Source organism: Streptomyces sp. NPDC012835 (assembly GCF_042900885.1).
Lineage (GTDB): Bacteria > Actinomycetota > Actinomycetes > Streptomycetales > Streptomycetaceae > Streptomyces.
In genome coordinates, this window is record NZ_JBIBBW010000002.1 from 813,312 (window position 1) to 870,982 (window position 57,671).

Annotated in this window: 41 protein-coding genes and 1 tRNA gene (2 of these 42 cut by a window edge); 24 read left to right on the top strand and 18 right to left on the bottom strand. The window is 72.6% G+C overall.

Annotation, left to right across the window (positions count from 1 at the left end):
* Nucleotides 1-1,113 carry the 3' portion of a GNAT family N-acetyltransferase gene (locus tag ACFY6S_RS11090; RefSeq protein ID WP_388825700.1) on the top strand. 141 nt of this gene lie to the left of the window's left edge, so 1,113 of the gene's 1,254 nt are visible here — the last part of the coding sequence; its start codon lies off the left edge, out of view; the stop codon is at nucleotides 1,111-1,113.
* A gap of 25 nt (nucleotides 1,114-1,138) precedes the next feature.
* On the opposite strand, the gene ACFY6S_RS11095 is transcribed toward ACFY6S_RS11090, so the two are convergent.
* Together ACFY6S_RS11095 and ACFY6S_RS11100 are read right to left on the bottom strand one after the other, a co-directional pair.
* Nucleotides 1,139-1,948 (bottom strand): Fpg/Nei family DNA glycosylase, encoded by an 810-nt coding sequence (locus tag ACFY6S_RS11095; RefSeq protein WP_388825697.1) that lies wholly within the window; start codon nucleotides 1,946-1,948, stop codon nucleotides 1,139-1,141.
* Between the two features lie 84 nt (nucleotides 1,949-2,032).
* Nucleotides 2,033-2,524 (bottom strand): ribose-5-phosphate isomerase, encoded by a 492-nt coding sequence (locus tag ACFY6S_RS11100; RefSeq protein WP_388825694.1) that lies wholly within the window; start codon nucleotides 2,522-2,524, stop codon nucleotides 2,033-2,035.
* A gap of 186 nt (nucleotides 2,525-2,710) precedes the next feature.
* Between ACFY6S_RS11100 and ACFY6S_RS11105 the strand changes: the two genes are divergently transcribed.
* Entirely contained in the window at nucleotides 2,711-4,195 is a 1,485-nt protein-coding gene (locus ACFY6S_RS11105; RefSeq protein ID WP_388825691.1) for an amino acid permease, read from the top strand.
* A 100-nt stretch (nucleotides 4,196-4,295) separates the two neighbouring features.
* Here ACFY6S_RS11105 and ACFY6S_RS11110 read toward each other — a convergent pair whose 3' ends face one another.
* On the bottom strand, nucleotides 4,296-4,880 hold the full coding sequence (locus tag ACFY6S_RS11110; protein WP_388825688.1) for a biotin transporter BioY: 585 nt from the start codon (nucleotides 4,878-4,880) through the stop codon (nucleotides 4,296-4,298).
* Between the two features lie 212 nt (nucleotides 4,881-5,092).
* Between ACFY6S_RS11110 and ACFY6S_RS11115 the strand changes: the two genes are divergently transcribed.
* A complete protein-coding gene (locus tag ACFY6S_RS11115; protein WP_388825685.1) occupies nucleotides 5,093-5,734 on the top strand; it encodes a superoxide dismutase in 642 nt (213 codons plus the stop codon).
* A gap of 174 nt (nucleotides 5,735-5,908) precedes the next feature.
* Here the strand turns inward: ACFY6S_RS11115 and ACFY6S_RS11120 are convergent, their stop codons facing one another.
* Nucleotides 5,909-6,532 carry a DsbA family protein gene (locus ACFY6S_RS11120; protein WP_388825682.1) on the bottom strand — a complete coding sequence of 208 codons (624 nt, stop codon included), beginning with the start codon at nucleotides 6,530-6,532 and terminating at the stop codon, nucleotides 5,909-5,911.
* A gap of 177 nt (nucleotides 6,533-6,709) precedes the next feature.
* Between ACFY6S_RS11120 and pepN (ACFY6S_RS11125) the strand changes: the two genes are divergently transcribed.
* On the top strand, nucleotides 6,710-9,301 hold the full coding sequence (pepN, locus tag ACFY6S_RS11125) for an aminopeptidase N (RefSeq protein WP_388825679.1): 2,592 nt from the start codon (nucleotides 6,710-6,712) through the stop codon (nucleotides 9,299-9,301).
* Between the two features lie 155 nt (nucleotides 9,302-9,456).
* Entirely contained in the window at nucleotides 9,457-10,578 is a 1,122-nt protein-coding gene (locus ACFY6S_RS11130) for a hypothetical protein (RefSeq protein ID WP_388825676.1), read from the top strand.
* Between the two features lie 111 nt (nucleotides 10,579-10,689).
* On the opposite strand, the gene ACFY6S_RS11135 is transcribed toward ACFY6S_RS11130, so the two are convergent.
* The gene (locus tag ACFY6S_RS11135; RefSeq protein WP_388825848.1) at nucleotides 10,690-11,793 is read right to left on the bottom strand and encodes a serine hydrolase domain-containing protein; all 1,104 of its coding nucleotides are present in this window, start codon (nucleotides 11,791-11,793) and stop codon (nucleotides 10,690-10,692) included.
* 457 nt (nucleotides 11,794-12,250) lie between these two features.
* Between ACFY6S_RS11135 and ACFY6S_RS11140 the strand changes: the two genes are divergently transcribed.
* Nucleotides 12,251-15,577: a S8 family serine peptidase gene (locus ACFY6S_RS11140; RefSeq protein ID WP_388825673.1), complete on the top strand. Its 3,327-nt coding sequence runs from the start codon at nucleotides 12,251-12,253 to the stop codon at nucleotides 15,575-15,577.
* Between the two features lie 203 nt (nucleotides 15,578-15,780).
* Nucleotides 15,781-16,809 carry an aspartate-semialdehyde dehydrogenase gene (locus ACFY6S_RS11145; RefSeq protein ID WP_388825670.1) on the top strand — a complete coding sequence of 343 codons (1,029 nt, stop codon included), beginning with the start codon at nucleotides 15,781-15,783 and terminating at the stop codon, nucleotides 16,807-16,809.
* Between the two features lie 42 nt (nucleotides 16,810-16,851).
* On the opposite strand, the gene ACFY6S_RS11150 is transcribed toward ACFY6S_RS11145, so the two are convergent.
* On the bottom strand, nucleotides 16,852-18,051 hold the full coding sequence (locus tag ACFY6S_RS11150) for an MFS transporter (RefSeq protein ID WP_388825667.1): 1,200 nt from the start codon (nucleotides 18,049-18,051) through the stop codon (nucleotides 16,852-16,854).
* A gap of 398 nt (nucleotides 18,052-18,449) precedes the next feature.
* On the opposite strand from ACFY6S_RS11150, the gene pepN (ACFY6S_RS11155) reads away from it, so the two are divergent.
* From pepN (ACFY6S_RS11155) to ACFY6S_RS11165, 3 genes are all read left to right on the top strand, one after another.
* Nucleotides 18,450-21,026: an aminopeptidase N gene (gene pepN, locus ACFY6S_RS11155; RefSeq protein WP_388825664.1), complete on the top strand. Its 2,577-nt coding sequence runs from the start codon at nucleotides 18,450-18,452 to the stop codon at nucleotides 21,024-21,026.
* A 641-nt stretch (nucleotides 21,027-21,667) separates the two neighbouring features.
* On the top strand, nucleotides 21,668-22,324 hold the full coding sequence (locus ACFY6S_RS11160; protein WP_388825845.1) for a hypothetical protein: 657 nt from the start codon (nucleotides 21,668-21,670) through the stop codon (nucleotides 22,322-22,324).
* A 210-nt stretch (nucleotides 22,325-22,534) separates the two neighbouring features.
* Nucleotides 22,535-24,175, top strand: coding sequence for a ricin-type beta-trefoil lectin domain protein (locus ACFY6S_RS11165; protein WP_388825661.1), 1,641 nt, complete (start codon nucleotides 22,535-22,537; stop codon nucleotides 24,173-24,175).
* Between the two features lie 123 nt (nucleotides 24,176-24,298).
* Here ACFY6S_RS11165 and ACFY6S_RS11170 read toward each other — a convergent pair whose 3' ends face one another.
* From ACFY6S_RS11170 to ACFY6S_RS11185, 4 genes are all read right to left on the bottom strand, one after another.
* Entirely contained in the window at nucleotides 24,299-24,541 is a 243-nt protein-coding gene (locus tag ACFY6S_RS11170; RefSeq protein ID WP_388825658.1) for a hypothetical protein, read from the bottom strand.
* Nucleotides 24,542-24,608: 67 nt separating this feature from the next.
* The gene (gene malQ, locus ACFY6S_RS11175) at nucleotides 24,609-26,696 is read right to left on the bottom strand and encodes a 4-alpha-glucanotransferase (RefSeq protein WP_388825655.1); all 2,088 of its coding nucleotides are present in this window, start codon (nucleotides 26,694-26,696) and stop codon (nucleotides 24,609-24,611) included.
* A 12-nt stretch (nucleotides 26,697-26,708) separates the two neighbouring features.
* Nucleotides 26,709-26,942, bottom strand: coding sequence for a hypothetical protein (locus tag ACFY6S_RS11180; RefSeq protein WP_329068191.1), 234 nt, complete (start codon nucleotides 26,940-26,942; stop codon nucleotides 26,709-26,711).
* Nucleotides 26,943-27,270: 328 nt separating this feature from the next.
* Complete coding sequence (locus tag ACFY6S_RS11185) at nucleotides 27,271-27,807, bottom strand: HNH endonuclease (RefSeq protein WP_388825651.1); 537 nt, start codon at nucleotides 27,805-27,807, stop codon at nucleotides 27,271-27,273.
* 375 nt (nucleotides 27,808-28,182) lie between these two features.
* Between ACFY6S_RS11185 and ACFY6S_RS11190 the strand changes: the two genes are divergently transcribed.
* The 11 genes from ACFY6S_RS11190 to ACFY6S_RS11240 all read left to right on the top strand — a co-directional run bounded on the left by ACFY6S_RS11190 (nucleotide 28,183) and on the right by ACFY6S_RS11240 (nucleotide 44,418).
* Entirely contained in the window at nucleotides 28,183-29,247 is a 1,065-nt protein-coding gene (locus ACFY6S_RS11190; protein ID WP_388825648.1) for a mechanosensitive ion channel family protein, read from the top strand.
* A 222-nt stretch (nucleotides 29,248-29,469) separates the two neighbouring features.
* Complete coding sequence (locus ACFY6S_RS11195; RefSeq protein WP_388825842.1) at nucleotides 29,470-30,717, top strand: ROK family protein; 1,248 nt, start codon at nucleotides 29,470-29,472, stop codon at nucleotides 30,715-30,717.
* Nucleotides 30,718-30,850: 133 nt separating this feature from the next.
* Nucleotides 30,851-32,116 carry a 6-phospho-beta-glucosidase gene (locus tag ACFY6S_RS11200; RefSeq protein WP_388825644.1) on the top strand — a complete coding sequence of 422 codons (1,266 nt, stop codon included), beginning with the start codon at nucleotides 30,851-30,853 and terminating at the stop codon, nucleotides 32,114-32,116.
* Nucleotides 32,117-32,181: 65 nt separating this feature from the next.
* Complete coding sequence (locus ACFY6S_RS11205) at nucleotides 32,182-33,189, top strand: N-acetylglucosamine kinase (RefSeq protein ID WP_389462254.1); 1,008 nt, start codon at nucleotides 32,182-32,184, stop codon at nucleotides 33,187-33,189.
* Nucleotides 33,190-33,443: 254 nt separating this feature from the next.
* A complete protein-coding gene (locus tag ACFY6S_RS11210) occupies nucleotides 33,444-34,856 on the top strand; it encodes a hypothetical protein (RefSeq protein WP_388825638.1) in 1,413 nt (470 codons plus the stop codon).
* A gap of 11 nt (nucleotides 34,857-34,867) precedes the next feature.
* Nucleotides 34,868-35,890, top strand: a complete 1,023-nt coding sequence (locus ACFY6S_RS11215; protein ID WP_388825635.1) for a glutamate ABC transporter substrate-binding protein — start codon at nucleotides 34,868-34,870, stop codon at nucleotides 35,888-35,890.
* A gap of 89 nt (nucleotides 35,891-35,979) precedes the next feature.
* Nucleotides 35,980-37,305, top strand: a complete 1,326-nt coding sequence (locus tag ACFY6S_RS11220) for a hypothetical protein (protein ID WP_388825632.1) — start codon at nucleotides 35,980-35,982, stop codon at nucleotides 37,303-37,305.
* Nucleotides 37,306-37,381: 76 nt separating this feature from the next.
* On the top strand, nucleotides 37,382-40,270 hold the full coding sequence (locus ACFY6S_RS11225; protein ID WP_388825629.1) for a tetratricopeptide repeat protein: 2,889 nt from the start codon (nucleotides 37,382-37,384) through the stop codon (nucleotides 40,268-40,270).
* A gap of 3 nt (nucleotides 40,271-40,273) precedes the next feature.
* A complete protein-coding gene (locus ACFY6S_RS11230) occupies nucleotides 40,274-41,656 on the top strand; it encodes a PP2C family protein-serine/threonine phosphatase (protein ID WP_388825626.1) in 1,383 nt (460 codons plus the stop codon).
* A gap of 92 nt (nucleotides 41,657-41,748) precedes the next feature.
* Entirely contained in the window at nucleotides 41,749-43,110 is a 1,362-nt protein-coding gene (locus tag ACFY6S_RS11235) for a VWA domain-containing protein (protein ID WP_388825623.1), read from the top strand.
* Nucleotides 43,111-43,182: 72 nt separating this feature from the next.
* Complete coding sequence (locus tag ACFY6S_RS11240) at nucleotides 43,183-44,418, top strand: FHA domain-containing protein (protein WP_388825620.1); 1,236 nt, start codon at nucleotides 43,183-43,185, stop codon at nucleotides 44,416-44,418.
* Between the two features lie 42 nt (nucleotides 44,419-44,460).
* Here the strand turns inward: ACFY6S_RS11240 and ACFY6S_RS11245 are convergent, their stop codons facing one another.
* The gene (locus ACFY6S_RS11245) at nucleotides 44,461-45,492 is read right to left on the bottom strand and encodes a methyltransferase domain-containing protein (RefSeq protein ID WP_388825617.1); all 1,032 of its coding nucleotides are present in this window, start codon (nucleotides 45,490-45,492) and stop codon (nucleotides 44,461-44,463) included.
* Nucleotides 45,493-45,604: 112 nt separating this feature from the next.
* Here ACFY6S_RS11245 and ACFY6S_RS11250 point away from each other — a divergent pair, with 112 nt between their 5' ends.
* A complete protein-coding gene (locus tag ACFY6S_RS11250) occupies nucleotides 45,605-46,009 on the top strand; it encodes a globin (protein ID WP_388825614.1) in 405 nt (134 codons plus the stop codon).
* A 57-nt stretch (nucleotides 46,010-46,066) separates the two neighbouring features.
* Here the strand turns inward: ACFY6S_RS11250 and ACFY6S_RS11255 are convergent, their stop codons facing one another.
* The 7 genes from ACFY6S_RS11255 to ACFY6S_RS11285 form a co-directional block, all read right to left on the bottom strand.
* On the bottom strand, nucleotides 46,067-46,771 hold the full coding sequence (locus ACFY6S_RS11255; RefSeq protein ID WP_388825611.1) for a hypothetical protein: 705 nt from the start codon (nucleotides 46,769-46,771) through the stop codon (nucleotides 46,067-46,069).
* Entirely contained in the window at nucleotides 46,768-47,196 is a 429-nt protein-coding gene (locus tag ACFY6S_RS11260) for an acyl-CoA thioesterase (protein WP_388825608.1), read from the bottom strand. The genes ACFY6S_RS11255 and ACFY6S_RS11260 overlap by 4 nt, the downstream gene beginning before the upstream one ends.
* 5 nt (nucleotides 47,197-47,201) lie before the next feature.
* A complete protein-coding gene (gene ettA / locus ACFY6S_RS11265) occupies nucleotides 47,202-48,866 on the bottom strand; it encodes an energy-dependent translational throttle protein EttA (protein ID WP_388825605.1) in 1,665 nt (554 codons plus the stop codon).
* Between the two features lie 310 nt (nucleotides 48,867-49,176).
* Nucleotides 49,177-50,625, bottom strand: a complete 1,449-nt coding sequence (locus ACFY6S_RS11270) for an LAETG motif-containing sortase-dependent surface protein (protein WP_388825602.1) — start codon at nucleotides 50,623-50,625, stop codon at nucleotides 49,177-49,179.
* Between the two features lie 224 nt (nucleotides 50,626-50,849).
* The gene (locus ACFY6S_RS11275; RefSeq protein WP_388825599.1) at nucleotides 50,850-51,584 is read right to left on the bottom strand and encodes a single-stranded DNA-binding protein; all 735 of its coding nucleotides are present in this window, start codon (nucleotides 51,582-51,584) and stop codon (nucleotides 50,850-50,852) included.
* A gap of 189 nt (nucleotides 51,585-51,773) precedes the next feature.
* Nucleotides 51,774-53,702 (bottom strand): GTPase, encoded by a 1,929-nt coding sequence (locus tag ACFY6S_RS11280; protein WP_388825596.1) that lies wholly within the window; start codon nucleotides 53,700-53,702, stop codon nucleotides 51,774-51,776.
* Between the two features lie 506 nt (nucleotides 53,703-54,208).
* Nucleotides 54,209-55,807 carry a dynamin family protein gene (locus ACFY6S_RS11285; RefSeq protein ID WP_388825839.1) on the bottom strand — a complete coding sequence of 533 codons (1,599 nt, stop codon included), beginning with the start codon at nucleotides 55,805-55,807 and terminating at the stop codon, nucleotides 54,209-54,211.
* Between the two features lie 311 nt (nucleotides 55,808-56,118).
* On the opposite strand from ACFY6S_RS11285, the gene ACFY6S_RS11290 reads away from it, so the two are divergent.
* Nucleotides 56,119-56,191, top strand: a tRNA-Arg gene (locus ACFY6S_RS11290).
* A 390-nt stretch (nucleotides 56,192-56,581) separates the two neighbouring features.
* A protein-coding gene (locus ACFY6S_RS11295) for an ABC transporter substrate-binding protein (protein ID WP_388825593.1) crosses the window boundary here: on the top strand, nucleotides 56,582-57,671 show its 5' portion. Its footprint extends 200 nt past the window's final position; 1,090 of the gene's 1,290 nt are visible here — the first part of the coding sequence; the start codon lies at nucleotides 56,582-56,584; its stop codon lies beyond the right edge, outside the window.

The window sequence follows — 57,671 nt, forward strand, 5'->3', positions numbered from 1 at the left end:
GGCGTCTGGGACGGCGAGGAGTGCGTCGGTACGGCCGGCGCCTTCAGTTTCCGGCTCTCGGTGCCCGGCGGCGCGCTGGTGCCGACGGCGGGCGTGACGATGGTGAGTGTGGCACCGACCTACCGGCGGCGCGGGGTGCTGACGTCGATGATGCGGCGCCAGCTCGACGATGTCCGTTCGTGGGGCGAGCCGCTCGCCGTGTTGACGGCGTCCGAGCCGGAGATCTACGGGCGGTTCGGGTACGGCGTCGCGGCCCAGCAGCTCACGGCGCGGATCGACACCGCGCGGGTGCGCATCCCGTCGTCCGCTGGCCCGGCCGCGGCCGACGGGTCCCACGACGTACGGCTGCGCCGGGTGAAGCCGGACGACCCGGCCGTGCGGGACGCGTGCGAGGCCGTCTACGCCGCACAGGTCGCGGGGCGGCCGGGGATGCCGGCCCGGCAGCCCGGCTGGGAGCGGCTGCCCGTCCTCGACGGCGAGCAGGCCAAGGACGGCGCTTCACCGCTCCAGTGCGTGCTGGCGGAGCGGCACGGCGAGGTGGTCGGTTTCACGCTGTACCGCAACAAGCCCGAGTGGGACATGGCGGGGCCGAAGGGCACGGTCGTGCTGCGGGACCTGTACGCGCGGGACCCGGCGGCGTATGTCGCGCTCTGGCGCTTCCTCTTCTCGATCGATCTGACGTCGTCCGTCCTGGCGGAGAACCGGCCCCCGGACGACCCGTTCCAGTATCTGGTCTCGGATGTGCGCAGGTGCGCGCTGCGGCTGCGGGACTCGCTGTATCTGCGGCCGGTGGAGGTGGGCGCCGCGCTGGAGGCCCGTACGTACCGGGCCCCGGTGGATGTGGTCCTCGGCGTCGAGGACGCCTTCTGCCCGTGGAACGAGGGGACGTGGCGGCTCAGCGGCGACGGCAAGGGCGCGTCCTGCGAGCGGACCGGCGACCAGCCCGATCTGATGCTCGGCGCACGGGAGTTGGGCGCCGTCTATCTGGGCGGGACCTCGCTGGCCGCGCTGGCGCGCGCCGGGCGGGTGCGCGAGGTGCGGACCGGTGCGCTGGAGGAGGCGTCCACGGCCTTCGGGTCCGATGTCGCGCCGTGGCTGCCGCACGGGTTCTGACGCGCGGGCTGCCGGTCACGCGGTCTCAGCGCGCTTGGCAGCCGGGACACCAGAAGAGGTTGCGGGCGGCGAGGGGCGCGGTGCGGATCTCGCCGCCGCACAGCAGGCAGGCCATCCGCGCCCGGCGGTAGACGTAGACCTCGCCGCCGTGGTCGTCCACGCGCGGCGGGCGGCCCATCGCCTCGGGGGTGTGTTCGGGGCGGACGGTGTCGATGCGGTTGTTCCGTACCCCCTCGCGCATCAGTGCCACCAGATCCGCCCAGATCGCGTCCCATTCGGCGCGGGTGAGGTCCCGGCCCGTGCGGTACGGGTCGATGCCGTGCCGGAAGAGGACCTCGGCGCGGTAGACGTTGCCGACGCCCGCGATGACCTTCTGGTCCATGAGCAGGGCGGCGACGGTCGTACGGGAGCGGGAGACGCGGGCCCACGCCCGCTCTCCGTCGTCACCGGGCCGCAGCGGGTCGGGGCCGAGCCGGTCGTGTATGGCCCGCTTCTCCGGGTCGGTGATGAGCGCGCAGGTGGTGGGGCCGCGCAGGTCCATGTGCGCGGCCGGGGAGACGAGCCGCAGCCGGACGGTGTCGGTGGGCGGCGGGGCGGGTGCCCCGCCGAAGCCGACCTTGCCGAACAGACCGAGGTGGACATGGACCCAGCCCGCGTCGCCGAAGCCCAGGAAGAGGTGTTTGCCGTGGGCCTCGGCGCTGTCGAGGGTCCGTCCGTCGAGCAGGGCCGCGCTGTCGGAGAACTTGCCCTGCGGGCTGCTGACCCGGACGGGCCGGCCGCCGAAGCGGGCGAGGTGGTCCTCGGCGAGGCGGTGGATCGTATGCCCCTCGGGCACGGGGTCCTGCCTTTCTGACGTGCGTCCGGACACGGCTGTGCCGCCCGGCGGCGGTGCGGGCCGGCGCCGGGCGGCACGGAGGCGTCAGTTCTCCGGCTGGGGGTGGTGGGCCGGTACGGGCGGCAGCTCGTGGGTGGTCTCGTACGCGTCGAGCATCGCGATGCGGCGCGCGTGGCGCTCCTCGCCCGAGTAGGGCGTGGCGAGGAAGATCTCGACGAACTTGGTCGCCTCTTCCCTGGTGTGCATCCGGCCGCCGACCGAGATGACGTTCGCGTCGTTGTGCTCGCGGCCCAGCGCCGCCGTCTGCTCGCTCCAGGCGAGTACGGCCCGTACGCCCCTGACCTTGTTCGCGGCGATCTGCTCGCCGTTGCCGGAGCCGCCGATCACGACGCCGAGGGCGTCCGGGTCCGCGGCCGTGCGCTCGGCGGCGCGCAGGCAGAACGGCGGATAGTCGTCCTGGGCGTCGTAGATGTGGGGTCCACAGTCGACGGGGTCGTGGCCGTGGGCCGTGAGCCACTCGACGAGGTGGTTCTTGAGTTCGTAGCCGGCATGGTCGGAACCGAGGTACACGCGCATGGTGCGAAGTGTGGCACGCGGGGTGTGGCGGACGCCCCGTCGGGTAGCGGTGTGCCAGGTCAACCCGCCACCGCGGCGCAATGCTCCGGGCAAAGATACGGAATTGCCACTTCCGTCATCCGGGGGTCGGGCGCTTAAATGCCGGGACTCGTCATTCGAGTGGACCGTAGACGTAAGGACTGACGCATGAGCTCCCTGCCGTCCCCCACGAAGGAAGGCGGGATTCCCGGCCGGCCCGGGAATCCACAGCACTCCTCCGACGGCCTGCAAGCCGGTCTCAAGAACCGTCACCTGTCGATGATCGCGATCGGCGGGGTCATCGGCGCCGGTCTGTTCGTCGGCTCCGCCTCCGGGATCGCCGCCGCGGGCCCCGCCATCCTCCTCTCGTACGCGCTGGTCGGCCTGATGGTCGTACTCGTCATGCGCATGCTGGGCGAGATGGCCGCGGCGCGGCCCAGCTCCGGTTCCTTCTCCGCCTACGCCGACCAGGCGCTGGGCCGCTGGGCCGGGTTCTCGATCGGCTGGCTCTACTGGTTCTTCTGGGTGGTGGTGCTCGCGGTCGAGGCGACGGCGGGCGCGCAGATCCTGGAGGGCTGGATTCCGGCCGTACCGCAGTGGGCGTGGGCGCTGATCGTGATGATCGTGCTGACGGCGACCAATCTGGTGTCCGTCTCCTCGTTCGGCGAGTTCGAGTTCTGGTTCGCCGGGATCAAGGTGGTGGCGATCGGCGGATTCGTCCTCATCGGGCTGCTGGCCGTCTTCGGTGTCCTGCCGGGCTCCGACAACCCCGGCGCCGGCTTCGGGCATCTCACGGACGCGGGCGGGTTCTTCCCCAAGGGGCCCGGCGCGATCCTCACCGGTGTGCTGATGGTCGTCTTCTCCTTCATGGGCAGCGAGATCGTCACTCTCGCCGCCGGTGAGTCGTCCAACCCGCAGCGGGCCGTCGCCAAGGCCACCAACAGCGTGATCTGGCGCATCGCCGTCTTCTACCTGGGCTCGGTCCTCGTCGTCCTGACGCTGCTCCCCTGGAACGACCCGTCGATCACCAAGGACGGCTCGTACGTCGCGGCGCTGAACTCGATCGGCATCCCGCACGCCGGGCAGGTCATGAACGTCATCGTGCTGACGGCCGTGCTGTCCTGTCTGAACTCCGGTCTCTACACGGCGTCCCGGATGGCCTTCTCGCTCGGCGAGCGCGGGGACGCGCCCAGCGCCTTCGGCCGGGTGACCCGGCGGGGTGTGCCGCAGGCGGCCATCCTGTCGTCCGTCCTCTTCGGCTTCGTGGCCGTCTTCTTCAACTACCAGTGGCCCGACACGGTCTTCGCGTTCCTGCTGAACTCGTCGGGCGCGGTGGCCCTCTTCGTCTGGCTGGTCATCTGCTTCACCCAGCTGCGGATGCGCGGGATCATCCTGCGCGAGTCGCCGGAGAAGCTGGTCGTGCGGATGTGGCTGTTCCCGTATCTGACCTGGGCGACGATCGCGATGATCTCCTTCGTCCTGGTCTACATGCTCACCGACGAGGCGGCCCGCGAGCAGGTGCTGCTGTCCCTGCTGGTGGCGGCGCTCGTCGTGGCGGTCGCCCTGGTGCGGGACTTCCGCGGGCGCAAGGCGGCGGCCCCGGCGCCGGCCCCGGCCGCCGAGCCGGAGGCGGACGAGGTCGTCAAGGGCTGACGGCACCCGTCGCACGACGCCAAGAGGCTCCGTCCCCACGCACGGCGAGTGGGGGACGGAGCCTCTTCAGTACGGGTACGGCCGGGTGCCGCGCCGCCGGTCAGCCCCGGCGGCCGAGGAGCTTCCAGGCGGTGGGCAGCGCGCCCATGGCGAGGGCCGCCTTGAGCGCGTCGCCGAGCAGGAAGGGCACCAGCCCGGCGGCCACGGCGGCGCTCAGCGACATGCCGGTGGACAGCGCCAGGTAGGGGACGCCGACGGCGTAGACGACCGCCGAGCCGAGCACCATCGTGCCCGCCGTACGCAGTACGGAGCGGTCGCCGCCCCGGCGGGCCAGCGCCCCGACCACGGTGCCGGCCAGCAGCATGCCGAGGACATAGCCGAAGGAGGCGCCGCCAGGGCCGGAGGACGCGCCGGCGAACCACGGCATCCCGGCCATCCCGACCAGCGTGTACAGCGCGAGCGAGAGGAAGCCGCGGCGGGCGCCCAGACCGGCGCCGATCAGCAGCGCGGCGAAGGTCTGGCCGGTGACCGGGACCGGGGAGCCGGGGACCGGGACGGCGATCTGCGCCGCCACCCCGGTGAGCGCCGCGCCACCGAGGATCAGGGTGATGTCGCGGGTGCGGGTGGCGGGGAGGAGATCGGCGAGGACCGCTCCGGTACGGGGTGCTGCGGCAGCAGTGCTCATGGGGACTCCGCGGTCGTCTGGGCGTTCGGGACAGCTCGACGTTAGCCCAGCCGCCCCCGGGCCAACACCGTCAGACGCCGACAAAGCGGTGGTCGGAGCGTTGTCGGGGATGCCACAAGCGGCCGGGCGCGCGCCGGGCGCACCGCCCGCCGTGTTGCTGCTAGCGTGCAGTTGCATAAGATGTGCAATAAGAGGCCGGAGGGCTCGGACACATGGCCATGTACACGCTCCCTGAACTTCCCTACGACTACGCGGCGCTCGAACCCGTCATCAATCCGCAGATCATCGAGCTGCACCACGACAAGCACCACGCGGCGTACGTCAAGGGCGCCAACGACACCCTCGAACAGCTCGCGGAGGCGCGGGAGAAGGACGCGTGGGGAGCCGTCAACGGGCTGGAGAAGAACCTCGCGTTCCATCTCTCCGGCCACATCCTGCACTCGATCTACTGGCACAACATGACCGGCGACGGCGGCGGCGAGCCCCTCGCGGCGGACGGTGTCGGTGAGCTGGCGGACGCCATCGCCGCGTCCTTCGGTTCGTTCGCCGGCTTCAAGGCGCAGCTGACCAAGGCCGCCGCGACCACCCAGGGCTCGGGCTGGGGCGTGCTCGCGTACGAACCGGTCAGCGCCCGGCTGATCGTCGAGCAGGTCTACGACCACCAGGGCAATGTCGGCCAGGGGTCGGTGCCGATCCTGGTCTTCGACGCCTGGGAGCACGCCTTCTACCTCCAGTACAAGAACCAGAAGGTCGACTTCATCGAGGCGATGTGGAAGGTCGTGAACTGGCAGGACGTGGCGAAGCGGTACGCGTCCGCCAAGGAGCGCGCCAACAATCTGCTGCTGGTGCCGTGAGGCCGTAGGGCCTGTCGTGCCGCACAGCGGCCCCAGGACGTCCTGCTCGTGATCGTCTTCTCAACCTTCACCGGCGGACGGAACAACGGGAGACCCCCGCGAGGACATGACTCGCGGGGGTCTCCCCATGCGCCGGGCGGGCGCCGGCCGGTCGTGGGGCCGGCCGATCGCGCGTCAGTCGAAGCTGGGCGCCGCCGTACGGGTCCGCTTGATCTCGTAGAAGCCGGGGATCGACGCCACCATCAGGGTGCCGTCCCAGAGCTTCGCGGCCTCCTCGCCCTTGGGCGCCGGGGTGACGACCGGGCCGAAGAAGGCGATCTGCCCGCCGTCCGCCCCCGGGACGGCGATGACCGGCGTGCCGACCTCCTGGCCGACCTTGTCGATGCCCTCCTTGTGGGAGGCGCGCACCTCGGCGTCGTACGTGTCGGAATCGGCGTACTCGATCAGGTCGGCCGGCAGCCCGGCGTCCGCCAGGGCGCCGGCGATCGCCTCGCGGGTCGCGCCCAGCCCCTGGTCGTGGAAGCGGGTGCCGAGCGCGGTGTACAGCTCGCCGACGACCTCGTCGCCGTGCTTCTGCTGGGCCGCGGTCACCACCCGTACCGGAGCCCACGCCTTCGCGAGGTTGTCGCGGTAGTCCTGCGGAATGTCCTTGTCCTCGTTGAGGACCGCCAGGCTCATCACATGCCAGCGGACCTCGATGTCACGGACCTTCTCCACTTCGAGGACCCAGCGCGAGGTCATCCAGGCCCAGGGGCAGAGCGGGTCGAACCAGAAGTCGACGGGGGTCTTCTCGGACATGTCTCTCCTCAGCAGAGCCGCGCCCCTCATCAGGGTCGCGGAAGCAGCGCTCCGAACACCTCACGTGGGAAACACCGCACGCCGCCGTGGACATTCCCGCGCATCGGGCCCGGCGGCCCGTGCGAGGATCGTTTTACGTTCGAACGAGCCGCGTGAGCGAGCCGAGAAGGAGTGACCGTGCCCGGTGAGAACCTGTCCCGTGACGAGGCCCGTGAGCGGGCCCGCCTGCTGTCCGTAGACGGGTACGAGGTCTTCCTCGACCTGCGTTCGGCGGTCGGCGAGGCGCCGGGCGACGGGCCCCGGACGTTCCGTTCGGTGACGACGGTCAGGTTCCGCTGCGCGGACCCGGGCGCGGCCACCTTCGCCGATCTGATCGCGCCGGGAGTGACCGCCGTGACGCTGAACGGGGCCGATCTCGACCCGGCCGCCGTCTTCGACGGCTCGCGTGTCGCGCTGGAGGAGCTGCGCGCGGAGAACGTCCTGGTCGTGGACGCGCAGTGCGCCTACAGCCGGACCGGCGAGGGCATGCACCGTTTCGTCGACCCGGAGGACGGCGAGGTCTACCTCTACACGCAGTACGAGCCGGCCGACGCCCGCCGGGTCTTCGCCAACTTCGAGCAGCCGGACCTGAAGGCCCCCTACCGCTTCGAGGTGAGCGCGCCCGAGGGCTGGACGGTGTGGAGCAACGGCGTGGGGACCCGGACCGACGACGGATGGCGGTTCGCGGAGACGAAGCCGATCTCGACGTACATCACGGCCGTGGTCGCCGGCCCCTACCACTACGTGACCGACTCCTACCGCCGTACATTCGAGGACGGCACGGTCCTGGAGATCCCGCTCGGCGCGATGTGCCGCAAGGGGCTGGCCCGGCACTTCGACGCGGACGACATCTTCCGGACCACCAAGCAGGGGCTGGACTTCTTCCACGACCACTTCGACTACCCGTACCCCTTCGGGAAGTACGACCAGGCGTTCGTACCCGAGTACAACCTCGGCGCGATGGAGAACCCCGGTCTGGTGACCTTCCGCGAGGAGTACGTCTACCGGGGCCAGGTCACGCGGGCCGCGTACGAGCGCCGGGCGAACACGCTCCTGCACGAGATGGCGCACATGTGGTTCGGCGACCTGGTCACCATGGAGTGGTGGGACGACCTGTGGCTGAAGGAGTCCTTCGCGGACTTCATGGGGGTCTTCGCGCTCGCGGAGGCGACGCGCTTCACCGACGCCTGGACCACCTTCGCCAACAACCGCAAGTCCTGGGCGTACCGCGCCGACCAGCTGCCGTCCACCCACCCCATCACGGCCGACATCCGTGACCTGGAGGACGCCAAGCTGAACTTCGACGGCATCACGTACGCCAAGGGCGCCTCGGTGCTCAAGCAACTGGTCGCGTACGTCGGCCGGGACGCGTTCCTGGCGGGCGCCCGCAGCTACTTCAAGCGCAACGCGTACGGGAACACCCGGCTGGGGGACCTGCTCTCCGTGCTGGAGGAGACCTCCGGGCGCGATCTGACGGCCTGGTCGCGCTCCTGGCTGGAGACCGCCGGCCTCAACTCGCTGACGCCGCAGGTCATGTACGACGCGGACGGCCACGTCACCGAGCTGGCCGTGATCCAGGAGGCCGCCGCCTCCCATCCGACGCTCCGGCCGCACCGGGTGGCCGTCGGCCTCTACCGGCGGCTGCCCGACGGCGGTCTGGAGCGGTTCGCGCGCGCCGAGACGGACGTCGAGGGGCCGCGTACGGTCGTCAAGGAGCTGACCGGGGCCGAGCGTCCCGATCTCGTGCTCGTCAACGACGACGACCTGACGTACTGCAAGATCCGCTTCGACCCGGCGTCGCTGGACACCCTGCGCGAGCGTCTCGGCGATCTCTCCGACCCGTTGGCCCGCGCGCTGTGCTGGTCGGCGATGTGGAACCTCACCCGGGACGCGCTCATGCCGGCCAGGGACTTCGTCGCGCTCGTCCTCACCCACGCGGGCCGCGAGAGCGACATCGGCGTCCTCCAGATGCTGCACGCGTGGGTCCGCTCGGCGCTCACCCACTACGCGGCGCCCGACTGGCGCGAGGAGGGCGGCCGGCTGCTGGCCGAGGGCGCGCTGCGCGAGCTGCGGTACGCGGAGCCCGGCAGCCAGCACCAGCTGACCTGGGCCCGCTTCTTCGCCGCGGTGGCGACCTCGGACGCGGACTTCCAGCTGCTGGGCGGGCTGCTGGACGGGACGGCGAGGATCGACGGACTGGCCGTCGACCAGGAGCTGCGCTGGGCCTTCCTGGAGCCGCTGGCGGCGCGCGGGCTGGCCGACGAGAGCGTCATCGCCGCCGAACTGGCCCGGGACGACACCGCGTCGGGCAAGCGCCACGAGGTGCGCTGCATGGCGGCCAGGCCGTCGGCCGCGGTCAAGGCGCAGGTGTGGGCGCAGGTCGTCGAGTCGGACGCGCTGTCGAACGCGCTGGTCGGCGCGGCCATCGGGGGCTTCGTCCAGCCGAGCCAGCGTGAACTGATCGCCCCGTACGCCGGCTTGTACTTCGAGGCGATCGAACGGGTGTGGTCGGAGCGCTCGATCCAGATCGGCATCGATGTGGTGCGCGGTCTGTTCCCGGGGCTCCAGGACGGCCGCGGTCCGCTGGAGGCGGCCGAGAGCTGGCTCGAAGGCCACCGGAACGCGGCGCCCGCGCTGCGCCGGCTGGTGCTGGAGGCGGCCGACGACCTGGCGCGGGGCCTGCGGGGACAGGAGTGCGACGCGGCGAGCCGTCAGGCCCTGTCCGGGTGAGCTTCGCCGGGCCCGTCCGGGCCCGGGCGTCTTGCGAAAGACGGGCTGTGTGATCGGCAGTCGAACGCCCTTACTTTAGTACGAGCTTGTCCGGTTTTGTCGATGAATCGGTTACGAGGGTTGAGGAGTGGTGGAGGTGGGGCAGATCCCGGGGCATGAAGAACAACACCCCGGTCTCCCTCCGCCCCCTCGGCCTCCCGCTCCCCCTCAGCCGTCTCTCCGACGACGCGAGCGGCCGGGTGCTCTCGCTCGCGCAGCTGCGCGCCTACGGTGTCCCGGCCGGCCGGGCGGCCGCCCTGTGCCGGCCCGGCGGCTCCTGGCAGCATCTGCTGCCCGGTGTCTATCTGCTGCACACGGGGACCCCGACCGCCGAGGAGCGGCTGCGCGGGGTGCTGCTGTACGCGGGGGGGCCGGGAGCGGCGAGCGGCCGGGACGTCCCGGCGCAGCCCGGTCCGCGCCCCTGCGCCGACGCGCCGAAGGGCGGGGGCCGGGTGCCGTCGGCCGCGTACGGCTCGTCGATGATCACGGGGCTGGCCGCGCTGGCGCTGCACGGCTTCACCGAGTCCGCTCCCCCGCCGGTCTCGGCTGAGCGGATCGACGTACTCGTACCGCGTACCCGGCGGCTGCGGTCGGCGGGGTACGCCCGGCTGATCCGCGCCCACGCGCTGCCCCGGCCCGAGCTGATCGGTGATCTGCCGGTGGCGCCCGTCGCGCGCGCGGTGGCGGACGCGGTGGCGCATCTGTCCGACGCGGCCTCGGTGGTGGCGCTGCTGACCGAGGCGGTACGGGACGGCCACTGCGAACCGGCGGTGGTGGTGCGGGAGTTGAACCAGTCGGGGCTGCTGGTGCGCCAGTACGTGGTCGACGCGGTGGACGCGCTGCTCGCGGAGGGCCGCGGCCTGGCCGAGGGGCGGCTGTACGAGCTGGTGCGGGCGTACGGTCTGGCGGAGCCTCTGTGGAACGTGGAACTGCGGCTGCCCGACGGACCGCGGCTGGGCGCGGTGGACGCCTACTGGCCGGAGCGGTCGGTGGCGGTCGAGCTGGACACCCGCGCGCCCCGGCAGTCCGGCCGCTGGAACGAGGCGGAGGACGACGAGCAGTGGTCGGCCGCCGTGCGCAAGCGCGAGCATCTGGAGCGGCTGGGCATCACGGTCGTGCATCTGACCCCGAGGAAGCTGCGGGAGTCGCTCGAACAGCAGGCGACGGTGGTGCGCACCGCGCTCCTGGCGGCGGACGACCGCGATCCGGCGGCGCGCGTGGTGGTCCTGCCGAGATGACCCGGCGCGGGGGTGCGGGGCGCGGGCGGCGGCGCTCGGACACACCCCGCACCCCGGCACCCCCGCACCCCGGCACCTGAGCGCCGGTCAGCCGATCAGCCGGTCAGCCGGTCAGCCGCAGAACTCCGCCTCGACGGTGGCCTCGGCGTCGCCCGTCCAGTCTCCGTTGAGGTTCATGGACAGCGCGTGCCCGCCGTCCCCGGTGACGGCGGAGCGGGACGACGAGCCGTGGATGCCGCCGCCGTGGCCCCAGACCACGGCGCCGCAGGAGAGCGTGCTCCGGCCCAGCCCGAGGCCGTAGGCGAACGAGCCGTAGACGCTCGGGGGCGCGACCGTCATCATCTCCTTGAGCTGCTTGCGCGGCAGCAGTGCGCCCTTGAGCAGCGCGCCGTAGAAGCGGTTCAGATCGGCCGGGTTGGAGATCATCGCACCGGCCGCCCCCGCCGCCGACGGGTTCAGTTCGGTCACGTCGTGGACGGGCGCCGTGGCGGACTCCTCGCCCAGCTTCGAGTAGGCCCGGCCGGCCGGCCGGGGCATGGTGGGGTCGGTGGTCGGCACGCTGGTCGCGCGCAGCCCGAGCGGGCGCAGGATACGGCGTTCGATCTCGGCGCCGTACGAGCGGCCCGTGACCTTCTCGACGATCATCCCGGCGAGGATGTAGTTGGTGTTGGAGTAGCTCCAGTCGGTGCCCGGATCGAACTCGGGCGCGTGGGTGGTGGCGAGCGCGACCAGTTGACGCGGGGTCCAGGTGTCGTAGCGGTGCTCGAAGAAGCCGTCGCCGAAGACCTGGCGCTCGAAACCGGGGTCACTGGTGTAGTTGTAGATGCCGCTGGTGTGGTTGAGGAGCTGACGGACCGTGATCCCCCGGCCGTCGTTGCCGTGGCCGCGCACCACGCCCGGCAGGTACGTCTCGACGGTGTCGTCCAGGTCGACGCGGCCCTCGGCCTCCAGTTGGAGCAGGACGGTGGCGACGAAGGTCTTGGTGAGGGAGCCGACGCGGTAGCGGTCCTGTGTGCCGCGTGCGCGCCCCGTGGTGCGGTCCGCGACGCCCACGGTCGCGCGCCAGGTGTCGTCGCCGTCCTCGACCCGGGCGATCACCCCCGGCACGCCCTGGTCCACCAGCGCGTCGAGCGCCTTCCCGGTGGCACTGTGACCGCCTGCCGCGCCCCCCGGCGCCTGGGCGGCGACGGCTGGGGTGGCGAGCGCGGTGCCCATGAGGGCGGCCACCAGCAGCACCGCCGTCCGGGCCGGACCGGCCGACCGGGCCGTTCCGCGTCTGTTCCCGGTGTGGTCGTTGGTTCCGGTGCTGTCGGCGCCTTCGACGCGCCCCGTTCGTACCCGCATGCGAACTCCCCTGTGTGTGGCGTGCGATTCGGTGGGACGGACCCCGGCACCCGGGGCAGGGGTTGCCCGGCTCCACAAGGTTGATCCGCTTTCGGCCGTTCGCGGGACGAGGACGGGAGGTGGCCCGAACTCGTCGTCGGCGTGGGGTCGAGGGCCTGATTCCGGGGTGCTTTGGGCGAGTTGGTTCCCAGTGGCGCGCGTCGCGCGATGGCGGATATCCGCCATGACCGTAACCCGTGCCCGACAGCCCTCCACAAAGCCCTGGTTGGTAGGAAAAGCTGATCGGTCAGCCGGTACCGACATCCGGACTGTCTCTTCACCGAACAGGATGCTGATGACCTCCGAATCCGAGAGCTCCATATCCGGGCCGAGACGCGTGGCCAGGGTGACGGCCGCCGCCGGCCTGGTGGCAGCGCTGATCGCCTCCGGCGCCGCGCCCGCGTTCTCCGCGACGCACGCCGACACCCCGGCGGTTCCCACGCCGGTGAAATCGTCCGCCGACCCCGGCAGGCTCGACACGGCCGACGCGGATCTGCTCGCCAAGGCCAAGGCCGAGGGCGAGAAGAACGTCACCATGATGGTCGCCACCACCCCCGGGGCGACCGAGCAGGTGGCCGGCCAACTGGACTCCGTCGAGGGCTCTGTGGTCGGCAGGACGTACGACAAGCTCGGCTACGTACGGGCCACGCTCCCCACCGCCAAGGCGGAGGCCGCGATCCTGGCGGCCCAGAAGCTCTCCTCGGTCCAGGGCATCGATCTCAAGCAGGAGATCATGCTGGACGACCCGACGCCCGGAGCGGACACCGTCCGGGGCGCGAAGAGTTCCACGGGCAAGAAGAACTCCGGCGTGAAGACGTACCCGGCGCCGGACAGGAAGACCCCGGCGAAGAACCCGTACAACCCGTCCTTCGAGACCGGCGCGGTGGACTTCGTCAAGAAGAACTCCAAGGCGGACGGCCGCGGCGTCACGATCGGTGTCCTGGACTCCGGAGTCGACCTGGCCCACCCGGCGCTCCGGACGACCAGCACCGGCGAGCGCAAGATAGTCGACTGGGTGACCGCCACCGACCCGGTCTCCGACGGGGACGGCACCTGGCTGCGGATGAACTCGGCGGTGACCGGGCCGGTCTTCACGGCGTCCGGCCGTACGTGGAAGGCCCCCGCCGGCTCGTACACGTTCACCACCTTCGCCGAATCCGCCACCCTGGGCGGCGAGATGGCCGGTGACCTCAACCGCAACGGCACCACCACCGACGTCTGGGGCGTGCTCTACGACCCGGCCAAGGGGACGGTGCGGGTGGACCTGAACAACAACGGGGACTTCACCGACGACGTACCGATGAAGCCGTACAAGGACGGTTTCCAGGTCGGCTACTTCGGTGAGCAGGACCCCTCCAGCCAGGTCGCCACGCGCATCCCCTTCACCGTCGAGGTCCGCAAGGACGTCGTTTACAACGCGGCCGGCGCGAAGTCCGACTACGTCAGCATCGGCGTCGTCGAGGGCGCGCACGGCACCCATGTCGCCGGTATCACCGCCGCCAACGGCCTCTTCGGCGGCAAGATGAACGGCGCCGCCCCCGGCGCCAAGATCGTCTCCTCGCGCGCCTGCACCTGGAGCGGCGGCTGCACCAACATCGCGCTGACCGAGGGCATGATCGACCTCGTCGTCAACCGCGGCGTCGACATCGTCAACATGTCGATCGGCGGCCTGCCGACCCTCAACGACGGCAACAACGCCCGCGCGCAGCTGTACACGCGGCTCATCGACACCTACGGCGTCCAGCTGGTGATCTCGGCGGGCAACGAGGGCCCCGGCCTCAACACCATCGGTGACCCGGGCCTCGCCGACAAGGTCATCTCGGTCGGCGCCTCGATCTCCAAGGAGACCTGGGCCGCCAACTACGGCTCCGGCGTGACCAAGAAGTACGCGATGCTGCCCTTCTCCTCGCGCGGTCCCCGCGAGGACGGCGGCTTCACGCCGACCATCACCGGTCCCGGCGCCGCCATCAACACCACCCCGACCTGGCAGGCCGGCGGCCCGGTCGCCGAGGCCGGCTACCAGCTGCCCGCCGGCTACTCCATGCTCCAGGGCACCTCGATGTCCTCGCCGCAGGTCGCGGGCGCGAGCGCGCTGCTGCTCTCCGCCGCGAAGCAGAAGAAGATCAGCCTCACCCCGGCGCGGCTGCGGTCGGCGCTCACCAGCACCGCCACCAAGATCTCCGGTGTCCAGGCGCACGAGCAGGGCTCCGGTCTGATCGACATCGTGGACGCGTGGAAGGCCATCCAGCGGGCCGCCGGCACCGACGTCAACGAGTTCGAGGTCAAGGCGCCGGTCAGCACCACGCTCGACGAGTACCTCAAGGTCCCGGGCTTCGGCACCGGCCTGTACGACCGCGAAGGCGGCCTGAAGGCCGGCCAGAGCCGTACGTACGACGTCGTCGTCACCCGCACCACGGGCCGGGCCGGCGCCGTGGAGCACCGGCTGAAGTGGAAGTACAACGACGGCACCTACCAGCTGCTCGGCAGCGGCAAGGTCAAGCTGCCGCTGAACCAGCCGGTCACCGTGAAGGTCCGGGCGAAGCCCGGCTCCGCCGGGGTGCACAGCGCGATCCTGGAGGTCGACGACCCGCGCACCCAGGGCGTGGACAAGCAGATCCTCGCGACCGTCGTCGTCGCGAAGCAGCTGGCGAAGCCGTCGTACGCGTTCACCGAGAAGAACGCGGTGCAGCGCAACAGCTCGAAGTCGTACTTCATCACCGTCCCGGAGGGCGCGAAGACCCTGGAGGTGGCGCTCGGCGGGCTCGCCAAGGACAGCCAGACCCGGTTCATCACGCTCCACCCGTACGGCAAGCAGATCGAGAACAGCTCGACGGTCAACTGCTACCCGAACTACCCGAACCCGGCGAACACCTGCCGTCCGGACGTCCGCTCGTACCAGGACCCGCTGCCGGGTGTCTGGGAGGTCGAGGTCGAGTCGCGCCGTACGTCACCGCTGCTCGACAACCCGTACACGCTGGAGGTGTCGGTCCTGGGCACCGCCTTCGACCCGGCGGTCACCACGCTCCCCGAGGCGAAGATCGGCACTCCGGCGCCGGTCTCCTGGAACGTCACCAACAGCTTCGCCGCCATCGACGGCACGCTGGCCGGCGGCTCGCTGGGCTCGGCGAAGGTCGCCCGTCCGACGATCGCGGACGGTGAGGAGCAGGTGTCGACCGTCACCATCGGCGCGGGCGTCGAGCGGCTCGACATCAGCATCGGCAACACCGCCGACCCGGCCGCCGACCTGGACCTCTACGTCGTGCGGGACGGGGCCGTGGTCGGCCAGTCCACCACGGCGTCGTCGGACGAGCGGGTCAGCCTGGCCAACCCGGCCGCCGGTACGTACGAGATCGTCGTCGATGCCTACTCGGTCCCGGCCGGGTCGACCGCGTACGACTACCGGGACGTCTACTACTCGGCGGCGCTCGGCACGGTCAAGACCGACGCGCAGCCGGTGAAGATCGCGAACGGCGCCACGGCCAAGGTCTCGGCCGAGATCCTGGTGAGCAGCGCGGCCCCGGCGGGCCGGCAGTTCTTCGGCGAGGTGAAGCTGCTGAACGCGCGCGGCACGGCCGCGGGCACCGGCAGCGTGATCATCGACAGCGTCACACCGTAACCACCCACAGCGGTCGGTGACGGCACACGATGACCGGGGCGGGCGTCCGGACGGGCGCCCGCCCTGCCGCGTCCCGGACCTTGGACAATGGATTGGACAAGCGGACCGGGGACAGACACATGATGATGGAACGTGGTCCCGGGACAGGGCCCCGGACAGGTCCCCGGACAGGGACCGCCACAGCCGTGAACGAAGGAGCCCCAGTGAAGGTCGGAATCGTCGGAGCCACCGGTCAGGTCGGCACGGTCATGCGCAGCATCCTGGCCGAGCGCGGCTTCCCCGTGGCCGAGCTGCGGCTGTTCGCCTCCGCCCGCTCCGCGGGCTCGGTGATCGAGTGGCAGGACCGCGCCATCACGGTCGAGGACGCGGCGACGGCCGACTACGCGGGCCTCGACATCGTGCTCTTCTCGGCCGGTGGCGCCACCTCGAAGGCGCTCGCCGAGAAGGTCGCGGCACAGGGCGCCGTCGTGATCGACAACTCCTCCGCCTGGCGGCGCGACCCCGAGGTGCCGCTGGTCGTCTCCGAGGTCAACCCGCACGCGGTGGCCCACCGTCCCAAGGGCATCATCGCCAACCCGAACTGCACCACGATGGCCGCGATGCCCGTGCTGCGCCCGCTGCACGCCGAGGCGGAGCTGACCGCGCTGGTCGCCACCACCTACCAGGCCGTGTCGGGCTCGGGCCTGGCGGGCGTCGCCGAGCTGCACGGACAGGCGCAGAAGGTCGTGGCGGAGGCGGACCGCCTCACGCACGACGGCGGGGCCGTCGACTTCCCGGAGCCCGCCGTCTACAAGCGTCCGATCGCCTTCAACGTGCTGCCGCTGGCCGGTTCCGTCGTGGACGACGGCTCCTTCGAGACGGACGAGGAGCAGAAGCTGCGCAACGAGTCCCGCAAGATCCTGGAGATCCCCGGACTGAAGGTCTCCGGCACCTGTGTCCGGGTGCCGGTCTTCACCGGTCACTCGCTCCAGCTCAACGTCCGCTTCGCCCGGCCGATCGGCGTGGAGCGCGCGTACGAGCTGCTGAAGGACGCGCCGGGCGTGGAGCTGTCCGACATCCCGACGCCGCTCCAGGCGGCGGGCGGGGACGTCTCGTACGTGGGCCGGATCAGGAACGACGAGACCGCCGAGAACGGCCTCGCCCTCTTCGTCTCCGGCGACAACCTGCGCAAGGGCGCCGCGCTGAACGCCGTCCAGATCGCCGAGCTGGTGGCGGCGGAGCTGGCGGGCTGACGCCGTAGGAGACCGGGGCGGGGCTCCGGCCGCGTATGCCACTCACGATCGGCGTGTACGCGCGCCGCGCCCCGGCTCCGTCCCCGCCACCAGGCCCACCCCGAGCGCGAGCGCGGCGAGCGCCCCGCCGAGCCAGAGCGCCCCGGCGACCTCGTAGCGGTCAGCGGCCCGGCCGCCGGCCAGCGCGCCCAGGGCGATCGCCGCGTTGAAGGTCCCGGCGAAGAGCGCGGAGCCCGCCTCGCGGTGCGCGGGCACGGTGGCCATCAGCCAGTTCTGCGCGCTGACGGAGACACCGCCGTACGCCAGCCCCCAGACGACGAGCAGCGCCACGGTGGCCGGGAGCGAGCCCCCGGCCCGCGCGGTCAGCAGAACCGTCCCGGCCAGGACGGCGGAGACGGTCAGCAGCGCCCGGCGCGGGGTCCGCGCGGAGACGGCGCCGCCGAGGAAGTTCCCGGCCACGCCGGCGACCCCGTACACCAGCAGCAGCGCGCTGATCTCCTCGGGGCGGAGCGCCGGCACCCGCTCCAGGGCGGGGCGTACGTACGTGTACGCGGCGAAGTGCCCGGTGACCAGCAGCGCGATGGCGAGCAGCCCGGCCCGCAGCGCGGGGAGGCGCAGCAGCCCGGCGATCTCGGCGGGGCGGACGGCACCGCGCGCGGGCAGCGGCGGCAGCAGGACGGCGAGCAGCGCGGCAGCGGCCGCGGCGAGCCCCGCGACGGCGACGAACGTCCAGCGCCAGCCGGCCAGCCCGCCCATCAGTGTCCCGGCCGGTACGCCGAGCACGGACGCCACGGCGATCCCGCTGAAGATCACGGCGGTGGCGCGTCCGGCGTGCTCGCCGCCCACGAGCCGGGCCCCCAGCCCCGCCGCCACCGCCCACACGCCCCCGATGCAGATCCCGACCAGCGCCCGCGCCGCCAGTAAGACGCCGAAGGTGGGGGCGAGCGCGGCGAGCAGATTGGCCCCGGCGAGCAGCGCCAGCAGCGCGCAGAGCACGGTCCGCCGGTCCGCCCGGCGTACGGCGACGGGCAGCACGGGCGCGGCGAGGGCGGCGATGACCCCGGGCAGGGTGACGGTGAGCCCGGTCGTGCCGTCGGAGGTCCGCAGCCCTTCGCCGAGGGCGGTGAGCAGGCCGACCGGCAGCATCTCGGTGGTGACCACGGTGAACGTAGCGACGGCGACGGCGAGCACGGCGGGCGTCAACGCGCCCCGGCCCGACGGGTGTTCGATTATCTGTTCCATAGGGGACAGCTTTCGCCTGACGGTGGCCGGAAACAACGGCCGACGCCGCTTGTCTCGATGGGCGGACTCACCGAGCGGGGTCCAGCGACCGGGCGCCCGAGGAGCCGCACGTCGGCCGCGTCGGCGAACGGCTCACGTGTCCCGCAGCCGGGCCGGCCGGCTCTGCCGCTCGCCGAAGTCAGGGATCGGCGCGAGGGTGGCAGCGGAGACGGGGCAGGGGCGGCGGTAGGGGCAGGGGTAGGGGCAGGGGCAGGGGTAGGGGGCCGGAGTGGCGGGAACGGGGGCGGGAGCGAGGCTGTGAGCGGGGGCCGGGCCCGGGGCCGGGTAATGCGCCGCCGCCGTTCGTCCCCCGCGTGGAAGGATGAAGCCCAAACGTCACATACCGAGGAGATGACCGCGTGCCCGGCACCAATCTGACCCGCGAAGAGGCACAGCAGCGAGCGCGGCTGCTCACCGTGGACTCGTACGAGATCGACCTCGATCTCTCCGGCGCCCAGGAGGGGGGAACCTTCCGGTCCGCCACCACCGTGCGCTTCCGGAGCGCGGAGGCCGGAGCCGGGACGTTCATCGATCTGGTCGCCCCCGCCGTGCACGAGGTCGTGCTGAACGGGTCCGCGCTGGACGCCGCCGCCGTCTTCCGGGACTCGCGGATCGCGCTGGACGGGCTGCACGAGGGCGACAACGAGCTGACGGTCGTCGCCGACTGCGCGTACACGAACACCGGCGAGGGGCTGCACCGCTTCGTCGACCCGGTCGACCAGCAGGCATATCTCTACACGCAGTTCGAGGTGCCGGACGCGCGGCGCGTCTTCGCCTCGTTCGAGCAGCCCGACCTGAAGGCGACCTTCCAGTTCACCGTGAAGGCCCCCGAGGGCTGGACCGTCGTGTCGAACTCGCCGACGCCCGAGCCGCGCGACCACACCTGGGTCTTCGAGCCGACACCGCGCATCTCGTCGTACATCACCGCGCTGATCGCCGGCCCGTACCACTCGGTGCACAGCTCGTACGAGAAGGACGGCCAGTCCGTGCCGCTCGGCATCTACTGCCGTCCCTCGCTCGCCGAGTACCTCGACTCGGACGCGATCTTCGAGGTCACACGGCAGGGCTTCGACTGGTTCCAGGAGAAGTTCGCGTACGACTACCCCTTCGCCAAGTACGACCAGCTGTTCGTGCCGGAGTTCAACGCGGGCGCGATGGAGAACGCGGGCGCGGTGACCATCCGCGACCAGTACGTGTTCCGCTCGAAGGTGACGGACGCGGCGTACGAGACGCGGGCCGAGACGATCCTGCACGAGCTGGCGCACATGTGGTTCGGCGACCTGGTCACCATGGAGTGGTGGAACGACCTGTGGCTGAACGAGTCGTTCGCCACGTACACGTCGATCGCCTGCCTGGCGTACGCGCCGGGTTCGCGGTGGCCGCACTCGTGGACGTCGTTCGCCAACTCCATGAAGACCTGGGCCTACCGTCAGGACCAGCTCCCCTCCACGCACCCGATCATGGCGGAGATCCGCGACCTGGACGACGTGCTGGTCAACTTCGACGGCATCACGTACGCCAAGGGCGCCTCGGTACTGAAGCAGCTGGTCGCCTACGTCGGTCAGGACGAGTTCTTCAAGGGCGTGCAGGCGTACTTCAAGGCGCACGCGTTCGGCAACACGCGCCTGTCGGATCTGCTGGGCGCGCTGGAGGAGACCTCCGGGCGTGATCTGAAGACCTGGTCGACGGCGTGGCTGGAGACCGCCGGCATCAACATCCTGCGCCCGGAGATCGAGCTGGACGAGGCGGGCCATGTCACCTCCCTGGCCGTGCTCCAGGAGGCCCCGGCGCTGCCGGAGGGCGCGAAGGGCGAGCCGACGCTGCGTCCGCACCGGATCGCGGTCGGCTGCTACGACCTGGACGAGAAGGGCAAGCTGGTCCGGACTAGCCGGATCGAGCTGGACGTGGACGGCGCGCGCACCGAGGTGCCGTTCCCGGCGAACACCCCGCGCCCGGCGGTCGTCCTCCTCAACGACGACGACCTGTCGTACGCGAAGGTCCGGCTGGACGAGGAGTCGCTGCGGGTCGTCACCGCACACCTCGGCGACTTCACCGAGTCGCTGCCGCGCGCGCTGTCCTGGGCCTCGGCCTGGGACATGACGCGCGACGGTGAACTGGCCACGCGCGACTACCTGGAGCTGGTGCTGTCCGGCATCGCCAAGGAGTCGGACATCGGCGTCGTCCAGTCCCTGCACCGCCAGGTGAAGCTGGCGCTCGACCTGTACGCCGCGCCCGCGTGGCGCGAGGCCGGGCTGACCAGGTGGACGGACGCCACCCTGGCCCACCTGCGGGTCGCCGAGCCGGGCAGCGACCACCAGCTGGCGTGGGCGCGGGCGTTCGCCATGACCGCGCGCACCCCGAAACAGCTCGACCTGCTGCAGGGGCTGCTGGACGGCACGGAGACGATCGAGGGCCTGGCCGTCGACACCGAGCTGCGCTGGGCGTTCGTCCAGCGGCTGGCCGCTGTGGGGCTGCACGACGAGGAGGAGATCGCCGCCGAGTACGAGCGCGACCGCACCGCCGCCGGCGAACGCCACGCGGCCGCCGCCCGCTCGGCCCGCCCGCTGGCCGAGGCCAAGGCGGAGGCGTGGGAGGCGGCGGTGGAGAGCGACAAGCTCCCCAACTCCCTCCAGGAAGCCGTGATCGGCGGCTTCGTCCAGACCGACCAGCGCGAGCTGCTCGCCCCGTACGCGGAGAAGTACTTCGCGGCGGTCCAGGGCGTCTGGGAGTCCCGCTCGCACGAGATGGCCCAGCAGGTCGCGGTGGGCCTCTACCCGGCGCTCCAGGTGTCGCAGGCCACGCTGGACGCGACGGACGCCTGGCTGGCCTCGGCTGGCCCGAACGCGGCGCTGCGCCGACTGGTCTCGGAGTCGCGCTCGGGCGTGGAGCGCGCGCTGCGGGCGCAGGCGGCGGACGAGGCGGCGGGGGCGGCGTAGCCGCGGGTCCGTACGTCTTGGGCCGGGCCCGGCGGTCACCTGCGGGTGGCCGCCGGGCGCGGGATGCGCTTGGGGACCGTGCCCGGTGGTCGCCGGGCACGGGGCGTTCTTGGGCCGGGCCCGGTGGTCACCTGCGGGTGGCCGCCGGGCGCCCCTCCGGGGGCGCGTCCGGGACTGCATGATCTACGGCGCGTGCGGGCCGGTCGCCGAACGGCGGGTCGCCCGGCGCCACACATCACGCTCCATGTCCCGGACACACCCCCTGCGGCACCCCCTCCCCCGCCCGCCACACCCCCGCGCCGCGCGCCGCGTCGCTGTCCGCACCCGATCGCGACCGCCACGGCGAGGATTCCGAGGACGGCGCCCACGGTGACGGCCAGCGCCTCAAGCCGCCTCACGGGGCGGGGTGGCGGGTGCTGCGGCTGCCGGACCTGCTGAATCCCGCGTGGCGTCTCGGCGGCTCGTACGGTCCCGCAGATGCCCACCGGAGGGAGTCGGTCCGGAAGATCGGACGCTTTTCATGGAACCGATTCGGTGAGACAGAACCCGGACATTCGCGCGATCATTTCAGGATCGACTCGGCTCTAGTGTCATCGGTGTCAGCAGGAAACACCCGCACCCAACAGCCGCTGGAGATCAAGATGCGTTCGCGTCTCGCCGCCCGTTCCGCCCGCCTCGTCCTCGCCGCCGCGGCCGTCACGGCCCTCGCCGTCACCACCACCGCCTGCGACGCCGACGACGTGGACGCCGCGGGCTCCGCCGCCTCCACCGGCGGTGGCGGCGGCGACAACTCCGCGACCAGCGGCTCCGGTTCGAGCGGCTCCGCCGCCAAGACCGGTGGCTCCGCCGACAAGGCCGTCGACGTCGACACCGCCAAGAAGGACGGCTACGGGCAGTCCTGCGGCACCAACGACCTGAACTTCACGGTCACTTCGCAGAGCCAGGCCGGGGGTTACTACCTCATCACCGCCAAGGCCAAGTCCGGCATCACCTGCTACCTGGACGTCAACACCCCCGAGGTCTCCTTCGGCTCCAAGCCCGAGGGCGTGGCCTCCCCCGTCGGCCAGGGCGGCGAAGACCCCATCAAGCTCAGCGGCTCCACCGTCGCCTACACCGGCGTCAGCCCCAAGAGCACCAACACGGACGGCGGCGTGGAGTTCGACTTCCTCGTCATCTCGGTCGCCGAAGAGGACCCCAACCCCGCCGAGATCAAGCTCCCCGACACCGCCACCGTCGACAAGCCCCTCGTCACCAACTGGAGCACCACCGTCTCCGGTGCCGTCCCGCGCGTCGTCTGACATCCCACGCCGGGCAACCGCCCCGCTCCACCACGTCGCGGACCGCCGAAGCACGGTGAACGGCGTTGGGGTGAAGGACGGATCGGTGGTTCAGCCAGGAGGCCGGGCCTGACACGTGTCAGGCCCTTCGGGCTCGCGGGAGGCGCTCTCCGGCGGGTCCAATCGACACCCAGTTCAACTCCCCCACGGGGTATGTGAGATGGTCCCGCCGTGAACCAGCTTCGTACCAATGACCCCACCAGCCTCGGCCACCACACCATTCTCGGGCGCATCGGCGCCGGGGGCATGGGCCAGGTGTATCTGGGACGTTCTCCGGGCGGCCGACTGCTCGCGGTGAAGGTGGTCAGGGACGATTTCGCCCAGTCTCCCGACGTGCTGACCCGTTTCCGTCGCGAGGTCGAGACGGTCGGCAGGGTGCGCAGCGCCTACACGGCGGCCCTGGTGGATTACGACGTCACCTCGAAGCCGTACTGGCTGGCGACCGAGTACGTGTCCGGCCCGACGCTGGGCGCGGCCGTGCCGGCGGCGGAGGGGCTGCCGGCGGAGGTGTGTCTGCTGCTGTTCGCCGCGCTGGCGGAAGCGCTGGCGGACGTCCACGCGCGTGGGGTCAGCCACCGCGACCTGAAGCCCCAGAACATCATCCTGTCGTCCGTGGGGCCCCGGCTGATCGACTTCGGCATAGCCCGCGCCTCGGACCAGACCGCGCTGACCCAGGTCGGGCAGACGGTGGGCAGCCTCGGCTACACCGCGCCCGAGGCGATGACCGAGGGTCCGGTCGGGCCCGCGTCGGACATGTTCGCGCTCGGGGCCACGATGGCGTACGCGGCGACCGGGCGGGCGCCGTTCGGTTCGACCATGGCGTCGGTGGTGTACCGCAGCATGAAGGGCGAGATCGACCTCACCGGCGTCGACAGCCGGATCGCGGAACTGATCACGGCCTGCGTCAGCACGGACCCGGATCTCCGGCCGGACCCGGCGGAGATCATCCGGCGGTGCGACGTCCGGACCTCGCTCACCGAGAACCAGGTGTACCGGGCGCTGGTGGACCGGGCGGAGAGCCCCGTTCCCGATCCGACCCGCACGACGGTGGACGCCGGGCTCTCGGACCCCACCCGCTCGGACGCTCCGACCGCCCTGCGGACCACTCCGGTGACGGCCCTGGCCCCGGCAGCGGATGCCGCCGCTGACGCCGGTACGGGTACGGACGGAGCCGCGCCCGGACGGGACCGGCGCCGGACCTACCGGTGGGCGGCCGCGGCAGCCGCCGTTGTCGTCGTCGCCGGCTCGCTGACGGCCGTCGGCCTGCTCCGGAACTCGGACACCTCCAGGGCCGCCGAGGGGGCCGGCGCCTCCGCCTCGGACGCGCGGCACCCGGAAGCGCCCCCGGCGGACGGGAAACCGGCGGACGGGGAAGCGGTAGACGGGGAACCGGCGGCAGCTGAACCGGCCCCCGAGGAAGCGGCTCCGGTCGAGGGGCCGTTGACGGGGTTGAACGACACCTGTGTGCACGTCGCCAACTCCGATCCGCAGGACGGCAGCGCGCTCCAGATGTGGACCTGCAACGGAACCGACGCCCAGCGCTGGGATCTGACGGACGAGGGCCAACTGCGGGCCCTGGGCAAATGCATGGACGTCGAATGGAGCGGGACGGAGAACGGCACCCCCGTACGCCTGTGGGAGTGCAACGCGTCCGACGCCCAGAAGTGGGAGCCGCAGCCGGACGGAACGCTCAGGAACACGGGCTCGGGACGGTGTCTGGACATCCCCTCGGGCAACACCGAGAACGGCACGGCGCTGGTGCTCTGGGACTGCCTGGGGAATGACAACCAGGTCTGGCGGCTGCCCGCCTGACGGCCCCGGCCGTTCGGGGCCCGCCCGTACCCCTGTCCGGTGCGGATACGCGAAAGCACCGTCCCGCACACGAAGTGCGGGACGGTGCCCCGGAAGACTTACGGGCCCCGGAAGACCTACGGGTCAGACGCGCCCGTGATCCTGCTTACGGGACTTGTCGAGCACCATGACCAGACCGGCGATGACGGCGAAGATCACCAAGGGGGCCACGACATACAGCCCCAGTGTCTCGCCGACGCTCAGGCCCGGACCCGGGTCGTCACCGTCGTCGGGCGTCAGCGCGAGCGCCGGGGACGACATGAGCAGCATCATCAGCGTCGTACCGGCCGTCAGGGCGCCGGCGCGCAGAGCGTTCTTCTTGTCCACGGTGCAAACGTAGCGAATGGCCGGGCGGACCGCGCGGCCGGGGTGCCGCAAGAGCGGGCCGTGCGCGTCAGCGCGGACGCAGCACCTCCATCAGGCGGTGCAGGCGGGGCGAGACGGCGAGCTGGTCCAGGGTCATGGGCCGGCCGGCCGCGTCGGCGACGGGGAGGCGCCAGTTGGGGTACTGGTCCCAGGTGCCGGGCAGATTCTGCGGGCGGCGGTCGCCGACCGTGTCGGGGAGCCAGACGCCGACCATCCGGGCCGGGGTGCGCAGCAGGAAGCGGTAGACGGCGCGGATGTCCTCCTCCTCGCTGCCTTCGCCCTCCGGGAGCAGCCCCAGCCGGGTGAGCGCGGCGCGCCATTCGGCGACCTCGGCACGGTCCTCCGCCTGCTCCCGCTCCAGCGGGCGGCCGAGGAGCCCGAGCCGGTGGCGCAGCTCCACGTGCTCGCCGGTGAGCCGGGCGGCGGTGGAGGGCAGGTCGTGGGTGGTGGCGGTGGCCACGCATCCGGTGCGCCAGGCGCCGGGCTCCAGCGGGCGGCCCGTGCCCTGCCAGTCGCGTTCGAACCAGAGGACGGAGGTGCCGAGGATGCCGCGCCGCTCCAGCGCCTCGCGTACGCCGGGCTCGACCGTGCCCAGGTCCTCCCCTATGACGACGGCGCCCGCGCGGTGGGCCTCCAGGGCGAGGACGGCGAGCATCGCCTCCGCGTCGTACCTGACATACGTCCCGCTGGTGGCGCGCTGCCCCTCGGGGACCCACCAGAGGCGGAACAGGCCCATCACGTGGTCGATCCTGAGCGCTCCGGCGTGCCGCAGAAGGCCCTTGAGCAGGTCGCGGTAGGGGGCGTAGCCGGACGCGGCCAGCGCGTCGGGGCGCCAGGGCGGCAGTCCCCAGTCCTGGCCGAGCGCGTTGAAGGCGTCGGGCGGGGCGCCGACCGACATGCCGGCGGCGAAGGTGTCCCGGCGCGCCCAGGCGTCCGCGCCCTCGGGGTGGACGCCGACGGCGAGGTCGTGGACGATCCCGACGGCCATGCCCGCGTCCCGGGCGGCCCGGGAGGCGCCTGCCAGCTGTTCGTCGGTCAGCCAGGCGAGCCGGGAGTGGAAGGCGACGCGGTCGCGCAGCGCCGCCCGGGCCTCGGCGGTCTCCGGCGAGCGCGGATCGCGCAGCGCGGCGGGCCACCGGGACCAGTGCGGGCCGTGCCGCTCCGCGAGGGCGCACCAGGTGGCGTGGTCCTCCAGGGCCGTGCCGCCGTCCGTCAGGAAGTCGCGGTGGGCGGCGCTCCGGCCGGGGCCGAGCGGGACGGCGCAGAGGATCTCCAGGGCCGCGCGCTTCAGCTCCCAGACGGCGTCCCGGTCGATCAGCGCGTCCTCTTCGAGGACAGCGGTCCGCAGGGCCGCCGCGCGCTCCACGAGCGTGTCGAGCCGCTGCCGGTCGGCGCCGCGCACGTACGCGTACTCGGGCACGTCCTCGATCCGCAGATGGACCGGGTCGGGGAAGCTCCGCGAGGAAGGGCGGTACGGGGAGGGGTCGGTCGGGGCGCCCGGCACGGCGGCGTGCAACGGATTGATCTGCACGAAGCCCGCGCCGAGGGTCCGACCGGACCAGGCGGCGAGTTCGGCCAGGTCACCGAGGTCGCCCATGCCCCAAGAGCGGGCCGAGAGGAGCGAGTAGAGCTGGACCAGGAAGCCATGGGTGCGGGCGGGCGGCTGCGGGACCCGGGCGGGTGCGCGGACGAGCGAGGTCCGCTGCGTGCGGCCGTCGGGGGCTTCGGCGGTCAGCAGATGGACACCGAGCGGCAGCCGCGCCCAGGAGGCGGGGTCGACGGGGGCGGTGCGCGGCGGCTCGGGCGACTCTCCCCGCTCCGTCTCCACCCGCAGCGTCGTGCCGGGTGGCAGGGCGGCGAGGGCGGGCGGCAGGTTCGCGGGCGGGCCACCGTCCTCGGCGCTCCACAGGACGACGGTGGGCGGCAGCAGGCGGTGCGCGGCGGCGGTCTCGGCGCGGTTCAGCGCGTCGGCCACCGCCGCGGGGCCGGACGCGTCGACGTCCAGGGCGGCGAGCACGGCGACGACCGTGTCGTCGGAGACCGGGACGGTGACGCCCGGTGAGGGTGAGTACGCGGTGGCGACACCGTGCAGCTCGGCGAGCCTGGCCAAGCCCATGCGAACTCCTGTTCAGACTCCGGGGGACTCCGTGCCGCCCGCCGTGCCGGGCGCGGTCGGCTCGCTGGTCAGCGGCGCGGTGTCGGCGAGCGGGGGCTCGCTGGTGAGGGGGGCCGCGTCGGCGAGCGGGGGTTCGCTGGTCAGAGGCCCCGCACCGGCGTCGGCGAGCGGAGGCTCGCTGGTCAGCGGTGCGGGCTCCGCCTGTTTGGACAGGGCGGAGAGAAGAAGCTGAGCGGATGCCGCCATGATGGCGCCTCCCATGGACGGGGAACAGGTCACTGCCAGCCCTACCCAGCGGGCGTGGCCACAGACGCGTACAGCCGGTAAACGTGTGCCGAGTCACGATCTGTTCCCCGTGCGACCCCGACAGGACCCCCACCCGGTCCCGTCCGGTCCCGTAGGGGAGCGACAGTCTCTGAGTATCACAACGGGCAAATCCGGCACAACGGCCACACGCGCGAACCCCTGCCACGGGGGTGGCGGGAGCGGTCCGCGACCGGGCCGCTCGGCGTCCGGGCGACGCCGACGCGCGCCGTCGTCGTTGTCGCGGGACGACGGCGCGCGCCTTCCGGACCTACGCGGAGACCCCGTCGATCCGCGCCACCGCGTCCTCCGCTCCGTACGGTTGCAGATACGGCATCCAGCGCGGATCCCGGTGGCCGGTGCCGATGATCCGCCAGGCCAGCCCGGACGGCGGGGCCGGCTGGTGGTTGAGCCGCCACCCCAGCTCCCGCAGATGCCGGTCCGCCTTGACGTGATTGCAGCGTCGGCAGGCGGCCACCACGTTGTCCCACCGGTGCTGGCCGCCCCGGCTGCGCGGAATGACGTGGTCGACGCTGGTGGCGACGCCACCGCAGTACATGCAGCGCCCGCCGTCACGGGCGAAGAGGGCGCGGCGGGTCAGCGGAACGGGCCCCCGGTAGGGGACCCGGACGAAGCGCTTCAGCCGTACGACGCTGGGAGCCGGGATGACCCGGGTCTCGCTGTGCATGAAGGCGCCGGATTCCTCTAGGCAGTGGGCCTTGTTCTCCAGAACGAGGACGAGCGCGCGGCGGAGCGGTACGACGCCGAGGGGCTCGTACGACGCGTTGAGGACCAGGACATGCGGCACGGATGCCTCCTTGTACGCCGGCGGCACGTGGCTTCGTGCCGTGACGATCTGCTCCAGTCTCTCCTTACGCCAGGTCGAAACGCCACCACGTCCAGGTAACGGGCCCGGAGTGTTTTCGACCACACGGAGGGTCGCGGGCCCGCTCGGCGCCGGACACGCACGCGCGCGCGTGGCGGCCCGCCCGCACCGCACCGCACCGCGCCGGACCCGCACAGACCCCGTACAGCCCCCGTACAGCCCACGGACACGTCGCACGTGAGCAGTCTCTCTCCGCACGGACAAACCAGCGGAAGGGCCGCACTGCCCCGTTAGTGTGGTTGGTCCGCCCGGCTCCCCGCCGGGCGGTCCGCGTGGTGCTATCCGGAGGTTCCTGCCGTGTCCTGGTCCGTAGTGCCGACAGCCGGCCCGCCGTCCGACTCCGTCACTCTGGACGAGGCCGCCGGGCGGGCGACGGAGGCGGCGAGCTGGGTGGAGGAGAACTGGGCCACATGGCTGAGCGTCGGCCTGCGCATGGTGCTGATCCTGGTGATCGCGCTCGTGCTGCGCCATGCGATCCGGCGGGCGCTGACCAAGCTCATAGAGCGGATGAACCGCACCGTGCAGACGGTCGAGGGCTCCGCGCTCGGCGGGCTGCTGGTCAACGCGGAACGGCGGCGGCAGCGCTCCGAGGCGATCGGCTCGGTGCTCCGTTCGGTCACGTCGTTCCTGATCCTGGGCACGGCGGCGCTGATGATGCTCGGCGCCCTCAACATCAACCTGGCCCCGCTGCTGGCCTCCGCCGGGGTCGCCGGGGTGGCGCTGGGCTTCGGCGCGCGCAACCTCGTCACCGACTTCCTCTCCGGGGTGTTCATGATCCTGGAGGACCAGTACGGGGTCGGGGACACCATCGACGCGGGCGTCGCCTCGGGCGAGGTGATCGAGGTGGGACTGCGGGTCACGAAGCTGCGCGGCGAGCACGGTGAGATCTGGTACGTGCGCAACGGCGAGGTCAAGCGGATCGGCAACCTCAGCCAGGGCTGGGCCACGGCCGGCGTCGACGTGGTGGTCCCCCCGGCGGAGGACCTGGAGCGGGTCCGCACGGTCCTCGACGAGGTCGCCGAGAAGATCGCGAAGGACGACCCGTGGAACGAGCGGCTGTGGGGCCCGGTCGAGGTGCTCGGCCTGGACTCCGTACTGCTGGACGCGGTGACGGTACGGCTGTCGGCGAAGACGATGCCGGGACAGTCGACGGCGGTGGAGCGCGAGCTGCGCTGGCGCGTCAAGCGCGCCTTCGACGAGGCGGGCATCCGGATCATCGGCGCCGCCCCCACCGCCCCGGGCGACGCGCCCGTGACGGACCCCTCGGCCGGGGTCTCCGCGCCCTCGGCGCTGGCCAGCCCGACTTCCCCGCAGTCGCTGGCCGCTTCGCCCATACCGCCGGGCCCGAACCTCGCGAAGTAGCCCCACGGGCGGCGCACCGCTCCCCGGCCGGGCTCTTGACGCCGTCCGGGTCACCGCCTAGGTTCCCGGTGACTGACAGGAAACCTTCCTAACAGTTCCTTGGGCACGTGAGCAGCCGAGAGGCAGGTGGTCCGCGTGACCGGCGAACCCGGCTCCCCCACCCCACCCTCCGCCACCCGGCCCTCCGCCCCGACGCCGGGAACCCCGCGCGTCCTGCGGGCGATGAACGACCGCGCCGTACTGGATCTGCTGCTGGACCACGGGCCGCTCTCCCGGACGGGCACAGGACGGCTGACCGGCCTGTCGAAGCCCACCGTGTCGCAGCTCCTGTCCCGGCTGGAAGCCGCCGGGCTCGTCGTCGCCACCGGCACCACCGAGGGCGGACCCGGCCCGGGCGCACGGCTGTACGCGGTCAACGCGCGCGCCGCGTACGCCGCCGGGCTGGATGTGACCCCGCGCCGGATTCTCGCCGCCGTCGCCGACATCACCGGCACCGTCGTCGGGGAGTACGAACTGCCCACGCCGGAGCGCCTCGCCGACAGCGCCGTACGGCAGGTGACGCGGGCCGTGGACGGTGCCGTACGGGCCGCCGGGCTGGACCGCACCGACCTGCGCCGGGTGGTGATCGGCACGCCCGGCGCGTTCGACCCGGCCACCGGGCGGCTGCGGTACGCGGCCCATCTGCGCGGCTGGCACTCCGCCACGCTGCGGGACGAACTGGCCGCGGCGCTGCCGATGCCCGTCGAGTACGAGAACGACGTCAACCTCGCGGCCGTCGCCGAGCGGCGGCTCGGAGCGGCGCGCGGGAAACAGGACTTCGTCCTGCTGTGGAACGAACAGGGCCTCGGAGCCGCGCTGTTCATCGGCGGGCGGTTGCACCGGGGCTTCACCGGCGGCGCGGGTGAGGTCGGCTTCCTGCCGGTGCCCGGTACGCCGCTGGTGCGCAGGACGGCCCGGGCGAACAGCGCCGGCTTCCAGGAGCTGGCCGGCGCTCCGGCCGTGGCGAGGCTGGCGCGGGCTCTGGGCATCGGCATACCGGAACAGCGGCCGGAGCGGTCGCCGGCCGATGTCGCGGCCCGGCTGCTCGCACGCGCCGCCGCCGGGCACAGCGGTTCCGGGCGCCCGGCGGAAGGACGACCCGCGAAGGCCGCGCACACCGGGCACGCGGACGCCGGACACGCCGAGGACGGCCGGTTCGCTGAGCTGCTGCGGCTGTACGCCCAGCGCCTCGCCACCGGTCTCGCCTCGGTGACCGCCGTGCTCGACCCCGAACTGATCGTCCTCACGGGCGGGGTGACCGCCGCGGGCGGCGAGCCGCTGCGCGCACTCGTCGAGCGGGAACTGGCCGAACTCGCCGAGTCCAGGCCCCGGCTCGTCCTCGGCGAGGTCAGCCGCCGTCCGGTCCTGCGCGGCGCGCTGGAAAGCGCCCTGGCGACCACGCGTGACGAGGTGTTCGACACCTCCCGCTGACAGGACACCGCACGACCGGACGCCGCACCACCGGACATGGGACTGCCGGACACGGGACTGCCGGACATGGGACCGCCGGACATCGCAGGACCGGACATCGCACGACACCGAACAGAGCGAAGGGCCGAAAATCATGAAGCTCGCCGTGGTGGGCGGAGGATCCACCTACACACCGGAACTCATCGACGGATTCGCCCGGTTGCGGGACACCCTGCCCATCGGGGAACTCGTCCTGGTCGACCCGGCCGCCGACCGGCTCGACCTGGTCGGCGGGCTGGCGCGCCGGATCTTCGCCAGGCAGGGCCACCCCGGCCGCATCACCACCACCTCGGACCTGGACGCGGGTGTCGCCGACGCCGACGCGGTCCTGCTCCAGCTGCGCGTCGGGGGGCAGGCGGCCAGGCTCCAGGACGAGACCTGGCCGCTGGAGTGCGGCTGCGTCGGGCAGGAGACGACCGGCGCCGGCGGGCTCGCCAAGGCGCTGCGTACGGTGCCGGTGGTGCTGGACATCGCGGAGCGGGTCCGGCGCGCCAGCCCGAACGCCTGGATCATCGACTTCACCAACCCGGTGGGGATCGTGACCCGCGCCCTGCTCGGGGCCGGGCACCGCGCCATCGGGCTGTGCAATGTCGCGATCGGTTTCCAGCGCAGATTCGCGCGGCTGCTGGATGTCGCGCCCGCCGAGGTGCATCTGGAGCATGTGGGGCTGAACCATCTGACCTGGGAGCGGGGCGTCCGGCTCGGCGGCCCCGAGGGTCCCGATGCGCTGCCCGGGCTGCTGGCCGGGCACGCCGAGGCGATCGCCGGTGATCTGCGGCTGCCGCGCGCGCTGATCGAGCGGCTCGGGGTGGTGCCCTCGTACTATCTGCGCTACTTCTACGGGCACGACGAGGTCGTACGGGAACTGGCGACCAAGCCGTCCCGGGCCGCCGAGGTGGCCGAGATGGAGCAACAGCTGCTGGAGATGTACGGCGATCCCGCGCTGGACGAGAAGCCGGAGCTGCTGGCGCGGCGCGGCGGCGCGTTCTACTCGGAGGCGGCGGTCGATCTGGCGGCGTCGCTGCTGCGCGGCGGGGGCAGCCCCTTCCAGGTGGTGAACACGTACAACAACGGCACGCTGCCGTTCCTCGCGGACGACGCGGTGATCGAGGTGCAGGCGCGGGTGGGCACCTCGGGTGCGGTGCCGCTGGCGGTGCCGCCGCTGGAGCCGCTGTACGCGGGGCTGGTCTCGCACGTCACGGCGTACGAGGACCTGGCGCTGGAGGCCGCGCTGCACGGCGGCAGACAGCGCGTCTTCGCGGCTCTGCTGGCCCACCCCCTGATCGGCCAGTACGAGAGTGCCGAGGCGCTCACCGACAAGCTGATCGCGCACAACAGGGAGCACTTGGCATGGGCGTGAGCGGGCGGCCGGTCCGGGACGGCGTAGGCGTGGGTACGCGCGTAGGCGTGGGTACGAGCGGCGCCGTGGACGGCGCGGAGGGACCGGCGGCGGGGCGCGGGAGCGTGCTGGCCGTCGACGCGGGGAACAGCAAGACCGATGTGGCGGTGATCGGCGCCGACGGTTCGGTGCTCGGCGCGGCGCGCGGGGGCGGCTTCCAGCCGCCCGTGGTGGGGATCGAGGCGGCGCTGGGCACGCTGGAGAGGACGGTCGAACGGGCGGCGGCGGCGGCCGGGCTTCCCGCGCGGGGCCTGGCCGACCAGGTGTCCGCGTGTCTGGCCAACGCCGACCTCCCCGCCGAGGAGCGGGATTTGGCGCAGGCGATACGCGCGCGGGGCTGGGGCCGTGACACGGAGGTGCGCAACGACACCTTCGCGGTGCTGCGGGCCGGACTGCCCAGCGGCGCACCGCCCCGGGGCGTGGCGGTGGTGTGCGGCGCCGGCATCAACTGCGCGGGGCTGCTGCCGGACGGCCGTACGGCGCGCTTTCCGGCGGTCGGGCGCATCTCCGGTGACTGGGGCGGCGGTTCGGGCCTCTCGGAGGAAGCCCTGTGGCTGGCGGCACGGGCGGCGGACGGCCGGGGCGAGCCCACGGCGCTGACGCGGACGCTGCCGGGGCACTTCGGACTGGACTCGATGTACGAGTTGATCGAGGCGCTGCACCTCGGCCGTATCCCGTTCGAGGGCCGATACGAGCTGACGCCGGTGCTGTTCGAGACGTGCGCGGCGGGCGACGCGGTGGCCGCCTCGGTGGTCGACCGGCTGGCGGAGGAGGTCGTGCTGCTCGCGACGGTCGCGCTTGGCAAGCTGGGGCTGCTCGACGAGGAGACGCCGGTGCTGCTGGGCGGAAGTGTGCTGGCGGCCCGCCAACCCCGGCTGGACGGGCAGATCCTCGAACTGATGGCTGCCAGGGCGCCGAAGGCGGTGGTCGGGGTGGTCGCGGCGCCGCCGGTGCTGGGCGCGGCGCTGCTGGGTCTGGACCGGGTGGGGGCGGACGCGCGGGCCCATGCCCGGCTGGCCGCGCATTACGCGTGAATCAGGGGGTAACCAGGGTGAGGGAAGGGGAGGTTCATCCGTGCGGGTACGGAACTCCCCGGCGGGGGAACCGATCACGGGGCCCCGGCGTATTCATGGTTGGGGAGAGCGGGGCGGGCATGGCTGATCCGGCAGGTGCAAGATCCAGTCAAGCCTGATGTGGTGGGCGGTCCTTGCGGTCATACTGCTGCCCGGGAGATTTCCCCCGACCCGCAGGATGCGGGCCGCCGTCAGATGACCGAGGGGGAGGCCACATGACATACCCGTCGAATGTGCGCACCGCGCCGCCGCCGGCGCCGGGCCACGCGCCCACCCGGTCGTCGCCGTCCGCCGCGCCGCCCCCGGAGGAGCCTCCGGGGCGGGCAGCGGCGTGGACGGAGACCACGGAGCGGCTGCGCGCCGCCGCGGCGACGGAGCCGGGCCGGCTGCGGATGATCGGTGCGGCGCTGGCCCTGCTGGTCGTGGCGCTCGGCGCGGTGACGGCGTGGGAGGTCTCCGACCGGTTCGCTGCGGCCGACGACGTGGTCCACCGCAGTCAGCGGCTGAGCGTGGCCGCCGCCGACATCTACAGTTCGCTGGCCGACGCCGACACAGCCGCGGCCAGTGCCTTCCTGTCGGGCGCGCCGGAGCCCGCGGCGTTCAGCAAGCGCTACTCCGAGGACATCCGGACGGCGTCGGGCCTGCTGATCGAGGCGGCCACCCACACGGACAGCGCGAGCGCGTCGGGCAAGGCCATCACCGAGCTCAACGAGGCGCTGCCCGAGTACACCGGTCTGATCGAGCAGGCCCGCGCCTACAACCGGCAGGGCCTGCCGCTGGGAGCGGCTTATCTCCGGTACGCCAACGAGCGGATGACCGAGGATCTGCTGCCCTCGGCGGAGGCGCTGTACCAGGCGGAGACGGGCCGGCTCGCGGCGGACAGCGACCGGGCGCGGCAGTGGCCGTACGCGTCGACCGCGCTCGCCGCGCTGGCGCTCGGCTTCCTCCTCTGGACTCAGCGGCGCAACTACCTGCGGACGAACCGGGTCTTCAACCTGGGGCTGGTCTGCGCCACGGCCGCCTCCCTGGTCCTGCTGGCCTGGCTGGCGGTCGGGCAGTCCTTCGCCCGGGGCGATCTCAACAGCGCGCAGACCCAGGGGCAGGCGTCGCTGAAGGTGCTCAACGACGCGCGGATCGAATCGCTGAAGGCCCGGGCCAATGAGAACCTCACGATGGTCTCGCTGGGGGCGGTCCTCGCTGACGACGGCAGGAGCGACAAGTACGAGACGGATTACCGGACGGCCATGAGCAAGCTGGGCAGCGCGCTCGACCGGGCGGACGAGCTGGCCGACGGCGGCGCCGACGGCAGGCGCGTGGACGACGCGCGCGCCGCGTACGCGCAGTGGGAGAGCCGCCACAAGGAGGCCCGCGCCTCGGACGCGGCCGGGGAGTACGGCGCGGCGGTGGCGAAGGTCATCGGTGGCAAGGAGTCGACGGGCCAGTCGTTCGACCGGGTGGCGCGGGCGCTGGACGAGTCGCTCGTCGAGAAGCAGCGGGACTTCAGCCGCTTCGCCTCGGACGGGCAGAAGTGGCTGGACGGTCTGGCGATCGGGGCGGGCGCGCTGGCGCTGGTGGCGGCGGCCGGGGCGATCCTGGGCATCGGCCGCAGGCTTTCGGAGTACCGGTGAGAGGAGGAGTGATGACGTCCATGGACAGGCTCCGCCGGTTCCGCGCGCTCCACCGGTCCGGCGGGTTCCGCGGCTGGGGCGGTGTCATGGCGATGGTGGCCGCCTGCGTGCTGACCGGATCTCTGACGCTGCTCCCGCTGTCCCACACCGTGGGCGAGGACCCGGCGGCCCCCGCCCCGCAGCGGATCTCCACCGCCGTGCCCGTGGCCGCCGAGGACTGCGACCCGCAGCAGAGCACGGTCCGGCCGTCCGACATGGACGGCGAGGTCATAAAGAGGATCAAGGCCCGGAAGGTGCCCAAGCTGGTGGTCGGCATCGACCAGAACAGCTACCGGTGGGGCTATCGCAACCCCCTCACCAAGGAGCTGGAAGGCTTCGACATCGATCTGGTCCACGCCATCGCCGAGGAGATATTCGGCGACCCGAACGCCGTCACCTACCGTGCGATCACCACGAGTCAGCGGATTCCCGCGCTCAACGACGAGTCCGTCGACCTGATCGTCCGCACGATGTCGATCAACTGTCAGCGGAAGGACGAGGTCCTCTTCTCCACGGCCTACTTCGAGACGGGCCTCCAACTGCTCGCCCCGACGGGTTCGGACATCACGGGTTACGACGAGTCGCTGCGGGGCAAGCGGGTCTGCTCGGCGAGCGGGTCGACCGCGGAGAGCACGCTGAAGGTGGAGAGTTTCGGCGCCCGGACAACGGGGCTGTCGGTCCCCAATCAGCTGGACTGCCTGGTCAGGCTCCAGCTGGGCCTGGCCGACGCGATATTGACGGACAACTCGCTCGCGGCCGGGCTGATGGCGCAGGACCCGGCGATCGAGCGGGTCGGGGACCAGTTCCAGAAGGAGTACTACGGCGTCGCGGGCAAGCTGGGCCACACGGATCTGATGGCCCGGGTGAACAAGGTGCTGCGGGACTACCGCGCGGGCGGCGACGACAGCCTCTGGATGCGGTCGTACAGGAAGTGGCTGGAGAAGGGGCTGCCCGGCGTCACGGAACCGCCGGCGGCCAAGTACGCGGCTCCGTAGGGCCGAGCCGCCCCGGTGGCCGGTGACCGGGGGCCGGTGGGCCGACGATCTGCGGGACCGGGTGGACGCGAGAAGCGGAGAGGTGATCGATGGGCGGCACGGGCTCCTTCCCCGACTCGACGGGGAGGCCACCGGGACCGGCGATGGACCGGGACGAGGTGGACCGGGCTCTGGCGCGCCTCGAAGCGGAGCACGAGGCGATCGAGACCTCGCTGCTCGCCCTTCAGGACCACGCGGGCCGCCGGCTCCTCGAAGGCGCCGAGCTGACCGGTGTCACCAAGGACCGCTGGGCCGCGGCGGAGGGCGCGATCGCCCTGCTGTGGACGTACTTCGACGGGTACACGGCGGCGCTGACCGGCGCCAGGGAGGCGCGGGCCCGGCGGCGCTGGCCGAGCCGGGACGACCTCGTGGAGCTGACGGAGACCCTGCGCGGGCGCGGAGTCACCGTGGCCGGGGGCGCGGCACCCGCCGTCCCGGGCGGTCCCGCGAGGCTCTCCGAGCACTTCACCCTCGCCGAGCTGGTCTCCCGGATGAACGAGCTGTACGCGTCCTCGCTGGACATGGTGGTGACAGCGGACTCCGTGTGGTCCGCGCTGCCGGCCAGGATCGACCTGCTCTCGGCGGAGCTGCGGCGCACCCTCTCGCTGGCGCACTCGGTGGGCGTGCGGCCCGGGGAGCATCCGGCGGGCGACGACCTGGAGTCGATCACCCATGAACTGACCACGCTGCGCGCGCAGGTGATCTCCGACCCGCTGGCGTTCTGGCGCCCCGCGTCCGGCAGTTCGGCCCCCGGCGGCGGACGGCCCGACACCGAGCGTTACGACCGGGCGGCGCGGGCCCTGGAGGAGGTACGGCGGGAGATCGAGGCGGTGCTGCGGGTGCGCCAGGACTCGGAGGAGCGGCTGATGCGGCTGCGTGACGTCCTGTCGCGCGCGGACCGTACCCTCACCGAGGCCAGGTCGGCGCGCGGCGAGGTGCTGGCGAAGATCGCGGCCTCCGAGGTTCCCGCCGTCAGCGGCCCGCCGACCGCCCTCCAGGAGCGGCTCGCGACCGCCGCCGAGTACCGCAGGCACGCCCAGTGGAGCCGGCTCTCGCCCCTGCTGGAGTCGCTGGAGCGCGACGCCGAGGACGAACTGCTGCGGGCCCGCGCGTCGTTGACCGCCGTCACGGCGCCGCTCGCGGTCCGGGCGGAGCTGCGCGGGCGGCTCGACGCGTACAGGGCGAAGGTCGCCCGGCACGGGATGGCCGAGGACCCGGTGCTGATCGAGCGGTACGACACGGCGCGCCGGATGCTGTGGAGCGCGCCCTGCGATCTGCGCGTCGCCGAGCAGGCGGTGCTGCGCTACCAGCAGGCGGCCGCCGAGGTCCTGGTCCCGCCCCGGCCGGGATCGACCGGCGCCGGGGGTGAGCCGTGAGCGTCCCGGCGGACAGATACGCGGCGGCGGGACGCGCGCGCACGGCACGGAACACAGAGAGCGAGCGGGGGGACGGATGAACAACGGGACGGGCACATGCCAGCGCCCCGGCTGCGAGGGCTCGTACGAGGACATGGGCGGCGGTGAGCTGTTCTGCGACACCTGCGGTCTGGCCCCCGTCGTCGCGCCCGACGGGACGCTGTCCTCGCCGCCCACCGGCCTCACCGCCGGCGGGGCCGGCCAAGACAGCGGCTCGGGCCGGTCGCCCGGTTCGGGTCGCGGCTCGGGCTCCGGCAGTGGATCCGGCTCCGGCCGTGGCTCGGGCAATGCGTCCGGGAGCGTCCCGGAGGGCCGTTCGGGCAGCGGTGACTCCTCGCGCTCCTCGTCCCGCGCCTCCTCGCGCTCCTCCACCTCCCGGCGCTCGGTCTCCGGCCGCCTCTCGCGCACCCGGTCCGGAGAGCTGTCGTCCCGGTCGGTGTCGGTGCGCAGCTCCGGTTCCTCCACGAGCTCATCGGGGCGCAACCGGCTGGGCGCCGGGCTGGTGACCGTACCGGACGTGCCGCGTCCGGACCCGGGAGCGGCCGTCATGGAGAACCCGGAGGTGCCGGAGCGCAAGCGGTACTGCTCGCGCTCCGACTGCGGGGCGCCGGTGGGCCGTTCGCGCGGCGGCCGTCGCGGGCGTACGGAGGGGTTCTGCACGAAGTGCGGCCACCCGTACTCGTTCGTGCCGAAGCTGCGCGAGGGCGACATCGTGCACGGGCAGTACGAGGTGATGGGATGTCTGGCCCACGGGGGCCTCGGCTGGATCTATCTCGCCGTGGACCGTGCCGTCTCGGACCGCTGGGTGGTCCTCAAGGGCCTGCTGGACACCGGTGACCAGGATGCCATGGAGGCGGCGATCTCCGAGCGGCGCTTCCTCGCGGAGATCGAGCACTCCAACATCGTCCGCATCTACAACTTCGTGGAACACCTCGACCAGCGGACCGGTTCCATGGACGGCTACATCGTCATGGAGTACGTCGGCGGCAAGTCGCTCAAGGAGATCGCCAACGAGCGGCGCACCCCGTCCGGCAGACGCGATCCGCTGCCGGTCGAGCAGGCGTGCGCGTACGGGATCGAGGCGCTGGAGGCGCTCGGCCATCTGCACAGCAGGAACCTGGTGTACTGCGACTTCAAGGTCGACAACGCGATCCAGACGGAGAATCAGCTCAAGCTCATAGACATGGGCGCGGTCTGCCGGATGGACGACGACGAGGCCGCGATCTACGGGACCGTCGGCTACCAGGCGCCGGAGGTCGCCGAGGTCGGCCCTTCGGTGGCCTCGGACCTGTACACGGTCGCGCGCACGCTGGCGGTGCTGACCTTCGACTTCCAGGGCTACACGAATGTGTTCGTGGACTCGCTGCCCGACCCGGCCAATATCGAGGTCTTCCACCGGTACGAGTCCTTCTACCGGCTGCTGGTGCGGGCGACGGACCCCGATCCGGCCCGCCGGTTCTCCTCGGCGCAGGAGATGGCGGAGCAGCTGATGGGGGTGTTGCGCGAGGTCGTGGCGCTCCAGTCGGGCCGTCCGCGCCCCGCGCTGTCGACGCTGTTCGGCCCCGAGCTGCGGGTCACGGACACCGAGCTGTTCGCTGAGCTGACGGAGGACGTCTCCCGGCTGGGCGCGCGGGCGAAGCCCTCCGGTGGCAGGCCGGGCCGGCGCGCGAAGCCGGACGGCGCGGAGTCCGGGGCGGGCGCGCTCCCCGGAGCCGGCGCGGTGGCCCTTCCGGCGCCGGGCGCGCGGCCCGGGGTCCCGGGCACGGGCGGTCTCGATCCGGCGGCCGTGCCGTACCCGCCGGGGCAGGCGTCCGTACGGGGTGGCGTCCCGGCGCCGCGAGCCGCGGGTCTGCCGGCGGTCGGTGGGGCTCCCGGCGGCGGGACTCCCGGCGGCGGGGCTCCCGGCGGCGGGGCTCCCGGCGGCGGGGCGTCCGTGGGCACGGCGGGCGGACCTCGGCTCGCGCAGCTCGACGCGCGGGCGACCGCGCTGGCCCTGCCCGTACCGAGGGTCGATCCGAACGATCCGAACGCCGGTTTCCTCGCGGGGCTGATGGCCTCCGCGCCCGCCGAGCTGATCGCCGCGCTGGGCTCCGCCCCCGTCGATTCGGTGGAGCGGGGGCTGCGTGAGCTGCGCGCCCGTCTGGAGATGGACGAACCGGCCACGGCGGCCGAGGTGCTGCACTTCCTGGAGGAGCGGAACGCCGACGACTGGCGGGTGGTCTGGTACCGGGGTGTCACCTCGCTGGCGACGGGTGACCACGAGACCGCGGCGCTCTCCTTCGACGCCGTCTACGACGCGTTCCCCGGTGAGCCGACCCCGAAGCTGGCGCTGGGTGTCTGTGCCGAGGTGCTGGGTCAGCTGGACAACGCCGCCGAGTACTACCGCCTGGTCTGGACGACGGATCCGGGCTATGTCAGCGCCGCGTTCGGGCTGGCCCGGGTGCGGCTGGCCGCGGGTGACCGGGCCGGCGCGGTACACGCCCTGGAGTCCGTGCCCGAGGCGTCGATCCACTACACGGCGGCCAGGGTCGCGGCCGTACGGGCGCGGCTGCGGCAGCGCGGCGTACCGTCGTCCTCCGCATCCGGCGCCCTCTCCCCCGGGTCGGCGCCGGAGCCCGCGCTCATAGACGATCTGACGGCGGCGGCGCACCAGGTCGCCGCGCTCCGGCAGTTCGATCTGGACGCGGTGCGGCGTGAGCAGCTGTCGACGGAGGTACTGGGCACGGCGCTGGACTGGGTACTCTCCGGTAGTCCCGGGGTGCGGCCCGCGCAGGCCGTACTGCTCGGCAGTGAACTGGACGAGCGCGGACTGCGTTTCGGCCTGGAACGCTCGTACCGGGTGCTTGCCCGGCTCGCTCAGCGCGGCGAGGAGAGGATCGAACTGGTGGAGCGGGCCAACCGTTTCCGCCCTCGGACGTGGGTGTGATTGATGTCCCAGAACCACGGGTCGGCCGCGGTGCCGAACTGCCCCGGCTGCACCGAGCCGCTGGAGTCCGGCGATCTGTTCTGCGGTGTGTGCGGATACGACCTGTCGGCCGTGCCGCCGCGCCCCGATGACCGTCCCACCTTGGTCATGAACAGCCCGCCGCAGCCACCGCCCCAGCCGGAGCCCCAGCCGCAGCCGCAGCCGCCGGGACAGGAGCGGGCGGGGCAGCGGGAGCCGGCCGCCGGGGCGCATTGGCCTGCGGTCACCGGGAAGGACGGCTCGGGCACCCCCGTACCCGCCCATCTGCCGGACGAGGTGCCGGGCCTGGACTCGGCCGGGACCCGGATCGGGCCGCACACGGGTGACTTCGAGCTGCCCGCCCCGGCGGCGGTGCCCGCCGCCGTTTCCGCCGATCCGCGTACCGCCGCCCCCGGGGCGACGCCGCCGGCCGGCTCCAAGCTCTGTGTCGCCTGCCGCGCCGGGCAGGTCGACCCGGACGGCTACTGCGAGAACTGCGGCCACGCCCAGCCGCGCGAGCGCGACCACGTCGAGCGGGAACTCGGCGCGGTGGCCGCCGTCAGCGACCGCGGGCTGCGTCACCACCGCAACGAGGACGCGTTCGCCGTGTCGACCGCCGCGCTGCCGGACGGCTCGCCCGCCGTGGTCGCCGTGGTCTGCGACGGCGTGTCGTCGGCGACCCGTCCGGACGAGGCGTCCGCCGCCGCCGCCTCCGCCGCCAACGAGTATCTGCTCGCCGCCCTGGAGCGCGGTACGCATCCGCAGCAGGCGATGCACGAGTCGATCCTCGCCGCCGCCGAGTCGGTCAACTCCCTGGCCGAGGTGCGCCCCGGCACCCCCGGACACGACCCGCACCGCCATCAGAACGCCCCGGCCTGCACGATCGTCAGCGCCGTGGTGGCGAACGGACTGCTGGTGGTCGGCTGGATCGGGGACAGCAGGGTGTACTGGGTGCCGGACGACCGCGGGGGCCCGCCCGCCCGGCTCACCGAGGACGACTCGTGGGCCGCCCAGATGGTGGCGGCGGGGCTGATGAACGAGGCGGAGGCGTACGCGGACGAGCGCGCGCACGCCATCACGGGCTGGCTCGGCGCCGACGCGTACGAAGTGGAGCCGCACACCGCGTCGTTCAAGCCGGACCGGCCGGGTGTCGTGCTGGTCTGCACGGACGGCCTGTGGAACTACGCGGAAGGCGTGGACGAGATGGCGCGCGCCCTGCCCGCCGACGCGGCGCTCCGCCCGCTGCACGCGGCGCGGGTCCTGGTCGGGCACGCGCTCGACGGCGGGGGCCACGACAACGTAACGGTGGCCGTGCTGCCGTTCGCCGTCGAGCCACGAGGGGCAGGATCCGACCGCCGCACGCCGTGAGCGGCGCCCGGCGCCGAGCGGCGCCCCGGGGCCGTTCCACCGCAATCCCGTTCTGTGTCTCCCCAGTGTGGAGCGTCAAGGAGCCGATAGAGATGGCGAACTTCTCGAAGTCGAGCGTGCCGCGGTTCGCCGTGGACGTGTACCAGAACGAATATCTGCCGGAGGGCGGGCGCGAGGTCAACGCGATCGTCACGGTCACCTCCACGGGCGGCGGCACCACCGGGGGTGTGGCGCCGTCGGGAGCCTCCCCGGCCGGGAACTCCGCGCCGGCCGGCGACCGGAACGCCGCTGTGGTGATCATGGTCGACTGTTCGGGCTCGATGGACTACCCGCCGACGAAGATGCGCAACGCGCGGGACGCCACGGCAGCGGCGGTCGACACCCTGCGCGACGGCGTCGCCTTCGCGATCGTCGCCGGTACGCATGTGGCGCGGGAGGTGTACCCGCGCGGCGGAGGGCTCGCGGTCGCCGACGGGCGGACCCGGGCGGAGGCCAAGGACGCCCTGCGCCGGCTCAGCGCGGGCGGCGGTACGGCGATCGGCACCTGGCTGCGGCTCACCGACCGGCTGCTGGCCTCTGCCGATGTCGCCATCCGGCACGGGATCCTGCTGACCGACGGCCGTAACGAGCACGAGTCGGCGGAGGACCTGAAGGCCGCGCTGGACGCGTGCGCGGGCCGGTTCACCTGTGATGCCCGGGGAGTCGGCACGGACTGGGAGGTCAAGGAGGTCACCGCCATCGCCTCGGCGCTGCTCGGGAGCGCCGACATCGTGGCCGATCCGGCGGGTCTGGCCGAGGACTTCACGCGGATGATGGAGAACGCGATGGGCAAGGAGGTCGCGGATGTGGCGCTGCGGATGTGGACGCCGGTCGGGGTGGAGATCGGCTTCGTCAAGCAGGTGGCGCCCACGGTGGAGGAGCTGACGCAGCGGCGTACGGAGGCCGGACCGCGCGCCGGGGACTATCCGACCGGTTCCTGGGGCGACGAGTCGCGCGACTACCACATCTGTGTGCGGGTTCCCGAGGCCGGCATCGGCCGGGAGATGCTGGCGGCACGGATCTCGCTGATCCTTCCGGTGCCGGGAGACGGCCCGCCCGAGGTGCTGTCGCAGGGGCTGGTGCGGGCGGTGTGGACGGACGATCTGGCCGCCTCCACCACCATCAACCCGCAGGTCGCGCACTACACGGGCCAGGCCGAACTGGCGCAGGTCATTCAACAGGGCCTCAACGCCCGCAAGTCGGGGGATTTCGACGGTGCGACGGCGAAGCTGGGGCGCGCCGTGCAGCTCGCCGCCTCGTCGGGGAACGCGGATACCGCGAAACTGCTTTCGAAGGTGGTGGACGTCGTCGACGCGGCGACAGGTACTGTGCGACTGAAGGCGAAAGTCGCGGATGCGGACGAGATGACCCTGGAAACACGGTCGACGAAGACCGTCCGCGTGAAGAAGCAGTAGCCGGCGGCAGCCGGAAACAGCAGCGAAGAACGACGGCCTCCGGGCCGGACGAGGAGAGGGGGAAGCGCCGACATGCCGACCTGCCCGAACGGACACCAGTCGGGTTCCGAAGACTGGTGCGAGGTCTGCGGCCATCGCATGGCCGGTCCTGGCGCTCCCGCGGGCGCCGTACCGTCGCCTCCCCCCGCCCCCGGCTACGGATACCCGCCGGGCCCCGGCGCCGGTCAGGACGCCCCGGCCCGGGCCGAGCTGTGCCCGCAGTGCCGCACCCCGCGCGAGCCGATGGCTCCGTTCTGCGAGGAGTGCCGGTGGAACTTCCTGACGAACACGGCGACGTCGTACACCCCGCTGGCCCCGCAGCACCCGGTGCCCGGTGGCGCACGCCCCGGCGGCCCGCCCGGCGGGCCCGCACCCGGGCTGAACCTGCCGCCCGGGTTCCAGGCGCAGCAGCCGCCCCGGTCGGCCGACCCGTACGAGTACCAGGGTTCGCGCCCTTCCCGGCTGAACCGGCCCGCCGAGCCGCTGGCCTCCGAGCCGGTCGCGGAGCAGGACCCGCGCGGCCAGGGGTCACAGGGGTTGTACGGACAGGGCCCAGGACAGGGACCAGGGCAGGGCGCGCAGGGGCGGTACGGGCAGGACACGCACCGGCAGGGCCCGCCGCCTCCGCCGCCGTACCAGCAGCAGGCGGGCCAGTCGGCCCCGCCGTCCTTCCAGCAGCCGCCCGCCCCGGCGCGGCCCAGGACGGGCGAGGACGACTGGATGCTGCCGCCGCCCGGTTCGGCGCAGGGCCAGGCGCCCTACCAGTCCCAGCAGCACCAGTCGCCGCAGGGGTCCCAGCAGGGTTCGGCGCAGGGCGCTCAGCAGTCCGAGCCCCCGCAGCCGTACCAGCCGCTGTCGTCGCCGACGGGCTGGACGGCGGTCATCGGACCGGACCGTGACTACTTCATGGCGATGATGCAGCGCAGCGGCCCGGAGGCGACCGGGCTGAACCTCCCGGCGTACTCCCCGGAGCAGCGCCTCCCGCTGTCCGGCAGCCAGGTGGCGATCGGCCGCCGCCGGCACTCCACCGGCGAGTCCCCCGACATCGACCTGTCGGTGCCGCCGGAGGACCCGGGCGTCTCGCACCAGCACGCGGTCCTGGTCCACCAGCCGGACGGCAGCTGGTCGGTGGTCGACCAGAACTCGACCAACGGCACCACGCTGAACGGCGCGGAGGACCCGATACAGCCGTATGTCCCGGTCCCGCTCAAGGACGGCGACCGGGTGCATGTCGGTGCCTGGACGACGATCACCATCCGGCGCGGTTAGGACCTTTTCACCCGGCTTCCGCCGTCCCGGGGCAGGTACGTCCTAGGACGTGCCGCGCCCGTTCAGGGGCCAGGTGTACGGTCCCGTCGGGTCGTCCAGCCAGGCCCACTGGCGGTCCCCGGCGACCGTGACGCCGAATCTCTCCCGGCCCGGACGGCGCTCGCGCCGCCAGAGGGCCAGCGCCTCGTGCGGGTCGAGGCTGTTGGCGGTCAGGGTCAGCAGAAAGCGGAAGAGTTCGTTCCCGCCGGCCTGGGCCGGCTTTCCGCCGACGGGGTGCCGCGTGTCCTGGTCGGCCCCCGGCACCCCCCGCAGCGGTACGAAGTAGGCGGGGGTGGGCAGGAAGTGTCCTTCCGCGCACGGCGTGCCCCCGGCGCCGACACCGTCGTGGTCGCCCGCGCCGACCCGCAGGACGATCAGTCCGGTGGCGAGCGGGGCCAGGATCAGGGCGCCCGGCCGGCACTGCGCGAGCCAGCTCACCGGCACCGACGGCAGGGTGCAGGTCGCGATGATCCGGTCGAACGGCGCCCGCCGGGGGCAGCCCCGCGCGCCGTCGCCGGTCACGACGGCGGGCCGGTAGCCGGCCGTCGCGAGATGGGAGCGGGCGGACTCGGTGATCTCCGGGTCCAGATCGACGGTGGTGACCAGGGCGTCGCCCAGCCGGTGGGCGAGCAGGGCGGCGTTGTAGCCGCTGCCCGCGCCGATCTCCAGGACCCGGTCCCCGTCCCGCACGTCCAGCTCGGCGAGCATGGTGGCCATCAGCGAGGGCTGGCTGCTGGACGAGATCAGCTCGCCGTCGCGCACCCGGATCGCGAGCGGCCCGTCCGCGTACGCGCCCCGCAGCCAGCGCGCCCGCCGCGCGGGCTCGGGGTCGCCGCTCCAGAGCCGGTCGTAGCCGCCGGGACGGCTGACGAAGTAGTACGGCACGAAGACATGGCGCGGCACCTCTTCGAACGCCGCCCGCCAGGCGGGGTCGCCGAGCGCGCCGGTCGCCGCGATCTCCGCGACGAGCGCGGCGCGGGCCTCGGCGGCGGCCGGGTCGTCAGGACCGTACGGTTCGTACCGATGTGCGCCCATATTCCCACTGTCCTGGGTCGGCGGCCGGAAAGCCACCACGCGGGGCCGGGCGGGCAGGGCCGCCGGTCCTAGGGCCTCGGTCCTCCGCCGGTATGTCTGAGACCATGGACAGGTGAATGACATTCCGCGCGACACGCTTCAGGAGCAGACCTTCTACGAGCAGGTCGGCGGCGAGGCGACCTTCCGGCGCCTGGTTCACCGCTTCTACCAGGGGGTCGCGGAGGACCCGCTGCTGCGGCCGATGTATCCGGAGGAGGATCTGGGGCCGGCCGAGGAGCGCTTCGCGCTCTTCCTGATGCAGTACTGGGGCGGTCCCCGCACCTACAGCGACAACCGGGGCCACCCCCGGCTGCGGATGCGGCACGCGCCGTTCAAGGTGGACAGCGCCGCGCACGACGCCTGGCTGAAGCACATGCGGGTGGCGGTGGACGAGGAGGAGCTGTCCGAGGAGCACCGGACGCAGCTGTGGAACTACCTCACCTACGCCGCGGCCTCCATGGTGAACACCGAGGGCTGAGTCCCCGCCCGGACCGTCCCCGGCGGCGGCCGGGGACGGTCCGGGCGGGCGCCGGGCTCAGGCCGGGGTGACGGTGAGCCCGCCGAGCCCGGCGCGGCGTACCGCGATCGAGCCGTACGGGGTACGCAGCCGCAGCCAGCCGCCGCACTCCAGCAGCGCCAGCGGTTCCTCGGGCGGCGCGGCGCCGGCCGGCACACCGGCCCGTACGGGCCGCAGGAATCCCAGCGACTGGGCCGCGTGCACGGCGCGCAGCGGCAGACCGGTGTCGCCCAGGGTCCGTGACCAGATCTCGCGGCCGATCCGGTCGCGCTCGGCCCGGGTCCTGGTCTCCGGTGTCAGCCGCTCGTCGCGGGCCCGGAACTCGGCGACGGCGGCGGCCAGCGCACCGCGTACCGTCTCCTCGTCCGGCAGCCCGGCCCGCTGCCGCCAGCCGCCGCGCGGCGGCAGCACCCCGGCCCACGGGGGGCCGGTGACGGCGTCGGGTACGACGGCGCTGCCCGCCGGTTCGTCGAGGGATTCGAGGAGTTCCCCGGCGGAGACCGTGATGTCCAGGCGGAGCGGCCCGGGCGCGGCGAGCCGGGCCGTGCGGATGGCCAGCACCTCGAAGGACGCGGGCCGGCCGAAGACGGCGAGCGCGCCGTCGCCCGCCTGGAGCCGGACCGCGGCGGCACGGTCGTAGTGGATCAGCCGGGCGAGGAAGGCGCCGAGGTCGGCGGCCTCCCTCGCGTCGGCGAACTCCAGTGACTGCATGGGCGCCGTCATGCCGCGACAGCACCCGTTTCGTCGTCCATGTAGTGCAGGAGGTAGGACTTCTCCTCGGCCGTGATCCGCCGGGGCCTGGCCGCCTCCAGGTCGTACGGCACGACGACGGTCGAGGCCCGCACGTACACCTGGTCCCCGTCCTTGATCTCGTACGCGATCGTCAGCGACGCCGCGTTGATCTTCGTCACCCAGCTCTCGATGACCACCGGCTCGTGCCGGTGGACCAGCGGCAGCTTGTAGTCGATCTCGTGCCGGGCGATCACGGAGCCGCCGGAGAAGGACGGCGAGCCGTCCCCCGGCGCCAGCCGGAACATGAAGTCGATGCGGGCCTCTTCGAGGTAGCTGATGAAGACCGCGTTGTTGACGTGCCCGAAGGCGTCCATGTCCGACCAGCGCAGCGGGCAGCTGTAGGTATGACGGGCCATCCGACTCAGCCTCGCGTGAGCTTCTTGTAGGTGGCACGGTGCGGGCGGGCGGCGTCGGCGCCGAGCCGCTCGACCTTGTTCTTCTCGTACGAGTCGTAGTTGCCCTCGAACCAGAACCACCGGGAGTCGCCCTCGTACGCCAGGATGTGCGTGGCGACGCGGTCGAGGAACCACCGGTCGTGGGAGACGACCACGGCCGCGCCCGGGAACTCCAGCAGCGCGTTCTCCAGCGACGACAGGGTCTCGACGTCGAGGTCGTTGGTCGGCTCGTCGAGGAGCAGCAGGTTGCCGCCCTGCTTGAGGGTCAGCGCCAGGTTGAGGCGGTTGCGCTCACCGCCGGAGAGCACTCCGGCCGGCTTCTGCTGGTCCGGGCCCTTGAAGCCGAAGGCGGAGACGTAGGCGCGCGAGGGCATCTCGACCTGGCCGACGTTGATGTAGTCCAGCTCGTCGGAGACGACGGCCCACAGCGACTTCTTCGGGTCGATGTTGCCGCGGCCCTGGTCGACGTAGCTGATCTTGACGGTGTCGCCGACCTTGATGGTGCCGGAGTCCGGCTCCTCGAAGCCCTGGATCATCTTGAACAGGGTCGTCTTGCCGGCGCCGTTCGGGCCGATGACGCCGACGATGCCGTTGCGCGGCAGCGAGAACGACAGGTCGTCGATGAGGACCTTGTCGCCGAACGCCTTGGACAGGTGCTCCACCTCGACGACGACACTGCCGAGCCGGGGGCCCGGCGGGATCTGGATCTCCTCGAAGTCCAGCTTCCGCATCTTGTCGGCCTCGGCGGCCATCTCCTCGTAACGGGCGAGCCTGGCCTTGGACTTGGCCTGGCGCCCCTTCGCGTTGGAGCGGACCCATTCCAGCTCGTCCTTGAGCCTCTTGGCCCGCTTGACGTCCTTCTGGCCCTCGACCTTGAGGCGGGTCTGCTTGGTCTCCAGGTACTTGGAGTAGTTGCCCTCGTAGCCGTGGAGACGGCCGCGGTCGACCTCGCAGATCCATCCGGCGACGTTGTCGAGGAAGTACCGGTCGTGGGTGACGGCGACGATGGTGCCGGGGTACTTGGCGAGGTGCTGCTCCAGCCACTGCACGGACTCGGCGTCCAGGTGGTTGGTGGGCTCGTCGAGGAGCAGCAGGTCGGGCGCTTCGAGGAGGAGCTTGCACAGGGCCACGCGGCGGCGCTCACCACCGGAGAGGTTGGTGACGGGCCAGTCGCCGGGGGGGCAGCCGAGCGCGTCCATGGCCTGTTCGAGCTGGGTGTCCAGGTCCCACGCGTTGGCGTGGTCGAGGTCCTCCTGGAGCTTGCCCATCTCCTCCATGAGGGCGTCCGAGTAGTCGGTCGCCATCAGCTCGGCCACTTCGTTGAAGCGGTTGAGCTTGCCCATCAGCTCGGCGGCGCCGTCCTGGACGTTCTGGAGCACCGTCTTGGACTCGTCGAGCTCCGGCTCCTGGAGGAGCATGCCGACGGTGTAGCCCGGGGAGAGGAACGCGTCACCGTTGGACGGCTGCTCCAGACCGGCCATGATCTTCAGGATGGTGGACTTTCCCGCGCCGTTGGGTCCCACCACACCGATCTTCGCGCCCGGCAAGAAGCTCTGCGTCACGTCATCGAGGATGACCTTGTCGCCGTGCGCCTTACGCGCCTTGCGCATCGTGTAGATGTACTCAGCCAAGAGAAACCGTCCGGCAATCGAGAAGGGCCAATGTGCGGCTCCGCCGCGTGAGGGCAGATACACCCCATCTTGCCTGACGTCCATCCCTCGATGGAAACCAGCGAGGGGCCGCGGCCTGCTCCGGGTGGGCGGCGGGGGCGTTTCCCGGCCGCTTGGTGTCCCGCCGCCGGTCGTCCGGGACGCGGCGGGGCCCCCGGTGCGTCGATGCGCTCCGGGGGCCCTGCCTGCACCGGGTCACTGGGCGCGGTGCCTCACTGACTCTGTGTCCGTGGTTTCCGTGGTGTCCGTGGGCCGTTCGCGGGCCGCGGGATCACTCTCCGGCGGCCGAATTCTTCTTCCTGCGGAGGAGGAAGACGGCGCCGCCGCCGAGGACGACGAGGGCGATGGCGACGCCCGCGATGACCGGGGTGGCGCTGGAGGAGCCGGTCTCGGCCAGGTCACCCGTGACCGTTCCGCCGTCGGCGTCGGCGCTTTCGACGGAACCCTGCGCGGAACCGCCGGCCGAGGCCGGGAGGGGCTGGGAGGACTCCTGCTGGGTGACGACCTCGGTGGTGCCCGTCGTCTCGCAGTCCAGGACGCCGCTGAACGTCCGCGAGAACCCGTCCGGGCCGGTGACGGTGAGGCTGTACGCCTCGTCCTCGGCGACCGGGACGGTCACGGTCGTGGACCCGCCGGGCACGACGGAGTGCTGGGTGCCGGCCAGTTCGAAGGTGAACACCTGGTCGCCCTGGTTGGTCGCGGTGATGTCGACGCCGCCCTCGGCGCAGTTCTTCCGCGCGGTGGCCGAGGGGATCGGGCCCTGCTCGGCCCAGTTGGCGGTGGCCGTGGCGGAGACGGTGGAGTCGCTGGAGCCGGCCAGGATCTGCGTCTGGCTCTTGGTCACACCGGCGAAGGCGCGGCCGACCGGCACCGAGGTGGTGGCCTGCACACCGAGCGTGGCGCTGCCGTCTGCGGTGTCGGTCGGCACGTCGAAGTACAGCTCCGTGCCGTCGACGGCCGTGGTGACCGGCTCGCCGTCCTTGTCCGTGATCCCGATGCCGCTGGCCGCGGCGTCGGCGGGCGGGGTCACGGCCACGCCGGTGGCGTCCGTACGGACCGTGACGGGACCGAGCCGCTCGCCCGGCTTGCCGGAGACCGCGGCGGGCTCCAGGGTGAGCGAGGCCCTGGGCTCGGCGGAGTTCTGCGCGCTCTTCTCCAGCCAGTCGGCGAGCTTCTCGGCGGCGGCGTCGCTCGCGTCGACGTCCGCGCCGTCCGAGTAGCGCCAGATCGCCACCTGGGTGCCGGCCGCGGCCGTCCTCTCGGTGAGCGGTCCGGTGCCCGCGCTCTTGGCCAGGGCCGCGAGGTCGTCTATCTGCGGGTAGGAGTGCTGAAGGATCCACCGGATCCGGCCGGCGTTCTTGTTGACGCCGAGCGAGGTCTGGTCCCAGGGCGTCTCCAGGTACTTGGCCTGGTCCTGCGTCGGGTTGTGGATGTCGATGCAGTACGTCTTGAGCTTGCCGCCGCCGTCGACGGTCATCTCGAACAGCCCGGCGTCCAGCTGCTGGTCCTTGCCGTCCGCGTGGAGCACGGCGCCGTCGAAGGTCTTCAGCCCGTCGAGGGTGGCCGCGGCGCCCCCCGCGTGGAGCGGCGCCTCGTCGGCCGCGGCGGAGCCGGCGCCCGTCAGCGATCCCGCCGCCATCAGGCCGGAGACGAGAACCGCGGCGACGAGACGGGCGGCGCCTCGCTTCCGTACGGATGACGCAGATATCGCAGAAAACACAGAATTCCCCTTCGGGCGAGGTCTCTCGCGTGCGAACGCGTGGGGGGTGGGCCTCGCCAGCAGACTCAAGTGCCCCGTGAGTACTCGCGAATCCTATGGACGGGAAGAAGCGCAGATCGCCGCCCATACGCCCGGATAACCGTTCCGAATCGCAATCGTTATCGATCTCCTGACAGCGTCCCGGAACAGCGCCACGAATATCGATAAATCTCCACAACTCCCTCTCAGGCGGGGCCGGTCGGCGCTCCGCCGGCGGCGAGCACCCCGGTCGGCACGGGACCGGGAGGCCCGCCGGGGACGGGCTCGGGGGAAGCGTCGGACGGCAGTCCGAACGGCAGGACGGACACCCTGTCCGAGGAAGCCCTGTCCGAGGAGGCCCTGTCCGAGGAGGCCCTGTCCGAGGAGGCCCTGTCCGAGGAGACGTCCCAAGAGGCATCCGAAGACGATGCCGAAGAGGCGGCCGCGAACGTGTCCGGGGGCGTACCCGGCGGCTCGTCCGGCAGCCCGTCCGAGGGCTCCGGGCCGGGAGCCCCGGCCGCCCGGGCCGCCCCCTGGCCCCGTGTCACCGCGTCATGACCCTGTGTCAGAGCAGCGGGTTTCCTGGTCGCGCGCCTGAACGCCGAAGTCCCGCGCGTCAGATCGTGTCCGACCGCCACCGCGTCGATGTCCACCGACGTCCAGCGCCGGCCGTCCTTCTCCTCCTCCCGCACCCGCAGCCGGCCGTGCACCACCAGCGGCTCACCGACCGCCACCGAGGCCGCCAGATTCGCCCCCAGCGTCCGCCACGCCCACACCGTGTAGAAGCTCGTCGGCCCGTCGCCCCAGTCCCCGCGCCGCCGGTCCCAGCGGCGCGGGGACACCGCGAACCTGAACCGCGCCACCCCGCCCGTGGCCGACTCCCGGAATTCCACCCCCGTGGCGACATTCCCCACCACCGTTACCACCGTGTCGTTCATCATCGCGCCTTCCGTCCGGCCCCATCGGCGGAACCCCTGGCGGGTCCCATGCCCCCCTTCCACGAGGGCTTCCACGGGTGCTTCCACGGGAGATCCCGGGTCGATCCCATGGCCGATCCACGACTCATGCTGGACCGGACGGAAAGAATGCGCCGACGCCTGTGAATTACCCGTCGGTTGTGGATATCCCGGTCACCCGACCGAGTGGGAAACCGTCACGTACTGCTCGCGCACTTCCCGGTAGCGCATCAGTTCCGCCGAGATCGGGTCGAGCACCCGCGCCCGTCCGCAACCCGCCGCCGCCTCGCGCAACCGCCGCTCGGCGTCCTGTCCGTACCGCCGTGCGGGCCCCTTGGCGGCGGCCCCGCAGGCCCACTCCACGAACGGCCCGCCGACAATTCCCGCGAGCATCACGAGTACGGGCGGGAGCAGCCCCGGTTCCAGGACGCCGACGATCTGCCCCACCAGCCACAGAGCGCCGAAGAATTGGAGAACCGTCATGGCCGCCTGCGCCAGCACGGCGGCGGGCCACCAGGCGGGGCGCGGTGGCCTGCCGCTCGGACCGGCCGTGACCGCCAGCTCGTCCAGCGCCTCGGGAAGCCCCTCAGCGCCCCGTACGGCCGCCTCGCGCACCGCGTGCGCCCAGGGCGCGGGCAGCCCGGCGGACGCCTCCTCCACCACCGTGCGCACGGCCTGCTCGACGCGCTGGCGCGCCGTCATCTCCTCCTCGACGACCGCCGGGGCGCGCGGGGGCTCGCAGCCGGGCGTGCGCTTGCTCTCGTACCAGCGCCACAGCCGCAGCCAGGGCGTTCCGCACGCGCGCCCGGCGTTCCTGCGCCACCCCCGCTCCGCCGCCTCCCCCGCCGCCACCGCGCCGACCGCCCACGCCAGCCGGTCCGCGAACTGCTCGCGGGCGCGCTCCCCGAGCCCCGCGCGCCCCTCAGCGACGTAGGCGGACCGCAACCGCAGGGCCGCGCCGTCCACATCGGCCGACAGCCGCCGCGCCGGGGCGCTCCGTTCCTGCACGAAGTCGCCGAGCACCTCGCGCAGTTCGCCGACGCCCTGGCCGGTGAGGGCGGAGAGCGCGAGCACCGTGGCGCCGGGCTCGCCGTGCTCGCCGAGGGCCATGCCGTCCTCGTCCAGCAGCCGCCGCAGGTCGTCGAGCACCTGGTCGGCGGCGTCGCCGGGGAGCCGGTCCACCTGGTTGAGCACCACGAAGGTGACCTCCGCGTGCCCCGCCAGCGGGCGCAGATAGCGCTCGTGCAGGGCGGCGTCCGCGTACTTCTCGGGGTCGACGACCCAGATGACGGCGTCCACGAGCGCGAGCACGCGGTCCACCTGCTCCCGGTGGCGGACCAGCGCCGAGTCGTGGTCGGGCAGATCCACCAGGACCAGACCGTGCAGTTCCTCGTCGCCGTCGCCCCCGGCCAGCGGCCTGCGCCGCAGCCGTCCCGGAATGGCGAGCCGGTCGAGCAGCCCCGCCGCGCCGTCCGACCACATGCAGGCGATGGGGGCGGAGGTGGTGGGCCTGCGCAGTCCGGTCTCCGAGATCGGTACCCCGGCGAGCGCGTTGAACAGCGTCGACTTGCCGCTGCCGGTCGCGCCCGCGATCGCGACGACGGTGTGGCGCGAGGAGAGCCGCTGCCGGGCGGACGCCTCGTCCAGCACCCGGCCCGCCTCGGCGAGTACGTCTCCCTCGACCCGGGTCCTGGACAGTCCGACCAGTTCGCCGAGAGCGTCCAGCCGCACCCGCAGCGCGCCGCCGTACGCGCCCCCGATGGGCGTGTGCGCCCCGCTTCCGTCGACGACCGGGCCGGGTCGCGCTCCCGGGGAGCCGTCCGGGGCGCCGGTGAGGCCGTCCACGCCGTCGGGGCGGCCACCGGCGGCCGTGGACGCCCCCGTGGCGCCCGCGAGGGCCAGAAGGCCGTCCAGGGCCTCCAGCGCGTCGAGGGCGGCCGCGGTGTTCCTGTCGGTGGCCCGGCGGGCGATGAGGCCGTCGTCCCAGCCACCGCGAGGAGCGGGCGGCTGGACGGTCTCCCGCCCCTCATCGGTACCGATGGCCTGCTCGGCGGCATCCCCGGACTCATCGGCCCGCTGGGCGACTTGAGGCGTATCGGTCATGCGGGCCGCGTCAGCCATGCGGGCCGCGTCAGCCATGCGGGCCGCGTCAGCCGTGCGGGCCGCGTCACTCGCGCCAGCCGCGTCACCCGTGCGAGCCACGTCGGCAACTCCAGCCGCTTCAGACACTGAAGGCACTTCAGGCACTTCAGGCGCTCGGATCACTCTGCCCACTCCAGCCATGTGCACCCCCTCAGCCGCTCTGATCCCCCCAGCCGCACAAGCCGCCGCAAACCCCTCGGCGCCTTCAGGACTCGTGGCACCCTCGGCGGCTTCCACACCCGGGTCCCGTGCCACATCAGCCGCGCCGGTCCCACTGGTCCCACCGGCCGCGCCGGCCACGTTGGTCCCGCCGCGCGCACCGCCCGCGTCAACCGCACCGTTCGTACCGCCCGCGTCGGGCGCACCGGTCGTACCGCCCGCGTCAACCGCACCGGTCGTACCGTGCGCGTCGGGCGCACCGGTCGCATCAACCGTCTCCGTCGCCTCGGTCGTCCTGGCCACGTCGGTCACCTCTCCTTCTGCAGTAGGGACAAGGCCGCGATCAACTGGGCCTGCGGCTCCGGAGTCACCTCAAGGGCGTCGAGGGGAGCGATGCGCCGGTCGCGCTCCCCGTGCAGTACGCGCTCGACATACGTGGTCACCAGTTCGCCGCCCCGGTCACGCAGCCGCAGCGCGCTCTGCGCCCCGATCCGCTCCGCGAGCCGCTCTCCCGCGAGCCGGGCGCGCCCGCCGCCGAGCAGGGAGGCCGCGAGGAGCGCGGCCACGGCCTCCGGCTCGGGGGCGGCGCTCCGTTCGAGCTGCCGCACCTCCTCCTCGGCCAGCTCCTCCAGGACGCGGCGCCAGCGGCGCACCGCCATCCCGATCCGTTCCGTCGCCTCCCCGTCCGGGGCGGGTACGGGCAGCGCCCCGGCCGCCGGCTCGCGCTGCCAGGTCTCCTCGATCCGCTCGTCGGCGGCGGCCACCGCGCACTGGAGCAGCGCGCCCAGGCTCTCCACCAGCGAGTCCAGCAGCTCCCGGGCCGAGCTGTCGCGCGGATAGCCGCGCCATCTGGTCCGCGCGTCGCCGGCGAGGACCGCGCCCCGCTGGAGCTGGCGGCGCACCCGCTCGCCCTCGGCCGCGTACGCGTCCTCCACCGCGCCCGTCAGCCGTACGGCCGCGGCGTACTGCGCGGCCACCGCCCCCGCCAGCTCCGGCATCCGCGCGTTCAGCGAGTCGACCACCCCGGCGGCCGTACGCACCAGGGCCTGCTGCCGGGCGGCGGGATCGCGCACCCGGTGGGAGAGCCAGCCGAGCAGCGGGGCGACGGCCGTGGTGGGCAGCAGCCCGCGCCCGCCGCCGGCCGACTCGGGCAGCTCGGGGATGGTGAACCTCGGTACGTCGCCGAGGCCGGCCCGCGTGAGCAGCGCCCCGTACTGCCGGGACACCTCGTCGATCACCTGGTGGGGCACCCGGTCGAGCACGGTCACCAGCGACGCGTCGTACTCCTTCGCGGTACGGAGCAGATGCCACGGCACGGCGTCCGCGTACCGCGAGGCGGTGGTGACCATCACCCACACGTCGGCCGCGCAGATCAACTCGGCGGCCAGCAGCCGGTTCTCCACCACGAGCGAGTCGATGTCGGGCGCGTCGAGCAGTGCCAGGCCCCGGGGCAGCGTCGCGGCGGTGTCGATGCGCAGCGCGTCGCGCTCCAGTGGCTCCGTACCGTCGCCGTCCGACGCCGGGTCGTCCTCCTGGTGCGGCAGCCAGACGCGGGTGAGGTCCGGCAGGACCCGCGTTCCGGCGAACCAGTGGTGATCATCGGGGTGGCACACCAGCACGGGGGTACGCGTGGTGGGACGCAGCACCCCGGCCTCGCTGACCCGCCGTCCCACAAGGGAGTTGACCAGCGTGGACTTCCCGGCTCCGGTGGACCCGCCCACCACCACGAGCAGCGGCGCTTCGGGGTCCCGGAGCCTCGGCAGCAGATAGTCGTCCAGCTGCGCCAGCAGCTCGGCCCGTGACTGCCGGGCCCGTGGCGCTCCCGCGAGGGGCAGCGGAAGACGCACGGCGGCGACATGGTCGCGCAGTGCGGAGAGCGCGTCGATCAGCTGGGGCCGTACATCCAAGGTCACCACATGTGAAGAATGCCCAACTTTGGAGTCTTTTTGAAGCGTATAGACCCCTCTGCGCGCCGATTACGCTTCGGGACAGACAGGACGAGTGGGGCACAGGCATAACGAGTGCACAACACCCGGTGCGTCGGAGGCGAAAAGCGATGCGTGAATCCCACCTGCCTGCGATTATCGGTTCGCTTCACTGAACCTCCACAACGTGCCACGCACGTGAAGCAACCGGGGCAGGGTGCTCGGAGCCCTATCCTTGTCCCGGCAAGGTCACGGAACCCTCTGCGGGCTCCGTGGCACCGAGGCCACCACCGGCCCCCGTAGCTCAGTGGATAGAGCAGGTGCCTTCTAAGCACTTGGCCGCAGGTTCGAGTCCTGCCGGGGGCGCTTTCTACGCGCGTGCACAGCCCTCCCCACGGGAGGGCTTTCGCGCGAGGTCAAGGCACGTTAGCGAAGGCGACGTAGCGACCGCGTAAGGACGCCCGCCGGGCCGACCACCGCACGACCGCGCACCCCGCACCGCCCGCCGGGCCGACCACCGCACGACAGCGCACCCCGCACCGCCCGCCGCCGCACCGCTCGCCGCCTCCGCCCGGCACCCCCGTACCGCCGGCCCGCCGCGACCACAGGGCCGCCCATTCACCCCATTTGCCGGGATTTTCGGCATGCGCAACAGGGGGTTGACCATTCACGGAAGTGCCCCTACTTTTCTCGCAACCCGCTGGTACATCGATTAACCATCACTGGTTGACGTCCTCTGGTTGGAGACATCCCGCTGTGCGCTCATCCCTGAGTCGGCGTGGCTTCCTCGCCGCAGGTTCCGGCATCGCCGCCGCCACCGCTCTCCCCGCCCTGTCCGGCTGCTCCTCCATCGCCGCGGCCGATTCCGATCCCGACACCCTGCTCGTCCACACCCAGCTCGGCACCACGGCGCCCGGTTCGGCCACCTACACCGCCGTCGTGGACCTCTTCCGGAAGGAGAATCCGGGGCTCGGGGTCAAGAACCTCGTCAACGGCGACGACCTCGCCCAGGTGTACGAGACCTCCCGGCTGGCCCGCAAAGAGCCCGACGTGGTGATGGTCAATCTCTACGACAAGACGCTGGCCTGGACCGATGTCGGAGCGACGGTCGACGTCAAGGGGTATCTCGACGACTGGGGTCTGCGGGAGCGGGTCGTGCCCGCCGCGCTGGAGGCGTGGACCGACGGGAAGGGCCGGCTGCGCGCCTTCCCGTACTTCGCCACCAACTGGCCCGTGGCCTTCAACACGACCCTGCTGGAGCGGGCCGGAGTGGGCGCTGCGCCGACCACCGGGGACGAACTCATCGGGGCGGCACGCACATTGCGCGCCAAGGGCATCGCACCCGTCACCGTCGGCGGCAACGACTGGACGGGACAGAAGCTGCTCGCCCAGATCATCCAGACCTTCCTCACCCAGGAGGAGGCCCAGCACGTCTACGCGACCGGTGACTTCGGCGGCAGGGGCGCCCGCGCGGGCATCGAGTACTTCGTCTCGCTGCGGGACGCCGGGGTCTTCGCCGACAAGGCGCAGGGACTCACCTCCGACTCGATGACCACGCAGTACAACACCCAGGCCGCCGCGATGCAGTCCGCGATGTCCTCGGCGCTCGCCAAGGTGCCCGCCGAGGTCGCCGCGCGCACCGAGGTCGGCGGCTGGCCGCTCGCGGACGGCGCGGCGCACGACAAGCCGACGATCATGCGCTCGTTCACGCTGATCGGCTTCTGGGTCAGCCCGAACGGCACCAGGAAGCTGCCCGCCGTGGAGAAGTTCCTGCGCTTCATGTACCGGCCCGAGGTGGTCTCGCGCTTCATCACCGAGAGCGGCCGGGACATGGCGCTGAGGACGG

Excerpts from the sequence above, each read along its gene's own strand:
- ACFY6S_RS11100 (WP_388825694.1), bottom strand. The coding sequence starts at position 2,524 with ATGCGCGTGTACCTCGGTTCCGACCATGCCGGCTACGAACTCAAGAAC.
- ACFY6S_RS11105 (WP_388825691.1), top strand. The coding sequence starts at position 2,711 with ATGAGCTCCCTGCCGTCCCCCACGAAGGAAGGCGGGATTCCCGGCCGG.
- ACFY6S_RS11110 (WP_388825688.1), bottom strand. The coding sequence starts at position 4,880 with ATGAGCACTGCTGCCGCAGCACCCCGTACCGGAGCGGTCCTCGCCGAT.
- ACFY6S_RS11115 (WP_388825685.1), top strand. The coding sequence starts at position 5,093 with ATGGCCATGTACACGCTCCCTGAACTTCCCTACGACTACGCGGCGCTC.
- ACFY6S_RS11120 (WP_388825682.1), bottom strand. The coding sequence starts at position 6,532 with ATGTCCGAGAAGACCCCCGTCGACTTCTGGTTCGACCCGCTCTGCCCC.
- ACFY6S_RS11130 (WP_388825676.1), top strand. The coding sequence starts at position 9,457 with ATGAAGAACAACACCCCGGTCTCCCTCCGCCCCCTCGGCCTCCCGCTC.
- ACFY6S_RS11135 (WP_388825848.1), bottom strand. The coding sequence starts at position 11,793 with ATGGGCACCGCGCTCGCCACCCCAGCCGTCGCCGCCCAGGCGCCGGGG.
- ACFY6S_RS11140 (WP_388825673.1), top strand. The coding sequence starts at position 12,251 with ATGCTGATGACCTCCGAATCCGAGAGCTCCATATCCGGGCCGAGACGC.
- ACFY6S_RS11150 (WP_388825667.1), bottom strand. The coding sequence starts at position 18,051 with ATGGAACAGATAATCGAACACCCGTCGGGCCGGGGCGCGTTGACGCCC.
- ACFY6S_RS11160 (WP_388825845.1), top strand. The coding sequence starts at position 21,668 with ATGCGTTCGCGTCTCGCCGCCCGTTCCGCCCGCCTCGTCCTCGCCGCC.
- malQ (WP_388825655.1), bottom strand. The coding sequence starts at position 26,696 with ATGGGCTTGGCCAGGCTCGCCGAGCTGCACGGTGTCGCCACCGCGTAC.
- ACFY6S_RS11180 (WP_329068191.1), bottom strand. The coding sequence starts at position 26,942 with ATGGCGGCATCCGCTCAGCTTCTTCTCTCCGCCCTGTCCAAACAGGCG.
- ACFY6S_RS11195 (WP_388825842.1), top strand. The coding sequence starts at position 29,470 with ATGAACGACCGCGCCGTACTGGATCTGCTGCTGGACCACGGGCCGCTC.
- ACFY6S_RS11200 (WP_388825644.1), top strand. The coding sequence starts at position 30,851 with ATGAAGCTCGCCGTGGTGGGCGGAGGATCCACCTACACACCGGAACTC.
- ACFY6S_RS11210 (WP_388825638.1), top strand. The coding sequence starts at position 33,444 with ATGACATACCCGTCGAATGTGCGCACCGCGCCGCCGCCGGCGCCGGGC.
- ACFY6S_RS11215 (WP_388825635.1), top strand. The coding sequence starts at position 34,868 with ATGACGTCCATGGACAGGCTCCGCCGGTTCCGCGCGCTCCACCGGTCC.
- ACFY6S_RS11220 (WP_388825632.1), top strand. The coding sequence starts at position 35,980 with ATGGGCGGCACGGGCTCCTTCCCCGACTCGACGGGGAGGCCACCGGGA.
- ACFY6S_RS11225 (WP_388825629.1), top strand. The coding sequence starts at position 37,382 with ATGAACAACGGGACGGGCACATGCCAGCGCCCCGGCTGCGAGGGCTCG.
- ACFY6S_RS11230 (WP_388825626.1), top strand. The coding sequence starts at position 40,274 with ATGTCCCAGAACCACGGGTCGGCCGCGGTGCCGAACTGCCCCGGCTGC.
- ACFY6S_RS11235 (WP_388825623.1), top strand. The coding sequence starts at position 41,749 with ATGGCGAACTTCTCGAAGTCGAGCGTGCCGCGGTTCGCCGTGGACGTG.
- ACFY6S_RS11240 (WP_388825620.1), top strand. The coding sequence starts at position 43,183 with ATGCCGACCTGCCCGAACGGACACCAGTCGGGTTCCGAAGACTGGTGC.
- ACFY6S_RS11245 (WP_388825617.1), bottom strand. The coding sequence starts at position 45,492 with ATGGGCGCACATCGGTACGAACCGTACGGTCCTGACGACCCGGCCGCC.
- ACFY6S_RS11255 (WP_388825611.1), bottom strand. The coding sequence starts at position 46,771 with ATGACGGCGCCCATGCAGTCACTGGAGTTCGCCGACGCGAGGGAGGCC.
- ACFY6S_RS11260 (WP_388825608.1), bottom strand. The coding sequence starts at position 47,196 with ATGGCCCGTCATACCTACAGCTGCCCGCTGCGCTGGTCGGACATGGAC.
- ACFY6S_RS11275 (WP_388825599.1), bottom strand. The coding sequence starts at position 51,584 with ATGATGAACGACACGGTGGTAACGGTGGTGGGGAATGTCGCCACGGGG.
- ACFY6S_RS11280 (WP_388825596.1), bottom strand. The coding sequence starts at position 53,702 with ATGACCGATACGCCTCAAGTCGCCCAGCGGGCCGATGAGTCCGGGGAT.